General features: G+C 63.4%; 56 protein-coding genes, 1 tRNA gene and 1 riboswitch (2 of these 58 only partly in view). Of the genes, 38 read left to right on the top strand and 19 right to left on the bottom strand.

Annotated elements, in window-relative coordinates:
* Positions 1-210 carry the 5' portion of an aspartate/glutamate racemase family protein gene (locus DMO26_RS16620; RefSeq protein WP_162894938.1) on the bottom strand. 441 nt of this gene lie to the left of the window's left edge, so the window shows 210 of its 651 coding nt (coding positions 1-210); its start codon is at positions 208-210; its stop codon lies beyond the left edge, outside the window.
* A gap of 219 nt (positions 211-429) precedes the next feature.
* On the opposite strand from DMO26_RS16620, the gene DMO26_RS16610 reads away from it, so the two are divergent.
* The 4 genes from DMO26_RS16610 to DMO26_RS16595 all read left to right on the top strand — a co-directional run bounded on the left by DMO26_RS16610 (position 430) and on the right by DMO26_RS16595 (position 4,642).
* Positions 430-1,161 carry a GntR family transcriptional regulator gene (locus DMO26_RS16610; RefSeq protein WP_117193264.1) on the top strand — a complete coding sequence of 244 codons (732 nt, stop codon included), beginning with the start codon at positions 430-432 and terminating at the stop codon, positions 1,159-1,161.
* A gap of 31 nt (positions 1,162-1,192) precedes the next feature.
* Positions 1,193-2,443 (top strand): NAD(P)/FAD-dependent oxidoreductase, encoded by a 1,251-nt coding sequence (locus DMO26_RS16605; protein ID WP_117193263.1) that lies wholly within the window; start codon positions 1,193-1,195, stop codon positions 2,441-2,443.
* Positions 2,444-2,541: 98 nt separating this feature from the next.
* Positions 2,542-3,690, top strand: coding sequence for a M24 family metallopeptidase (locus DMO26_RS16600; protein WP_117193262.1), 1,149 nt, complete (start codon positions 2,542-2,544; stop codon positions 3,688-3,690).
* 40 nt (positions 3,691-3,730) lie between these two features.
* Complete coding sequence (locus tag DMO26_RS16595) at positions 3,731-4,642, top strand: dihydrodipicolinate synthase family protein (RefSeq protein WP_117193261.1); 912 nt, start codon at positions 3,731-3,733, stop codon at positions 4,640-4,642.
* A 69-nt stretch (positions 4,643-4,711) separates the two neighbouring features.
* Here DMO26_RS16595 and DMO26_RS16590 read toward each other — a convergent pair whose 3' ends face one another.
* On the bottom strand, positions 4,712-6,079 hold the full coding sequence (locus DMO26_RS16590) for an MFS transporter (protein ID WP_117193260.1): 1,368 nt from the start codon (positions 6,077-6,079) through the stop codon (positions 4,712-4,714).
* Positions 6,080-6,410: 331 nt separating this feature from the next.
* On the opposite strand from DMO26_RS16590, the gene cyoA reads away from it, so the two are divergent.
* Genes cyoA through DMO26_RS16565 form a run of 5 tightly spaced genes read left to right on the top strand, consistent with a single transcriptional unit; the run spans position 6,411 to position 11,475 of the window.
* Positions 6,411-7,634, top strand: coding sequence for a ubiquinol oxidase subunit II (cyoA, locus tag DMO26_RS16585; protein ID WP_117193259.1), 1,224 nt, complete (start codon positions 6,411-6,413; stop codon positions 7,632-7,634).
* A gap of 20 nt (positions 7,635-7,654) precedes the next feature.
* Entirely contained in the window at positions 7,655-9,658 is a 2,004-nt protein-coding gene (gene cyoB / locus DMO26_RS16580) for a cytochrome o ubiquinol oxidase subunit I (protein WP_117193258.1), read from the top strand.
* 4 nt (positions 9,659-9,662) lie between these two features.
* Positions 9,663-10,295: a cytochrome o ubiquinol oxidase subunit III gene (gene cyoC, locus DMO26_RS16575; protein ID WP_117193257.1), complete on the top strand. Its 633-nt coding sequence runs from the start codon at positions 9,663-9,665 to the stop codon at positions 10,293-10,295.
* A complete protein-coding gene (gene cyoD / locus DMO26_RS16570) occupies positions 10,292-10,711 on the top strand; it encodes a cytochrome o ubiquinol oxidase subunit IV (protein WP_117193256.1) in 420 nt (139 codons plus the stop codon). Before cyoC ends, cyoD begins: the two co-directional genes overlap by 4 nt.
* A gap of 47 nt (positions 10,712-10,758) precedes the next feature.
* Positions 10,759-11,475, top strand: a complete 717-nt coding sequence (locus DMO26_RS16565) for an SURF1 family protein (RefSeq protein WP_117193255.1) — start codon at positions 10,759-10,761, stop codon at positions 11,473-11,475.
* A gap of 135 nt (positions 11,476-11,610) precedes the next feature.
* On the opposite strand, the gene DMO26_RS16560 is transcribed toward DMO26_RS16565, so the two are convergent.
* Positions 11,611-11,695 (bottom strand) — tRNA-Leu (locus tag DMO26_RS16560).
* A gap of 196 nt (positions 11,696-11,891) precedes the next feature.
* A complete protein-coding gene (locus DMO26_RS16555; RefSeq protein ID WP_117193254.1) occupies positions 11,892-12,191 on the bottom strand; it encodes a SelT/SelW/SelH family protein in 300 nt (99 codons plus the stop codon).
* 153 nt (positions 12,192-12,344) lie between these two features.
* Between DMO26_RS16555 and DMO26_RS16550 the strand changes: the two genes are divergently transcribed.
* Positions 12,345-12,794 carry a DoxX family protein gene (locus tag DMO26_RS16550; RefSeq protein WP_117193253.1) on the top strand — a complete coding sequence of 150 codons (450 nt, stop codon included), beginning with the start codon at positions 12,345-12,347 and terminating at the stop codon, positions 12,792-12,794.
* A 46-nt stretch (positions 12,795-12,840) separates the two neighbouring features.
* Here DMO26_RS16550 and DMO26_RS16545 read toward each other — a convergent pair whose 3' ends face one another.
* Positions 12,841-13,710: an NAD(P)-dependent oxidoreductase gene (locus DMO26_RS16545; RefSeq protein ID WP_117193252.1), complete on the bottom strand. Its 870-nt coding sequence runs from the start codon at positions 13,708-13,710 to the stop codon at positions 12,841-12,843.
* Positions 13,711-13,843: 133 nt separating this feature from the next.
* Between DMO26_RS16545 and DMO26_RS16540 the strand changes: the two genes are divergently transcribed.
* From DMO26_RS16540 to DMO26_RS16530, 3 genes are all read left to right on the top strand, one after another.
* Positions 13,844-14,329 carry a GFA family protein gene (locus tag DMO26_RS16540; RefSeq protein WP_117193251.1) on the top strand — a complete coding sequence of 162 codons (486 nt, stop codon included), beginning with the start codon at positions 13,844-13,846 and terminating at the stop codon, positions 14,327-14,329.
* On the top strand, positions 14,326-14,901 hold the full coding sequence (locus tag DMO26_RS16535) for a sugar O-acetyltransferase (RefSeq protein ID WP_117193250.1): 576 nt from the start codon (positions 14,326-14,328) through the stop codon (positions 14,899-14,901). The genes DMO26_RS16540 and DMO26_RS16535 overlap by 4 nt, the downstream gene beginning before the upstream one ends.
* 149 nt (positions 14,902-15,050) lie before the next feature.
* Positions 15,051-16,193: a glycoside hydrolase family 25 protein gene (locus DMO26_RS16530; protein ID WP_117193249.1), complete on the top strand. Its 1,143-nt coding sequence runs from the start codon at positions 15,051-15,053 to the stop codon at positions 16,191-16,193.
* Positions 16,194-16,327: 134 nt separating this feature from the next.
* Here DMO26_RS16530 and DMO26_RS16525 read toward each other — a convergent pair whose 3' ends face one another.
* On the bottom strand, positions 16,328-17,680 hold the full coding sequence (locus tag DMO26_RS16525) for an aminotransferase-like domain-containing protein (protein ID WP_117193417.1): 1,353 nt from the start codon (positions 17,678-17,680) through the stop codon (positions 16,328-16,330).
* A gap of 201 nt (positions 17,681-17,881) precedes the next feature.
* Between DMO26_RS16525 and DMO26_RS16520 the strand changes: the two genes are divergently transcribed.
* The gene (locus tag DMO26_RS16520) at positions 17,882-18,745 is read left to right on the top strand and encodes a DMT family transporter (protein WP_117193248.1); all 864 of its coding nucleotides are present in this window, start codon (positions 17,882-17,884) and stop codon (positions 18,743-18,745) included.
* Between the two features lie 198 nt (positions 18,746-18,943).
* On the top strand, positions 18,944-19,165 hold the full coding sequence (locus tag DMO26_RS16515) for a hypothetical protein (RefSeq protein ID WP_226951317.1): 222 nt from the start codon (positions 18,944-18,946) through the stop codon (positions 19,163-19,165).
* Between the two features lie 77 nt (positions 19,166-19,242).
* Here DMO26_RS16515 and DMO26_RS16510 read toward each other — a convergent pair whose 3' ends face one another.
* Together DMO26_RS16510 and DMO26_RS16505 are read right to left on the bottom strand one after the other, a co-directional pair.
* Positions 19,243-19,920 (bottom strand): DUF2161 domain-containing phosphodiesterase, encoded by a 678-nt coding sequence (locus tag DMO26_RS16510; RefSeq protein WP_117193246.1) that lies wholly within the window; start codon positions 19,918-19,920, stop codon positions 19,243-19,245.
* 59 nt (positions 19,921-19,979) lie between these two features.
* On the bottom strand, positions 19,980-20,921 hold the full coding sequence (locus tag DMO26_RS16505; protein ID WP_117193245.1) for a LysR substrate-binding domain-containing protein: 942 nt from the start codon (positions 20,919-20,921) through the stop codon (positions 19,980-19,982).
* A gap of 160 nt (positions 20,922-21,081) precedes the next feature.
* Here DMO26_RS16505 and speB point away from each other — a divergent pair, with 160 nt between their 5' ends.
* The 17 genes from speB to DMO26_RS16410 all read left to right on the top strand — a co-directional run bounded on the left by speB (position 21,082) and on the right by DMO26_RS16410 (position 36,007).
* The gene (speB, locus tag DMO26_RS16500) at positions 21,082-22,134 is read left to right on the top strand and encodes an agmatinase (RefSeq protein WP_117193244.1); all 1,053 of its coding nucleotides are present in this window, start codon (positions 21,082-21,084) and stop codon (positions 22,132-22,134) included.
* Positions 22,135-22,237: 103 nt separating this feature from the next.
* Positions 22,238-23,317 (top strand): ABC transporter substrate-binding protein, encoded by a 1,080-nt coding sequence (locus DMO26_RS16495; protein WP_117193416.1) that lies wholly within the window; start codon positions 22,238-22,240, stop codon positions 23,315-23,317.
* Positions 23,318-23,379: 62 nt separating this feature from the next.
* Positions 23,380-23,634: a type II toxin-antitoxin system Phd/YefM family antitoxin gene (locus DMO26_RS16490; protein WP_117193243.1), complete on the top strand. Its 255-nt coding sequence runs from the start codon at positions 23,380-23,382 to the stop codon at positions 23,632-23,634.
* Positions 23,631-24,065 carry a type II toxin-antitoxin system VapC family toxin gene (locus DMO26_RS16485; protein WP_117193242.1) on the top strand — a complete coding sequence of 145 codons (435 nt, stop codon included), beginning with the start codon at positions 23,631-23,633 and terminating at the stop codon, positions 24,063-24,065. The genes DMO26_RS16490 and DMO26_RS16485 overlap by 4 nt, the downstream gene beginning before the upstream one ends.
* 28 nt (positions 24,066-24,093) lie before the next feature.
* Positions 24,094-25,131 carry an ABC transporter ATP-binding protein gene (locus DMO26_RS16480; protein ID WP_117193241.1) on the top strand — a complete coding sequence of 346 codons (1,038 nt, stop codon included), beginning with the start codon at positions 24,094-24,096 and terminating at the stop codon, positions 25,129-25,131.
* Positions 25,128-25,982, top strand: coding sequence for an ABC transporter permease (locus tag DMO26_RS16475; protein WP_117193240.1), 855 nt, complete (start codon positions 25,128-25,130; stop codon positions 25,980-25,982). The genes DMO26_RS16480 and DMO26_RS16475 overlap by 4 nt, the downstream gene beginning before the upstream one ends.
* A complete protein-coding gene (locus tag DMO26_RS16470) occupies positions 25,979-26,773 on the top strand; it encodes an ABC transporter permease (RefSeq protein ID WP_117193239.1) in 795 nt (264 codons plus the stop codon). Before DMO26_RS16475 ends, DMO26_RS16470 begins: the two co-directional genes overlap by 4 nt.
* Before the next feature lie 10 nt (positions 26,774-26,783).
* A complete protein-coding gene (locus DMO26_RS16465; RefSeq protein WP_117193238.1) occupies positions 26,784-27,554 on the top strand; it encodes a carbon-nitrogen hydrolase family protein in 771 nt (256 codons plus the stop codon).
* 111 nt (positions 27,555-27,665) lie between these two features.
* Positions 27,666-28,745, top strand: coding sequence for a glycerol dehydrogenase (locus tag DMO26_RS16460; RefSeq protein WP_162894937.1), 1,080 nt, complete (start codon positions 27,666-27,668; stop codon positions 28,743-28,745).
* Between the two features lie 59 nt (positions 28,746-28,804).
* On the top strand, positions 28,805-29,704 hold the full coding sequence (locus tag DMO26_RS16455) for an IclR family transcriptional regulator (protein WP_117193236.1): 900 nt from the start codon (positions 28,805-28,807) through the stop codon (positions 29,702-29,704).
* Between the two features lie 1,017 nt (positions 29,705-30,721).
* Positions 30,722-31,771: a gentisate 1,2-dioxygenase gene (gene gtdA / locus DMO26_RS16440; protein ID WP_117193233.1), complete on the top strand. Its 1,050-nt coding sequence runs from the start codon at positions 30,722-30,724 to the stop codon at positions 31,769-31,771.
* 45 nt (positions 31,772-31,816) lie between these two features.
* Positions 31,817-32,686, top strand: a complete 870-nt coding sequence (locus DMO26_RS16435; protein ID WP_117193232.1) for a fumarylacetoacetate hydrolase family protein — start codon at positions 31,817-31,819, stop codon at positions 32,684-32,686.
* Positions 32,683-33,195, top strand: a complete 513-nt coding sequence (locus DMO26_RS16430) for a MarR family winged helix-turn-helix transcriptional regulator (protein ID WP_117193231.1) — start codon at positions 32,683-32,685, stop codon at positions 33,193-33,195. Before DMO26_RS16435 ends, DMO26_RS16430 begins: the two co-directional genes overlap by 4 nt.
* A gap of 159 nt (positions 33,196-33,354) precedes the next feature.
* Positions 33,355-34,413, top strand: a complete 1,059-nt coding sequence (locus tag DMO26_RS16425; RefSeq protein WP_117193230.1) for an alcohol dehydrogenase — start codon at positions 33,355-33,357, stop codon at positions 34,411-34,413.
* A complete protein-coding gene (locus DMO26_RS16420; protein WP_117193229.1) occupies positions 34,410-35,348 on the top strand; it encodes a thioesterase family protein in 939 nt (312 codons plus the stop codon). The genes DMO26_RS16425 and DMO26_RS16420 overlap by 4 nt, the downstream gene beginning before the upstream one ends.
* 50 nt (positions 35,349-35,398) lie before the next feature.
* Positions 35,399-35,668 (top strand): type II toxin-antitoxin system ParD family antitoxin, encoded by a 270-nt coding sequence (locus tag DMO26_RS16415; RefSeq protein WP_117193228.1) that lies wholly within the window; start codon positions 35,399-35,401, stop codon positions 35,666-35,668.
* A 3-nt stretch (positions 35,669-35,671) separates the two neighbouring features.
* A complete protein-coding gene (locus DMO26_RS16410) occupies positions 35,672-36,007 on the top strand; it encodes a type II toxin-antitoxin system RelE/ParE family toxin (protein WP_117193227.1) in 336 nt (111 codons plus the stop codon).
* On the opposite strand, the gene DMO26_RS16405 is transcribed toward DMO26_RS16410, so the two are convergent.
* From DMO26_RS16405 to DMO26_RS16385, 5 genes are all read right to left on the bottom strand, one after another.
* Entirely contained in the window at positions 36,000-36,722 is a 723-nt protein-coding gene (locus DMO26_RS16405) for an enoyl-CoA hydratase/isomerase family protein (protein ID WP_117193226.1), read from the bottom strand. The two genes, DMO26_RS16410 and DMO26_RS16405, sit on opposite strands and share 8 nt — an antisense overlap.
* A gap of 31 nt (positions 36,723-36,753) precedes the next feature.
* On the bottom strand, positions 36,754-39,114 hold the full coding sequence (locus DMO26_RS16400; protein WP_117193225.1) for a xanthine dehydrogenase family protein molybdopterin-binding subunit: 2,361 nt from the start codon (positions 39,112-39,114) through the stop codon (positions 36,754-36,756).
* A 426-nt stretch (positions 39,115-39,540) separates the two neighbouring features.
* Complete coding sequence (locus DMO26_RS16395; protein ID WP_117193224.1) at positions 39,541-40,320, bottom strand: alpha/beta fold hydrolase; 780 nt, start codon at positions 40,318-40,320, stop codon at positions 39,541-39,543.
* Positions 40,321-40,335: 15 nt separating this feature from the next.
* On the bottom strand, positions 40,336-41,460 hold the full coding sequence (locus DMO26_RS16390) for an LLM class flavin-dependent oxidoreductase (protein WP_117193223.1): 1,125 nt from the start codon (positions 41,458-41,460) through the stop codon (positions 40,336-40,338).
* A gap of 69 nt (positions 41,461-41,529) precedes the next feature.
* Positions 41,530-42,141: an NADPH-dependent FMN reductase gene (locus DMO26_RS16385; protein WP_117193222.1), complete on the bottom strand. Its 612-nt coding sequence runs from the start codon at positions 42,139-42,141 to the stop codon at positions 41,530-41,532.
* Positions 42,142-42,397: 256 nt separating this feature from the next.
* Here DMO26_RS16385 and DMO26_RS16380 point away from each other — a divergent pair, with 256 nt between their 5' ends.
* The gene (locus tag DMO26_RS16380) at positions 42,398-43,048 is read left to right on the top strand and encodes a GntR family transcriptional regulator (RefSeq protein ID WP_226951316.1); all 651 of its coding nucleotides are present in this window, start codon (positions 42,398-42,400) and stop codon (positions 43,046-43,048) included.
* Positions 43,049-43,077: 29 nt separating this feature from the next.
* Here DMO26_RS16380 and DMO26_RS16375 read toward each other — a convergent pair whose 3' ends face one another.
* From DMO26_RS16375 to DMO26_RS16365, 3 genes are all read right to left on the bottom strand, one after another.
* Positions 43,078-43,749: a spermidine synthase gene (locus DMO26_RS16375; RefSeq protein WP_117193221.1), complete on the bottom strand. Its 672-nt coding sequence runs from the start codon at positions 43,747-43,749 to the stop codon at positions 43,078-43,080.
* Positions 43,750-43,814: 65 nt separating this feature from the next.
* Positions 43,815-44,759: an ABC transporter substrate-binding protein gene (locus tag DMO26_RS16370; protein WP_162894936.1), complete on the bottom strand. Its 945-nt coding sequence runs from the start codon at positions 44,757-44,759 to the stop codon at positions 43,815-43,817.
* Positions 44,756-45,535 (bottom strand): ABC transporter permease, encoded by a 780-nt coding sequence (locus DMO26_RS16365; RefSeq protein WP_117193220.1) that lies wholly within the window; start codon positions 45,533-45,535, stop codon positions 44,756-44,758. The genes DMO26_RS16370 and DMO26_RS16365 overlap by 4 nt, the downstream gene beginning before the upstream one ends.
* Before the next feature lie 143 nt (positions 45,536-45,678).
* Positions 45,679-45,781: riboswitch (TPP riboswitch) on the bottom strand.
* Positions 45,782-45,956: 175 nt separating this feature from the next.
* On the opposite strand from DMO26_RS16365, the gene DMO26_RS16360 reads away from it, so the two are divergent.
* A complete protein-coding gene (locus DMO26_RS16360; RefSeq protein ID WP_117193219.1) occupies positions 45,957-46,421 on the top strand; it encodes a DUF1801 domain-containing protein in 465 nt (154 codons plus the stop codon).
* Between the two features lie 15 nt (positions 46,422-46,436).
* On the opposite strand, the gene DMO26_RS16355 is transcribed toward DMO26_RS16360, so the two are convergent.
* From DMO26_RS16355 to DMO26_RS16345, 3 genes are all read right to left on the bottom strand, one after another.
* Positions 46,437-47,972, bottom strand: coding sequence for a tannase/feruloyl esterase family alpha/beta hydrolase (locus tag DMO26_RS16355; RefSeq protein ID WP_162894935.1), 1,536 nt, complete (start codon positions 47,970-47,972; stop codon positions 46,437-46,439).
* A 134-nt stretch (positions 47,973-48,106) separates the two neighbouring features.
* Positions 48,107-49,267, bottom strand: a complete 1,161-nt coding sequence (locus DMO26_RS16350) for an LLM class flavin-dependent oxidoreductase (protein WP_117193217.1) — start codon at positions 49,265-49,267, stop codon at positions 48,107-48,109.
* Positions 49,264-50,046 carry an alpha/beta fold hydrolase gene (locus tag DMO26_RS16345; protein ID WP_117193216.1) on the bottom strand — a complete coding sequence of 261 codons (783 nt, stop codon included), beginning with the start codon at positions 50,044-50,046 and terminating at the stop codon, positions 49,264-49,266. Before DMO26_RS16345 ends, DMO26_RS16350 begins: the two co-directional genes overlap by 4 nt.
* 246 nt (positions 50,047-50,292) lie before the next feature.
* On the opposite strand from DMO26_RS16345, the gene DMO26_RS16340 reads away from it, so the two are divergent.
* The 4 genes from DMO26_RS16340 to DMO26_RS16325 all read left to right on the top strand — a co-directional run.
* A complete protein-coding gene (locus tag DMO26_RS16340; protein ID WP_117193215.1) occupies positions 50,293-51,084 on the top strand; it encodes an SDR family NAD(P)-dependent oxidoreductase in 792 nt (263 codons plus the stop codon).
* Between the two features lie 159 nt (positions 51,085-51,243).
* Positions 51,244-52,707 carry an NAD-dependent succinate-semialdehyde dehydrogenase gene (locus tag DMO26_RS16335; RefSeq protein WP_117193214.1) on the top strand — a complete coding sequence of 488 codons (1,464 nt, stop codon included), beginning with the start codon at positions 51,244-51,246 and terminating at the stop codon, positions 52,705-52,707.
* Between the two features lie 73 nt (positions 52,708-52,780).
* The gene (locus tag DMO26_RS16330; protein ID WP_117193213.1) at positions 52,781-54,493 is read left to right on the top strand and encodes a thiamine pyrophosphate-requiring protein; all 1,713 of its coding nucleotides are present in this window, start codon (positions 52,781-52,783) and stop codon (positions 54,491-54,493) included.
* 72 nt (positions 54,494-54,565) lie between these two features.
* Positions 54,566-55,354 carry the 5' portion of an alpha-hydroxy acid oxidase gene (locus DMO26_RS16325; RefSeq protein WP_226951315.1) on the top strand. Its footprint extends 375 nt past the window's final position, so 789 of the gene's 1,164 nt are visible here — the first part of the coding sequence; its start codon is at positions 54,566-54,568; its stop codon lies beyond the right edge, outside the window.

The following is a 55,354-nucleotide window of genomic DNA, read 5'->3' as shown; positions in this document are numbered from 1 at the left end:
CGGCCGGCTCGCGACGACCTCCCCCACCTGCAGTCCGCAGCGGAGGATATCCTCCTCCGTCATGATGAATTCCGGTCCTTCCGCGATCCCGAAACATTCGATCGCCGGTCCGCCGGGCAGGCGGAACCGGTCGAGCCCTGTCGAAATCGCCTCGGTCATGGGGATGGACGAACTCGGATTAATGACGAGAATGGTCGGGGGTCGGCTCATCGGCAGCTTCCCTGAGACGGGGTCGGAAGAGGTCGATGGGAGCATAGCGCGAGCCGGGCTGCACCAGCATATCCCATATGCCGAACGCCCCCCGCTTGCGTCGTTTCGACACGGGCAGGTCCGGAAAGAACAGAACGGGCCACACAAAAAGTCTCAGGGGGATTTCCTGTCGACAAATCGTGTGCAATCTTGATCCCATCACTTTTAACAGGGGAACGCATGGCAGCGAGCGATACGGCGGAAAACGACAACCCTGCTCAGGAACCGGCCCGCGTGCGCGGCTCCGGCACCCAGAGCGTCTATACGATCCTGCGCCGGGAAATCCTGGCCATGACGCTCCCGCCGGGAAGCCCGCTCGACGAGGTGCGCCTGTCGGACCGGTTCGGCATGTCGCGCACGCCGATCCGCGAGGCGCTGCTCAGGCTCTCCGGCGAAGGCCTGGTGACGACGCTGCCGAACCGCAACACGATCGTCGCGACGATCGATTTCGCATCGCTGCCGACCTATTTCGATGCGCTGACGCTGATGTACCGCGTCACCACGCGAGGTGCCGCCATGCACGGCGCGCCGGGCGCCATGGGGGAAATCCGCCGCCGGCAGAAGGAGTTCACGTCCGCCGTCGAGGCCCGCGACGCGTTCGCGATGATCGAGGCCAACCGCGAATTCCATGTGGCGATCGCGGACCTCGCCGGCAATCCGTATTACACGACCTTCTTCGCGCGGCTTCTCGACGAGGGCCGGCGCATTCTGCGCCTTTATTACCGCACCTTCGACGACCGCCTGCCGCGCCAGTATGTGGATGAGCATGAGGAGATGATCGCGGCGATCGAGAGCCGCAATGTCCAGCTTGCCGATCAACTCGCCATCAGGCACGCGGCGCAGATCGTCAGGCAGATCCAGGATTATGTCGCCCGCGATCTCGGCAATCCGATCGATCTCTCGGCGCAATAACCCACGCATACAGTTCTCCAGGACCGACTCCATGACCAATTCCTCGATCGACGCTCTCGTCATCGGCACGGGCATCATCGGCGCCATGGCGGCGCACTACCTGCAGCAGGACGGCCGGGCAGTAACGCTCATCGAACGCGGCGAGGTTTCGCGCGGTGCCTCCAGCGGCAATGCCGGCATTCTCGCCTTTCCGGAAATCATCCCGATCGCCGCGCCGGGCATGATGCGCAAGGCGCCGAAATGGCTGGTCGATCCGCTCGGGCCGCTCAGCCTGCCGCCCGCTTACGCGCTCAACATGGTGCCCTGGCTCTGGCGGCTCTGGCGGGCGAGCGCCCAGGCGAATTTCGAGCGTACGGTCGCAGTCCACGCGAAGATCATGCCGCTCGCCCGCAGCGAATGGCTGAATGTCCTCCAGCACACCGGTCTCGGCCATATGGTGAAGCAGACGGGCACGCTCGATCTTTACGACAGCGAAGCAAGCCTGTTCGCGGCCTCGGCGGACTGGGAAAGAAAGCGCAGGGCGGGCTTCGAATTCGAACGCGTCGATCGCGGCGAGATCGAAACCCTGCAGCCCGGCCTCGCACCGCACATCCGTCACGGCGTTTTTTCCGCGGACGGCCTGCAGGTGGGCGATCCTTACGCGCTCACCAAGGCGCTGGTGGATCACGTCGTTTCCCGCGGCGCGGCTATGCGGAAGGGCGATGTTCTGCGCATCGAGCCCATCACCCCGGGCGCTCGCGTGATCCTGGCGGATGGCACGGCGCTGGAGGCGAAAACCGTGGTTCTTGCAGGCGGCGCGTGGTCGAAATCGGCTGCGGCGAGCCTCGGCGATTTCGTGCCGCTGGAAACCGAACGCGGCTACAACACCACGCTTCCCGCCGGCGCCTTTCCACTGCAAAGGCAGCTCTATTTCAACGACCACGGCTTCGTCGTCACACCGCTCTCCACCGGCATCCGCATCGGCGGCGCCGTGGAACTCGGCGGCCTGAAACTGGCGCCGAACTACAGGCGCTCGGAAGCCATGCTGAAGAAGGCGAAGATGTTCCTGCCGGAACTGAAGACCGAGGGCGGCCGCCAGTGGATGGGTTTCCGCCCTTCGACGCCGGACTGCCTGCCGGTGATCGGACCGTCCGGCGCCAGCCCAAACGTCATTCATGCCTTCGGGCACGGCCATCTCGGCATGACGCAATCGGCGGCGACCGGCCGCCTCGTCGCCGAAATCGCCGCCGGCCGGAAACCGTCCATCGACATAGAACCCCTCCGCATCGGCCGTTTCCGCTGACTGCCCCTTTGCGGCGCACAAGAAACACGCGCGGCAAGCTCCTGTCGACAAACTAAATACAAAACTGTATAGAGCTATTATTCGCAAAGGAACCGGTCATGTCCTGGTCTCATCCCGTCCCGCAGATCACCGATGACGAGCGCCGCGAGCGCCTTTCCCGTCTGCAGGCGAAGCTTGCGGAAAGCAGCCTGGGCGGCCTTTTGCTGGGTTCGACGGAAAGCCTGCGTTATTTCACCGGCCTCGACTGGCACCGGAGCGAGCGCCTCGTCGGCGCGCTGGTGACGCCGAATTCGGTGACCTACATCGCGCCGGGGTTCGAGGAGAGCCGTGTCGAAAGCCTGCCGCATCTGCCGGGGGAGATTGCCGTGTGGCAGGAGGACGAGTCGAGCGCAGCCCTCGTCGCCGCGCTGATGCCTTCAAACGGCGGAGGCAGGCTCGCCCTCGATGATGCCCTGCCCCTCTTCGTCTACCATCAGCTCGCGGGCGTCTTCGGCCAGGACCGGCTGGTCGATGGCGGCCGGCTGGTGCGCGACCTTCGTCTGCGCAAGTCGAAAGCCGAGATCGCGCTGATCGAATACGCCATGGGCCTGACGCTGGAGGCGCATCGCCGCGCGCATGCCATGATCAGGCCGGGCGTGAAAGCTTCCGAAGTGGTGCGTTATATCGACGAGCAGCACCGCGCGCTCGGCGCGGCCGGCGGTTCATCCTTCTGCATCGTCTCCTTCGGCGTCGCGACCTCGCTGCCGCACGGCGCCGATGACGACCAGGCCTACCAGCCGGGCGATGTCGTGCTGGTCGATACCGGCTGCCGGCTGGACGGCTATCATTCCGACCTCACCCGCACCTATGTGATGGAAGAGCCGACGAAGGAATTCGCTGCCGCCTGGGCGATCGAACGCGAGGCCGAACAGGCCGTGTTCGAGGCCGCCCGCCTCGGCGCCACCTGCGGCAGCCTCGACGATGCGGCCCGCAAGGTGCTGGCCGGGCACGGCCTCGGCCCGGACTACCGGCTGCCCGGCCTGCCGCACCGTGCCGGCCACGGGCTCGGTATGGAAATCCACGAGGAGCCCTATATTGTTCGCGGCAATGCCACGGTTCTCGAACCCGGCATGTGTTTCTCGAACGAGCCGATGATCGTTTATCCGGGCCGCTTCGGCATTCGCCTGGAAGACCATATCCACATGACCGAAACCGGGCCGGAATGGTTCACCGAACCGGCGAAAAGCCCGACCGAACCCGTCGCGTGAGACGCGCGAGCATCATCCTTCAACCAGAGGAGTTCTTGACATGACAACAGGCTGGACCGGCGTTTTCCCCGCCGTCACGACACAATTCAACGAAGACTTCTCCGTCGACCTAAAGGCGACGCAGGGCGTGCAGGACGCGCTGGTCAACGACGGCGTCAACGGCCTGATCGTCATGGGCACCTGCGGCGAGAACAACTCGCTCGATCCGGACGAAAAGCGCACGATCCTGAAGGCCGCCGTCGAAGTGGTCGCCGGCCGCGTGCCTGTCGTCACCGGCGTTTCCGAATTCGACACGCGCCGTGCGGTCGCTTATGCCAGGGATGCCGAGAAGCTCGGCGCCGATGGCCTGATGGTCCTGCCGGCCATGGTCTACGTGCCGAAGCCGGAAGAGCTGGTGGCGCATTTCAAGGCGGTCGCGGAAGCCACCTCGCTGCCGATCATGCTCTACAACAATCCGCCGGCCTATCGCGTCAACATCACCAACGAGGTGCTGCGCGAGCTCGAAGGCGTGCCGAACATCAAGGCCGTCAAGGAGAGCGCCCCGGACCCGCGCCGCTTCACCGACCTCTACAACGCCTTCGGCAACCGTTTCGACATCTTCGCCGGCCTCGACGACGTGGCCCTCGAAGGCCTGATGCTCGGCGCCAAGGGCTGGGTCTCCGGACTCACCAGCGCCTTCCCGCAGGAATCGGTGGCGCTCGTCGCGGCTGCTGCGCGCGGCGACTGGGAGGAAGCCCGCGCCATCTACCGCTGGTTCATGCCGCTTCTGCATCTCGATGCCGAACACGATCTCGTCCAGTCGATCAAGCTCGCCGAACAGATCATGGGCCGCGGCTCCGAGCGCGTCCGCATGCCGCGCATGGCACTGACCGGCGCCCGACGCGCCGAGGTGACGGCGATGGTCGAGAAGGCTGCGGCAACGCGCCCGACGCTCACGAAGAAGGCTGCGTAATCCACGTCAGGAACGCAAGCCGACGCAGAACAGTCTTTCTCCCCCCTTGCGGGGGAGAAGAGCGCGTGGCTACCGCCCGCCCGGCTCGCTCGTCTGGTCTAGTGCCTTGCTGACGCTCAGCGCCACCAGGGTGCAGATCGCTCCCGAGATCAGATATCCGCCGATGAAGATGATGCCGAAATTGGTGGCGAGGCCAAGCGCCACGAGCGGCGCGAAGGCCGCGCCCACCAGCCAGGCGAGGTCGGAGGTAAGCGCCGAACCCGTATAACGGTAATACTGGGTGAAGCGCGACGAGACCGAGCCGGAAGCCTGGCCGAAGGTGAGGCCGAGCAGGAAGAAACCGATCAGGATGAACGCGTCCTGCCCCTTGCCGCCGGCATCGAGCAGGAAGGGCGCCGAGAACGAGAAGACGGCGATCAGCGCAGCACCGATCATCAACTGGCTGCGGCGGCCGATCCTGTCGGCGATGAGGCCGGAGAGCACAATGCCGACCACGCCGACGGCCGCGCCGGCCACCTGCACCCAGAGGAATTCCGCAGCCGACTGGCCGCCGGTGAGGATGACCCAGCTCAAGGGGAAAATCGTCACGAGGTGGAACATGGCGAAGCTCGCGAGCGGCGCGAACGCGCCGAGCACCACGTCATGGGCGTGCTTGCTCAGCATTTCGAAGATCGGCCGGGCCTCCAGTTCCTGCGCCTCCATCGCCGCACCGAATTCCTTGCTGGCGACGATGCGCAGCCGCGCGAACAGCGCCACGACATTGATCGCGAAGGCGACGAAGAACGGATAACGCCAGCCCCAGGAGAGAAAATCGGCTTCCGAAAGGTTGGCGACGAAATAACCGAAGAGAATGCTCGCCAGCGCAAAGCCGATCGGCGCGCCGAGCTGCGGGATCATCGCATACCAGCCGCGCCGGTTGGGGGGCGCGTTGAGGTTCAAGAGCGAGGCGAGCCCGTCCCAGGCGCCGCCGAGCGCGAAACCCTGGCCCATTCTGAACAGCGCGAGAAGCGCCACGGCCCAGTAGCCGATCGTGTCGTAACCCGGCAGGAAGGCGATCGAGGCCGTCGAGCCGCCGAGCAGGAAAAGCGCGATCGTCAGCTTCGTGCCGCGCCCGTAATTCCTATCGATCCACATGAACACGAAGGAGCCGACCGGACGGGCGAGGAAGGCAAGCGGAAAGATCGCGAACGACATCAGCGTCGCAGCGACGGGGCTCGAAGCAAACGGGAAGATCAGCTTCGGGAAAACCAGAACCGAACCGAGGCCGTAAACGAAGAAATCGAAAAATTCCGACATGCGACCGATGATCACACCGATGGCGATGCTGCCCGGCGAGATCGGCTTGTCGTCATGAATGCGGCGGGCATCCCTTTCGAGGCCGGACGATGTGGGGCCATGGGCCGCAGGGCGGGGCGCGGAATGGACGGCCGTGGTCATGAATTCCTCCTGGCGATGGTTCGCCTCGTCTCCGAAATGTTGATCAACATGGGGCGGAGATCAAGGACAAGCCCGAAAAAACCTGATGTATTCGACTGTCCGCACAGTCTTCCCATCCACGCCCTCTGGTCGGCTCGGTGCGGAGTCCTAGATTGCCGGGTGGCGGACGTGGACGCCGAGCATGCCGGTTCATGGAGGAAAGCAGTCAGGAAGGCCATGCGGTTTTTTGTTGCACTGCGACAGATTGCTGCACTGCGACGAACGACCTCATTCCTGCCGGAGCCTGAACGCGATTAGTCCCGAATAGACAAAACGCAAATTCGAGCCCGAGATGACCCCTCAGTTGAAATTCGCCGGACGGTTGTTTGCTCTCCTGGCCCTGACGGCGCTTTCCGGATGCAACCTCGTCGTCATGTCGCCTTCCGGCGACATCGCCAGGCAGCAGGCCGACCTGATCGTCGTCGCAACCGTGCTGATGCTGATCATCATCGTGCCGGTCATTTTCCTGACGCTGTTCTTCGCCTGGCGTTATCGCGGCTCGAACATCAGCGCGCCCTACGATCCCGAATGGCATCATTCGACGCGGCTCGAAGTCATCATCTGGTCGGCGCCGCTCGCCATCATCATCGCGCTCGGCGCGGTCACCTGGATCAGCACCCATAAGCTCGATCCCTACCGGCCGCTCGACCGGCTGGACGCCCAACGCGCCGTCACGCCGGAGACGAAGCCGATCACGGTCGAGGTCGTGGCGCTCGACTGGAAATGGCTGTTCTTCTACCCGGAATACGGCATCGCCACCGTCAACGAGATGGCCGCCCCGGTCGACGTGCCGATCAATTTCAAGATCACCGCGTCATCGGTGATGAACTCCTTCTACGTGCCGGCGCTCGCCGGCATGATCTACGCCATGCCCGGCATGGAGACGAAGCTGCACGCCGTCATCAACAAGGCGGGCGAATACGAGGGCCTTTCGGCGAACTACAGCGGCGACGGTTTTTCGCACATGCGCTTCAAGTTCCACGGGCTCGACCAGTCCGGCTTCGACCAGTGGGTCGCCCGGGTGAAGCAGAACGGCACGGCGCTCAACCGCGACGCCTACCTGAAGCTCGAAAAACCGAGCGCCAAGGAGCCGGTGCGCTATTACGCCAGCGTCGAGGACGGGCTCTACAGGGCCGTGCTCAACATGTGCGCCACGCCCGGCAAGATGTGCATGGAAGAGATGATGCATATCGACCTGATGGGCGGCGCCGGCACCGAGAGTCACGAGAACCGTGCCCGGCTGGAGCATGACAACCGCCATGCGGGCGAAGCCGCCCATGGCACGCCGGCTCCCGCCGCCACCTTCCCTGCCACCGGCAATCCGGCCCGCAGCCCCGAACCGGCGGAAGGCGTGAACAATCCTCAGCAACCCCAGTCGCAGAACGAGCCTCAGGGGCAGTCGATGAATCACGACATGCACAACATGCAGGGCGATACGCCCGGAAACGCCCCCGGAGGCTCCCAAGGCAGCGCCGCACCGGCGCAGCTCAACAACGACACCCCGGCAAAGCCCTGAAAGAGATCTGGCAGAAACCCATGTTCGGCAACACCACGCTTACGCAATTCCTCTTCGGGCGGCTGACCTTCGAAGCCATCCCCTATCACGAGCCCATTCTCGTCGTGACCTTCATCGCCGTGGCGCTCGGCGGCCTCGCCCTCCTGGCGCTGATTACCAAATACAGGCTCTGGGGTTATCTCTGGCGCGAATGGTTCACCAGCGTCGACCACAAGAAGATCGGCATCATGTATGTGGTGCTGGCGCTCGTCATGCTGCTGCGCGGTTTTGCCGATGCGATCATGATGCGCCTGCAGCAGGCGATCGCCTTCGGCGGCAATGAAGGTTACCTCAACCCGCATCATTACGACCAGATCTTCACCGCCCATGGCGTGATCATGATCTTCTTCATGGCCATGCCCTTCGTCACCGGGCTCATGAACTTCGTCGTGCCGCTGCAAATCGGCGCGCGCGACGTCTCCTTCCCGTTCCTCAACAACTTCTCCTTCTGGATGACCACGGCCGGCGCGATCATCATCATGATGTCGCTCTTCGTCGGCGAATTCGCCCGCACCGGCTGGCTCGCCTATCCGCCGCTGTCGGGTGCCGACTACAGCCCGGGCGTCGGCGTCGATTATTACATCTGGGGCCTGCAGGTGGCCGGCGTCGGCACGACGCTCTCGGGCATCAATCTGATCGCCACGATCGTCAAGATGCGAGCGCCCGGCATGACCTTCATGAAGATGCCGGTCTTCACCTGGACCTCGCTCTGCACCAACGTGCTGATCGTCGCCACCTTCCCGATCCTCACCGCCACGCTGGCGCTCTTGTCGCTCGATCGCTACGCCGGCACGAACTTCTTCACCAACGACCTCGGCGGCAATCCGATGATGTATGTCAACCTCATCTGGATCTGGGGCCACCCGGAAGTCTACATCCTCGTGCTGCCCGCCTTCGGCATCTTTTCCGAAGTCGTCGCCACCTTCTGCGGCAAGCGGCTGTTCGGTTACGCCTCCATGGTCTACGCAACTTGCGTGATCATGATCCTGTCCTACATCGTCTGGCTGCACCATTTCTTCACGATGGGTTCCGGGGCCTCGGTGAACGCCTTCTTCGGCATCACCACGATGATCATCTCGATCCCGACGGGGGCGAAGATGTTCAACTGGCTCTTCACCATGTATCGCGGCCGCATTCGCTACGAGGTGCCGATGTACTGGACGGTCGGCTTCATGGTGACCTTCGTCATCGGCGGCATGACCGGCGTCATGCTGGCCATCCCGCCGGCCGACTTCGTGCTGCACAACTCGCTGTTCCTGATCGCCCATTTCCACAACGTCATCATCGGCGGCGTCGTGTTCGGCCTGATGGCGGGCATCGTCTACTGGTGGCCGAAGGCCTTCGGCTACAAGCTCGATCCCTTCTGGGGCAAGGTGAGCTTCTGGTTCTGGCTGATCGGTTTCTACGTCGCCTTCATGCCGCTCTACGTGCTTGGCCTGATGGGCGTCACCCGCCGCGTCAGCCAGTTCGAGGATCCGTCGCTGCAGATCTGGTTCGTCATCGCCGCCTTCGGCGCGGTGCTGATCGCCTGCGGCATCGGCTCCTTCATCATCCAGCTCGTCGTCTCGTTCCTGAAGCGCGACCAGCTGCGCGAGACGACCGGCGATCCGTGGGACGGCCGCACGCTCGAATGGTCGACCTCCTCGCCGCCGCCGGACTACAACTTCGCCTTCACGCCCGTGGTGCACGATCATGATAGCTGGTACGACATGAAGAGCCGCGGCTACGAGCGTCCGATGACTGGTTTCAAGCCGATCCACATGCCGAAGAATACCGGCACCGGCGTCATCCTGGCGGGTATCAGCGTCGTCTTCGCCTTCGCGATGATCTGGTACATCTGGTGGCTGGCGCTCGTCTCCTTCATCGCGCTGATCGCCACCGCGATCGGCCATACCTTCAACTACGACCGGGATTTCCACATCCCCGCCGAGACCGTGACCGCAACAGAGGACGCGCGCTCCAGGCTGCTCGCGGAACGGACCTGAGACCATGAGCGAAACGCAAGTGCAAACCGGCCATCCCGAAGCCGAAAAGCCGCAATTCTACCTGACCGAGGATCATCATCCCGAAGGCAGCACTATGCTGGGCTTCTGGCTCTACCTGATGAGCGACTGCCTGATCTTCGCCGTGCTTTTCGCCACCCACGGCGTGCTCGGCCGCAACTATGCCGCCGGTCCCTCGCCGGCCGACCTGTTCGACCTGCCGATCGTCGCCCTCAACACGGCGATGCTGCTTTTCTCCTCCATCACCTATGGCTTCGCGATGTTGCAGATGGAGCGCGGCGACAAGGTCGCGACGCTCTTCTGGCTCGCCGTCACCGGCGTATTCGGGGCGATCTTCCTTGGGCTTGAACTCTACGAGTTCAGCCACCTGATCCACGAGGGCGCCGGTCCGACCCGCTCGGCCTTCCTCTCCTCCTTCTTCACACTGGTCGGCACCCACGGCCTGCACGTCACCTTCGGCATCATCTGGCTGATTACGCTGATGGCGCAGGTGGCGAAACGCGGCCTGATCCCGGAAAACAGGCGCCGCCTGATGTGCCTATCGATGTTCTGGCACTTCCTCGACGTCGTCTGGATCGGCGTCTTCTCCTTCGTCTACCTGATGGGAGTCCTCGGATGAGCTCGCACCCTAACGCTCCTTCCCACGCTCCGGCGCACGAAAGCGCCAGCCACGCCCATCACGGCCACAGCCATGGCCACGAGGCGGCCCACGGCACGTTCAGGAGCTATATGATCGGCTTTGCCCTGTCGGTCATCCTGACCGCCATTCCCTTCTGGCTCGTCATGGGCGGCGTCTTCGACAGCAAGCTCCTGACCGCCTTCTTCGTCATGGGTCTGGGTGTCGTGCAGATCGTCGTCCACATGGTCTATTTCCTGCACATGAACCCGCGTTCGGAAGGCGGCTGGACGATGATGGCACTGATCTTCACGCTCGTCCTCGTCGGCATCACGCTCGCTGGCTCGCTCTGGGTCATGCATCACCTCAACACCAACATGATGCCCATGTCGCCGGAGATGATGAAGAACATGCCGTGATGGGGCGTGTGGTGATGGGGTGCCTGAGAGGGATGCGATAGCACTCGATGTCATCGACTTCGTCCCCCGCCCCCTGGCTCTTCACCGCCGCATTGCTGTTTCTCACCGTGGTCTTCCTCGCCCTCGGCACATGGCAGGTGCAGCGCCTCTTCTGGAAGCTGGAGCTGATCGCAAGGGTCGATGACCGCGTGCATGCCGCGCCGGTCCCCGCCCCGCCCCCACCGGATTGGCCGAACATCGCCACCGAACGCGACGAATATCGCCGCGTCACCGCGACCGGCACGTTCGATCACAATAAAGAAGTCCTGGTCCAGGCCGTGACCGAACGCGGCGCCGGCTTCTGGGTCATGACGCCGCTCAGGCAGCCTGACGGCACAACCATTCTCGTCAACCGCGGTTTCGTCCCCACTGATCGCCGCAACGCCGCATCGCGAACCCAAGGCGAAATCGCCAGCAAGACACAGGTCACCGGCCTGCTTCGCATCACCGAACCCGGCGGCGCCTTCCTGCGCTCCAACGATCCCCAGAACGGCCGCTGGTATTCCCGCGATATCGCCGCCATCGCCGCCGCCGAGGGCCTTGTGAACACCGCCCCCTACTTCATCGACGCAGATGCCACCGAAAACCCCGGCGGTCTCCCCGTCGGTGGCCTGACGGTCGTCCAGTTCCGCAACACGCACCTCGTCTACGCCATCACCTGGTACGCCCTCGCCATCATGAGCGCCGGCGCGGCCTGGGCGGTGTACAGGCGACGGTTCGGGTGATCCGACCGCTCCGGCAAGGCGCAGCCGGATTTCGAATCGAGAAGGCGGCATACTTCGCCCCACGCTCCCGGAGGAGCGCCGGATATCTGTTTATCTTGGGAAAAAGCCAGCACAATCAATGCTGAAAAAGGGAAATGGTGCCCAGAAGAGGACTCGAACCTCCACGCCTCGCGGCACAGGTACCTGAAACCTGCGCGTCTACCAATTCCGCCATCTGGGCGACGGAGAGCCATGTACGGGCCTCGCCCTTCCAAGTCAACAGGGTTTTTGAAGTTTCCATGTCAGTGCGGCAAAAACTTTCGCATCGCATGTCGCGCAAGGCCGGCGACCCGCCGTTGGAGGGCCGAAAAGCCGTGCAGCGGCAAGGACATGCGCCGGCCGTCCGCATCCGGACATGGCACCGGCCGCAAGCGACCTCAGGCCTCGCCGCTTTCCTTCGCGATGCGGTCGACATGGCCGAGGTCGCGTTCGGGATCGATGACATCGCGGATACGCTGCTTCAGCTCCTTCGGGCCTGGGAAGCCGCCGTCGCGCTTGCGCTCCCAGACGAGTTCGTCATTCACGCGGATCTCGAAACTGCCGCCCGTGCCGGGGATCAGCGCCACCTCGCCGAGCGAATCGCCGAACGTCTGCAGGAGTTCCTGGGCCATCCATCCGGCCCGGAGCAGCCAGTTGCACTGGGTGCAGTAGAGGATCGTAATGCGCGGTTTTTCCATGGCTTTCGCCTCCTTGCCGGTTCAATTCGGTCTCACAATAATGTTAACTGAAACACTCATGTTTTTGAACGCAGACGCCTCGACAGGGCCCGATTGAGACGCAATTTCGGGCGGTAGCGAAAACAATCGCCCCATCAACATCGAGGTCCTCCCATGGCTCTTCAATCCACCACCCGTTCCCGACTCATCGTCCCGGCGCTGGCGCCCGTCTACACATCGACCCACGAGGTCGTCGAGACCATCCTGCGCGTGATCGCCGGGGTGCTGCTCGTCACCCACGGTTTCGGCAAGATCGGCAATCCCTTCGGCATGATCGGCATGGTCGAAAGCCTCGGCTTCTATCCCGGCGTTTTCTGGTCCCCCCTGCTCGCCGCCACGGAGTTCTTCGGCGGCATCCTCGTCACCATCGGTCTCTTCACCCGGCCCGCATCGTTCGCGGCGATGATCGTGCTGCTCGTCACGGTCTATTTCCATGGCGTGGTGCAGGACCAGGGCTTGGCCGGCACGGAAAAATCCATCCTCTGGGCGGCCATCTTCCTGTTCTTCGCGCTGCGCGGCGGCAACAGCCACTCGGTCGATGCGCGTCTCGGCCGCACGTTCTAGAAGCGAAGGGAGCTGGCCAGGAACGGAGGGGCCGGGCGGCACGCGCTCAGCTCCTGCCTTCCAGCGCCAGCCGCACCACGGTACCGAGATCGGCCTCGGCGAAGCCCATCGCCGCCGCCTGGGCGAAACTTGCATGCGAAGCTCGGATCGCCGGCGTCTCGACGCCGAGATGACCGGCAAGGTCGAAGACCACGCCCATGTCCTTCAGCACGCCGGAAACCGGAAAACCGACCGCCTCCGTCTCGCCGAGGATGACCGGCAGGCGCGAGCGCATCGCCGGGCTTGCCGCCGGACTGCCGGTCAGGATGTCGATCATCTTCTCGCGGGACAGGCCCGCCGCACCACCGAGCTTGATCGCCTCCTTCATCACCTGCCAGAGCCCCATCAGCATCATGTTGTTGACGAGTTTCGCCGAGGCGCCGTCGCCCAGCCTGCCGACATGGTGGATGCGGTTGGAAAGCGTTTCGGCGACCGGCCCGAACCGCTGGAAATCCCTTTCGGCCCCGCCGATGAAAAGGCCGACCGTGCCGGCCAGCAGCATTTCCGGCCCGCCGGAAATCGGCGCGTCGAGAAGCGCCGCACCCTTCGCCTCCATGGCCTTGCGGTGGGCCCGCAAGGTTTCGGGGCTGACCGTGCTGGTGTCGACGACGAGCTTGCCGGCGAGGTCACAGGCCGCCAGCGCCTCGAGCGTCGTATGGACCGCCGCATCATCGAGGAGCGCCAGGATAACGATATCGGAGGCTGCGGCGAGCGCAGCGAGATCGCCGGCCGCGGCGATGCCGAGGTTATCCGCCTTTTCCGCCGGCAGGCCGCTGCGGGTCCATCCCATCACCGCGAAACCTTCCCTTGCCAGCCGCTCCGCCATGGCGGCGCCCATGCGGCCAAGACCTGCGATTCCTATACGTTCCTTTGACATGCCTCATTCCCTGCTGACACCGTTCGGCCAAGTTTAAAGCAGAACCCGCCGCGCCCGTCTTCCCTATTTTGCGGCGCGTCATGACGGGCCGGAATTTCGTGATAGGCTCGCGGCAGAGCATGGAGGAAACCGGATGGACGAGATTTTCGAGGGCGGCTGTTTCTGCGGCGGGGTCCGCTATCGCATGCACGGGCGGCCGATGTTCATCCATTGCTGCCACTGCACCGACTGCCAGCGGCAGACGGGCGGCGCCTTCGCCATCAATGCGCTGGTCGAGGCCGATCGCGTCGAACTCACGCAAGGGGAACCGGTAGCCGTGGCGATGAAGACGGACAGCGGCTTCCCCCACGACATCTATCGCTGCAGCGAATGCCAGACGGCTCTCTGGAGCGATTACGGCCGCCGCAAGTGGATGCTGTTCATCCGCGTGTCGACGCTGGAGAAGCGGGCGGAGTTCATGCCCGACGTGCATATCTTCACCCGCTCGAAACTGCCCTGGGTGCAGCTGCCGGAAAATGCCAACGCCTTCGAAGTCTATTACAGCACCAAGGAGATGTGGCCGGCGACAAGCCTCGAACGGCGCGAGGCGGCCCGCATCAGGGCCGGCGCATCGCGATGAACGGGAACAAAGGCGTGGCGAGCGAGCGGGAAAAGATGGCGGCGGGCGAATGGTACTGCTGCCTCGATCCGGAACTGGATGTTTTGCGGGACAAGGCACGGGCCGCCTGCCACGCGCACAACACCATGCCCCCCGGCGAGCGCGGGGCCATGGCGCCTGCACTGCGGCTGCTTTTCGCGGAAGCATCGGCAAGCGCCTTCCTCGAAGCGCCGTTCCATTGTTCCTACGGGATGAACACCGCGCTTGACGACGGGGTCTACCTGAATGCCGGCTGCACCATCCTCGACTCCGCTCCGGTGCGGATCGGCGCCCGCTCCATGCTGGGGCCGGGCGTCCATATCTATTGCGCGGACCATGATCGAGATCCGGCGCTGCGCTCGAAGGGCATCGAGATCGCCAGGCCTGTCACCATCGGCGCGGATGTGTGGATCGGCGGCGGCGCGATCATTCTCGGCGGGGTGACGATCGGCGATGGCGCCATCGTCGGTGCGGGTTCGGTGGTCACCCGGGACGTCCCGCCGGGGAGTACCGTCGCGGGCAATCCGGCCCGGCCGATCGGGCCGCGCGGCTGATTTCGGGACAAGGCGTCTAATTTAGAGAAACCTTGCCGACGTAAAGGTTGGATTCAGCATTTCCTGGTAATTTTCCGTTAGCAATTCCTGTCCGGAGTTATCGACGGCGCGGGGGCTGCCGTTTTGGTTGTTTTGCGTACGGGTTCCAAATGCGTCTATCGGCTGCGCCAGCTCTGTTTTTCACCTGCCTTGCCTTGGCGGGCTGTGCCTCCTCGGATCCGGAGGCGGTCACCGCCGGCGTATCCCGCAAGGAGACTACGGGCTCCGTCGCCCAGTCGGCCGCGCCGGTGCCCTCCGTCAGCGTCGGCAAGACCGCGCGCCTCAACGCAAATCCGGCGCCGATGGCGCAGAACATGCCGGCGGCATCCGCCGCGGGCATGACCCCGGCTGCCGCCATTCCGGAACAGGAGGCGCATGTGGAGCAGCTCGCCTGGGCGGGGCAGATGCGTCCGCCGCAGGCCTTCGCACAGGAAACCACGCTCGGCATGCCGCTTCCGGGGGAAAGGCCGGTCGCCATGCTGATGCCCGACAGGCCGCCGGCCGCCGCGCCCATGCTGGAGCCGCCGCCGAGCCGCGGCAGCCGCATGCAGATCTACAGCCGGCAGTTCCGCGACGCCAAGCCGATCAATTTCGGCCGCGTGACGCCGAAGAGCTATCCGGTCCACGGCGTCGACGTGTCGCGCTGGCAGGGCGAGATCGACTGGCCGAGGCTCCGCACCCAGGGCGCCAACTTCGCCTATATCAAGGCGACCGACGGCGGCGACCATCTCGACCCGATGTTCAAGACCAACTGGAACCGTGCCAAGGCCGCCGGCCTGAAACGCGGCGCCTACCATTTCTTCTACTGGTGCCGCACCGCAGGCGAACAGGCCGACTGGTTCATCCGCAACGTACCGCGCGATCCCGATGCTCTGCCGCCGGTCATCGACGTGGAATGGAACGGGGAATCCCGCTGCAGCCAGAAAATCTCCCGCGCGCGGGTGCTGGAAAAGATGCAGGTCTTCATGGACAAGCTGGAGCGCCATTACGGCCAGCGTCCGATCATCTATACCGCGCCGGATTTCTACGAAGACAACCTTTCCGGTGAATTCCTCGACCATCCCTTCTGGCTGCGCGCCGTCGCCCAGCATCCCTCCAGGGTCTATCCGGGCCGCAAATGGCTGTTCTGGCAGTATTCCGGATCGGGCCTCTCCCATGGCGTGGAAGGCAAGATCGACCTCAACGTCTTCCACGGCAGCGTCGAACAGTGGCACAACTGGACCGGGCCGAAAGGGATGATGGCGCGGAATTGAGTGCGAGGCGCCAGATCTCGTAAGTCCTCCCCATTCCATCCCCCTCTGCCCGGCAGGGCAGAGGGGGATGACCTCGGGCGCCGAACGGCATACGTCTCCCCCGACTCATCAAGTTGACAGCTGTCAACCTTTTGTTAACTCTGCCTCCGCAGTGCCCGTGCGAGGCTTTCGAACATCCGCGGATCCTGCGATTGCGCCACGTTGAAGCGCAGGAAACCTCCCGCATTCTGCGACTGGCTGAAGACATTGCCCGGCGCAAGGATGACCCCGTCATGAAGGCAGGCATGCGCCAAGTCCGCCGCCTCGATCTCGTCGGGCAGCCGGCACCAGAGAAACATCCCCGCCCGGGGACGAAGCCAAGGCTTAATACCGATCGCGGCAAGCCGTTCCTCGGTCGCCTGCATGGCTTTGGCGAGCCTCAGGCGCAGCTCGTCCAGGTGCCTGCGATAGCTACCATCGGTCAAAAGCGTGAGGACGAGTTCCGACGACAGGCGCGAAGCGGCGAAATTGGTGGCGATCTTGAGATCCACCAACGCCTCGATCCATTCCGGCTTCGCGGCGATGAAACCGCAGCGCACCGAGGCGGAAAGCGTCTTGGAAAAACTGCCGATATGCACGACGCGGTCTAGCCCGTCGAAGGCGGCGAGCCGCGGCGACGGTTCGTGCTCCAGATCGGCGAAGATGTCGTCCTCGACGATCGTCAGGTCCGCCCGTTCGGCGAGCTTCAGCAACCGATGCGCCACGACCGGCGAAAGCGTCGCGCCGGTCGGGTTGTGGATGCCGGAATTGGTGATGTAGAGCCGCGGCTCATGTTCCTCCAACGCCTGGCCGAAAGCCTCGATATCCGGCCCCGCCGGCGTCATCGGCACGCCGATGACCTTGGCGCGGTGGGCCCGCAGCAGCGCATGGAAATTAAAATAGCAGGGATCGTCCACCAGGACGACATCGCCCGGCTCGATCAGGAAACGGCAAAGAAGATCGATCGCCTGGGTGCCGGATTCGGTCAGCACGATCTGGTCGGGCGATGCCGCTATCCCGTGCTCGCCCATCCGCCGCGACAGGAGCTGCCGCAGCGGCAGCGAACCGAGCGGCGCGCCGTAATCCGACAGCACGCGGTCCTCGGCGCGAGACAGATTTCGCAGGGCCCGGCGGATCGCCGCCTCCGGCATCCAGGCGGACGGCAGCCAGCCGCAGCCGGGTTTCAGCAGGTCGCCTTCTTCCAGAGACTGCCGCGACACCCAGAACGGATCGATCGCCCGGTCGAGTTTCGGACCGATTTCGGAGAGCGAGAGCGGTGCAAGCGGGCTCGACACGTAAAAACCGGAACCGGGACGCGAGCGGATCAGCCCTTCGGCCGCCAGCCGCTCATAGGCTTCCACCACGGTGGAGGCGGAGACATGCATGGTCCTGGCAAAAGCCCGGACCGACGGAAGCCGGGCGCCCGGCACCAGTCCGCGCCCGGCGATGCGGCTTCGGATTTCCGCCATGACCGCCGCGATGCGCCGGCCGCCGCCCTTCCGATCCACCCTTGCATCCACCGTACTGCTCCATAAACCATTACAGTTTCTAAAAATCGTACCGCATTGTCTCTGGCGCCACCATGGGTTCTGCCCGATAGCGGAGAAAAATGCCCAAGGAATGTCCCTGCGAGACGTCCAAGGCAAGGCGCGACAATACGGAGTCCTTCGATGAACACGACGACAAGCGGCTGGATCAATGGCTTCCTCGGCGTATTGATCTTCAGCGGGTCGCTTCCCGCCACCCGCATCGCCGTCGCGGAGTTCGATCCGCTGTTCCTGACGGTGGCGCGTGCGACGATCGCCGGCCTGCTTGCCGTCTGCCTGCTCCTGGTCTTCCGCGAGAAGCGGCCGGCCCGCTCCGATCTCCTTGCGCTTGCCGTCGTTTCGATGGGCGTGGTCATCGGTTTTCCGCTGCTTACCGCGCTCGCTCTCAAACACATCACCTCGGCCCATTCCATCGTGTTCGTCGGCCTGCTGCCGCTTTCCACGGCGATCTTCGGCGTCCTGAGAGGCGGCGAGCGGCCGCAGCCGGTCTTCTGGCTGTTCTCCTGCCTCGGCAGCCTGATCGTCGCCGGTTTCGCGCTCCTGCAGGAAGAGGCGGCCTCGTCTATCGGCGATGTGCTGATGCTGGGAGCGATCATCGCCTGCGGCCTCGGTTATGCCGAAGGCGCCCGGCTTTCGCGAAAACTCGGCGGCTGGCAGGTCATTTCCTGGGCGTTGGCGCTTTCCCTGCCGGTGATGCTCGTCCTGTCGGCCGCGGCCATGCCGGCTGCGCTCCCGCACCTCGGCAGCACGTCCTGGCTCGGCCTCGCCTATGTCTCGCTGTTCAGCATGCTGATCGGCTTCATCTTCTGGTACCGCGGGCTGGCGCTCGGAGGCATTGCCGGAGTGGGACAGCTGCAACTGCTGCAGCCCTTTTTCGGCCTCGTGCTGGCATCCTTTCTTCTCAACGAAAAAGTGAGCTTCAGCATGTTCGGCGCAACGCTGGCGGTGGTTGCCTGCGTGGCAGGCGCCAAGAAATTTGCGCGTTGAAAAGGCACAGTTCGTTTCCGCCGATCACGAAATCGGGAACCAAATGCGCCGGAAGGCATTGTCCGGCAGCAGAAGGAGGAAGCAATCATGACTTTTGATCCCAATGACAGAAAGTTCGAAGACCGGAATCCGGATTCTCGCAATCCGGACCTCCGGACATCCGAAGTCCGCAGCGGCAGCTCTTCATGGGTGCCGTGGGTGGCTGTGATCGCTGTGATCCTGGTCGGCGCCTTCGTGTGGTCGCAGATGGGTGGCTCGTCCACCGATCCGCAGACGACGTCTTCGACCAATCCGCCTGTAACCGACAATACGTCGCCTTCTCCGGCGCCGGCTCCGATGACCCCGGCTCCGCCGGCGGGCAACCCCGCTCCGGCGACCCCGCCGGCCGGCGGTGCAGGCGGCACGGGCTCGCAGCCGTAAGGCCCGAGCCTTCAAACGCCAGCCAACAGAACCGCCCGCCTCCCGAAGGCGGGCGGGCTTCCATTTGTCGTGCCGGGTTACGGCGCCGGAACGGGCTCGGCTGCCGGCTGCTGGGGCCAGCGCGCCAGCGCCTGACGGCCGAGATCGGTCAGCGCATAGACGCCCTTTTCGACCCGCTCGAACCAGCCGTAATAATTGGCAAGCAGGATGGGACCGGCATTCGGTGCCGCCTGCCTGAGGTCCCGCGGCCTGAGCGGCCCGTCCGCCAAGGCGGCGGCACAGGCCAGCGCCTGCTGCCGGTAGGCGGTCATCACCGGCACCTTGGTGCTGCCGCCGATGGCCGGATCGCCGCGGCGCCTGCGATGCTCCCGGATCAGTCTCGTCCGCCGCTTGGGGTTGGTGCGCGGCATGGGCGAGACGGAACTGACCAGCACGCTCACCTCATCCGTATCCGATACTCCCAGCATGCCGATGCCGAGCCTCCGGCAGAGATCGCGGTAGCGCCTGTCCGCCTCCCGCCCCCTGCCGCTGGCGGAAACCCGCGCCGCGATCCACACCTCGTCCGAAGCATTCGCCCGGTCGACGGCCTGCAGGATGAGTTCGAGGTTGAAGGCGAGCTTCAGTTCGCAGATCACGACGACCGGCGGGTCCGCTTCGCTCAATCCCACGAGATCGCAGCCTCCCACCTCCCCCTTCACCTCGTAGCCGAAGCCTTCGAGAAAGGTTTTGACGGGTTGGTAGAGCGAGGTTTCCATGACGTCCGGCAGGTCGGGGAATCAGTGCGCGGCAGGTTAGCACAGATGCTGTCCGACTCTCACCCTCTCCTGCTCCTCAGCAGCGTGCGGGCGGACGTATGCGGTTCCGCCAGGCGGTCGGCTTCCAGCGAGGCGAATATCCAGTCGATGAAGACGCGGACGATCGGGGTGGAGCGCATCGCCGGACGGCAGGCGACGTAGAAGGAGTCGTTGGCGGTGACGCTCAAGTCGAAGGGGACGACGAGTTCGCCTCTGGCGATCAGATTGCTGGCGGTGATCGTGTCGCCGAGGGCGATGCCCTGGCCGTGCAGCGCCGCTTCGGTCGAAAACCGCGCATCGCCCATGAAATGCTGTTGCCGGCGCGGCAGGTCGATGGCGTTGGCGGCGGCGAGCCAGATATTCCATTCGCGACCATCCGCATCGCCGTGCAGGAGCACGTGGTCCTCCAAGTCGCGCATCGAGCGCAGCGGCCGGCTGTTCAGAAGCGTGGGGCTCGCGACGGGGAAAAGTTCGAGATTGCTCCAGAGCCGCGTCCACGCATCCGGCCAGTTGCCGTCGCCGTAAAGAATGCAGACATCCACGTCCGGCGAATGGAGATGCGCCGGATCGTTGGAGGCCGCGAGCTTCAGCCTGACGCCCGGGAACTGGTCGGTGAAGGAATTGAGCCGCGGCACGATCCAGAAGGAAAACAGCGCCGGCACGCAGGTGATCGACAGTTCGCCCGATGTCGCCGGGCGCTTCATCTGGGCGGTGGCGGCAGCGATCTCGCCAAAAGCCTGGCTGACGGCCGGCAGCAGGAGCGCGCCTTCCGACGTGAGTTTCAGCCGCTTCGCGCCCCGTTCGAACAGCGCGACGTTGAGGGACTGTTCGAGCGCCTTGATCTGATGGCTGATCGCGCCATGTGTGACGTTGAGTTCGCGGGCCGCGGCCGAAACGGAGCCGCGCCGGGCCGTGGCCTCGAAGGCGCGAAGCGGATTGAGCGGCGGCAGGCGGCTCGTCATTCTGATCCTTATTGTTAGTTTTTCTCACAGCAACCGCTAGAACAATCTCAATTGCTTTTCCACCCCGTCTCGGCGGATAATGATCAAAACAAGGGCGGTCGACCCGGCGGAACAAAAATTAGGCTGCGCTCAAGCGGCCGGGAAAACAGGCGAGGCAATCATGGCGTTCGACGGCAGGAAGCTCGAGGAACTGAGGGCGAAATATCTGAACAGCCCCGGCGGCGAGATTTTCGACGAGAAGTTCAAGAAGGTTGGCGAGAAGATCTTCAACAAGGCCGGCACGCGCGTCGCGCCCTATGCCGGACTGCCGACGTTTCTCGATGCGCCCTATCTCGCCGTCGATGCGGAAAACCCCGATTTCGGCGACCTGCAGGTGGCGATGATCGGCATGCCGATGGATCTCGGCGTCACCAACCGCCCCGGTTCCCGTTTCGGACCGCGGGCGCTGCGGGCGATCGAGCGCGTCGGGCCCTACAACCATGTTCTTGAATGCGCGCCGACCCACGAGCTGCGCGTGGCCGATATCGGCGACGTGCCGTTCCGCAGCCGCTACCGGTTGGAAATGAGCCATGACGACATCGAAAAACGCGTCAACCAGATCGTCGATGCAGGCGTGCTGCCGCTGTCGATCGGCGGCGACCATTCGATCACGCACCCGATCCTGAAGGCGGTGGGCAAAAAGGCGCCGGTCGGGATGATCCATATCGACGCGCATTGCGATACGAGCGGCTTTTTCGACGAGACGAAGTTCCATCACGGCGGCCCGTTCCGCAATGCGGTGCTGGACGGCGTGCTCGATCCGACCCGGACGATCCAGATCGGCATCCGGGGTGCTGCCGAATATCTCTGGGAATTCTCCTACGAGTCCGGCATGACCGTGATCCATGCGGAAGACGTGACCGGCATGGGCATTCCCGCGATCATCGAGAAGGCAAGACAGATCGTCGGCGACGGGCCGACTTATGTCTCCTTCGACGTCGATAGCCTGGACCCGAGCTTCGCGCCCGGCACCGGCACGCCCGAAATCGGCGGACTGACCACCCGCGAGGTTCTGGAAATCTTCCGCGGGCTCAAGGGCATCAACATCGTCGGCGGCGATGTCGTCGAGGTCGCGCCGCAATATGACGCCACCAACAACACGGCGCATGCGGGCGCCCAGATGCTGTTCGAAATCCTCAGCCTGATGGTCTTCAGCCCTTCCGTGAAAGGCTGAAACCGGCATAAAATGACAGAGAAGAGTGGGAACTCGCCCGCGGGCAACGACCCGGCCGGGCAAACAAAGGAGAGACATCATGTCTGACATCTTCAACGGGAAAATGGCCAACGGAAAGGTAACTCGCCGCACGATGCTCGGCGCGGGCCTTGCCGGTGCTTCCATGCTGGCCATGCCCGCCGTGCTGCGCGCCCAGGACAAGAGCCTGAAGGTCGGCGTCTATGGCGGCTATTTCAAGGATTCGTTCGACAAGAACATCTTTGCCGATTTCACCAAGGCGACCGGCATCGCCGTGGAATCCGTCGCCGAGCCGACCGGCGAGGCCTGGCTGGTGCAGCTGGAACAGGCCGCCAAGGCGGGTGCGGCTCCGGCCGACGTCTCGATGATGTCGCAGGTCGCGATGCTGAAGGGCCAGTCGACCAATCTCTGGGCGCCGCTCGACATGGCGAAGATCCCGAACTCGAAGAACCTCATCGAGCGCTTCGTCAACAAGTACCCGGACGGCAAGGTCGCCGGCATCGGCGCCGTCTCCTGGTACATCACCCTGGTTTCCAACACCGACGTCTTCAAACAGGCGCCGACCTCCTGGGCCGACATGTGGGCCAAGGACAAGGCCGACAAGCTCGGCCTCCTGGCGCTCGTCTCCAACTCCTTCCTGCTCGAAGTGACGGCGAAAACCTTCATGGGCGGCACCAAGGCGCTCGATACCGACGAAGGCATTGTCAAGGCGCTGGAAAAGCTCGCCGAGCTGAAGCCGAACGTCCGCCTCTGGTATCGCGACGAAGCGCAGTTCGAGCAGGCGCTGAAATCCGGCGAAATCCCGATGGGCCAGTATTACCACGACGTCACCGGCCTCGCCGCCGCCGACGGCAATCCGGTCCGCTCCACCTTCCCCAAGGAAGGCGGCATCCAGGATTCGGGCTGCTGGGCCCTGTCGCGCGCCTCGAAAAAGACCGAGGAGGCGCACACCTTCATCAACTACATGTGCCAACCGGCCATCCAGGCGACGCTTTCCCGCAAGGTCGGCACCTCCCCGACGGTGCAGCGCAGCCTGCTCGACCTCTCCGACAAGGAATTCGCGGCGGTTTCCTCCGACATCGAGCCGATCATTCCGCGCTACGACCTCTACCAGACCAAGTCCGACTTCCTGAACCAGAAGTGGACGGAAATGATCGCGGGGTAATTCCGCTGGATATCACCGGGCGATTGTGGCAATGTGGTCACAAGTAACCACTTGAGGCCATCATGTCCACCGTCAGTCTGCGTGATGCGAAAGCGGGTCTTTCGACCCTGGTCGATAGCGTCATGAAGGGCGAGTTCGTCACGATCACGCGCCACGGCAAACCCGTGGCGGCCATCGTGCCGGTCGAGGCGGCGGAGGCGGCTAAAAAGGTGTTGCGACGCCCGGAGCGAAGCCTGGTGAATTTCCTGCGCAGCATTCCGGTCGCCGATCTGGAGGTCGACAGAAACCGCACGTCCAGCAGGGATATCGATCTTTGAGCGGCTATCTGCTCGATACGAATGTCCTCTCGCTGTTTTTCAATGGCCGGGCGACAATCGCTTTTGCCACCTGGCTTGAAGCACAGCAAAAGGACGATGCGATCTGCATTTCCATGATTTCGCTTCAGGAACTGGAAAAGGGCGCGGAAAAACTGTCCAGAACCAAGGCAGGGAGCGCTGAAAAGGCGGCTCGCCTGTCTCGCTGGATCCGAGACCTCGCCCTGGAATACGAACACAGGCTTCTGCCGGTCGATGCGCATGTCGCTCTGGTCGCCGGCAGCATGGAAGGCGAAGCCATTGCGCGGGGCCACAATCCCAGCCTCGCGGACGTGCTGATCGCGGCGACGGCCAAGGCCCATGGGCTCGTGGTCGTCACGCAGAACATTCGGGATTTCGAAGCATTATCCGTTCCCTGCCGGCTGCCGGCGTGAGAGCGAAAACGACAACGGAATGGGGACCATGTCTGGCCTGTCTATCCAAAATGTGACGAAGCAGTTCGGCACCTTCACGGCGGTCAACGACATCAGCCTGTCGGTGCCGGATGGCACCTTCGTCTGCCTGCTCGGCCCTTCCGGCTGCGGCAAGACCACGCTGATGCGGATGATCGCCGGCCTCGACCTGCCGACCGGCGGTTCGATCGCGCTCGGCGGCTCAGACATCACCAAGGTGCCGACCCACAAGCGCGATCTCGGCATGGTCTTCCAGTCGCTGGCACTCTTCCCGCACCTGACGGTCGGCGAGAACATCGCCTACTCGCTGCGCATCCGCGGCACGCCCAAGGACGTGCAGAAGAAACGCGTCGAGGAACTCTTGGCGATGATCCACCTGCCGGGGTTTGCCGACCGCTCCGTCAACAAGCTTTCCGGCGGCCAGCGGCAGCGCGTCGCGATCGCCCGGGCGCTGGCGATCTCGCCGAAGCTTTTCCTGCTCGACGAGCCGCTTTCGGCGCTCGATGCCAAGCTGCGGGAAGCGATGCAGGTAGAACTGCGGCAGCTGCAGCAGCGGCTCGGCATCACCACCATCGTCGTCACCCATGACCAGCGCGAGGCGATGACCATGGCCGACACGGTCGTGGTGATGAACAAGGGCGAAATCCGCCAGGCCGCCGCCCCGGTCGATATCTACCGCCGCCCGGCCGACAGCTTTGTCGCGGACTTCATCGGCCAGACCAACCTTCTGCCCTTCGAGGCCGACAGCGCCCGCCGGGTGACCGTCCTCGGACAGCTGATCGACGGGCTTTATGCTCCGAGCAGCGGCGCCAAGGGCCTGCTCTCCGTGCGTCCGGAGGACGTGCAGATAACCGCGCCCGGCAACGGTGCGATTTCCGGCACCATCACCTTCATCCGCGATCTCGGCGGCGCGATCGAGACCTTCGTGGAAGCCGGCGGCAGCCAGGTGATCGCCGTTTCCTCGCCGCGCAGCCGGCCGGAGGTTTCGGTCGGCCAAGGGGTCGGCATCCGGCTCGATCCCGAGACCAGCGTGGTGCTTGCCAAATGAGACGCGAACCGCCGCAGCGCCTTTCCGATTACGGGCCGCTCCTTTTCCCGGCAGGCATGCTGACGCTGTTCTTCGTGGTGCCCTTCGCCACGATGATCGCCGTTTCTTTTTTTCAGCGGCAACAGGGCGGGTTCTATACGCCGGCCTTCGTCTTCGACAATTACGCCCGCTTCCTCAGCCTGTTCTTCGGCAAGGTGCTCGGGTTCTCGCTGTTCCTGGCGATCGCCGTGGCCATTGCCTGCGTGGTGATCGGCATTCCCTTCACCTATCTCTTGTCCCGTTCCAGGCGCAGCCTCCAGATCGTCTGGCTGGTGGCGCTGCTCTCCATCCTGTCGCTGTCGGAAGTGATGATCGGTTTTGCGTGGTCGACGCTCTTTTCGCGCACCGCCGGCATCACCAATCTCTTCGTCTGGCTCGGCCTGATGGAGCAGGCACAGGCGCTGACCCCGAGCTTCGGCGCCGTCATGACCGCCATGACCTATCAGGCCTTCCCCTACACGGTGCTCGTCCTCTATCCGGCGCTGGTGCGGCTCGACCCGACGCTGACGGAAGCCGCACGGACGCTCGGCGCCTCTCCGGTCAAGGCCTTCTTCACGGTGGTCGTGCCGGCGCTTCGGAACACCATTCTCGCGACGCTGATCATGGTCTTCATCTTCGCGCTCGGCTCCTATCTCCTGCCGCAGCTTCTCGGCCGGCCGCAACACTGGACGCTCTCGGTTCTCATCACCGACCAGGCGATCTACCAGTCCAACATGCCGTTCGCCGCCGCCATGGCCGTGTTCCTCGTGATGGTGTCGCTAGCGCTGGTGGGCCTGTCACTTTATGCCGGACAACAGAGGCAAGCCAAATGACCGTGTTGCGCCGCCTGTTCTTCTTCGCCGTCGGCCTGTTCCTGGCGCTGCCGCTGATCGTCGTCGCCGGTGTCTCGGTCAATCAGCGCCAGACGCTCGCCTTCCCGCCGCAGGGCTTTTCGCTTTCCTGGTACGGGCAGATCTTCACCAATGCGGAATGGCGCAATGCCCTGATCGCCTCGCTGACGCTGGCGGCGGCCTCCGCGCTGCTGGCACTGCTGATCGCGCTGCCGCTCGCCTGGTTCCTGTGGCGGCGCATTGCGCCCTGGGCCAACATCTTCCAGCTTCTCGGCGTGGCGCCTTTCACCCTGCCGCCGGTCATCACCGCGCTCGGGCTTCTCACCTTCTGGGCGACGACCGGCCTCTACGGCCAGCCCTGGACCGCGGTCATCAGCCACGGCATCTTCTTCGTCACCCTGCCCCTGGTGACCCTGTCGCTTGGCTTTTCGGCGATCGACCGCTCGCTGGTGGAAGCGGCCGCGACCATGGGCGCCGACGACAGGACCGTGTTCCGCACCGTCGTGCTGCCGCTCATCCTGCCTTATCTCGTCTCGGGTTATGCCTTCGCCTTCGTTTTGTCGCTCAATGAATATATCGTCGCCTACATGACGGTCGGCTTCACCATGGAAACCCTGCCGATCAAGATCTTCAATGCGCTTCGTTACGGCTACACGCCGACCATGGCCTCGGTGACGGTGCTCTTCCTCCTCGTCGCGGCGGTCATCTTCGGCCTGGTGGCGCGGTTCGGCGACCTGCCGAAACTCCTGGGCGCGATGGCGGAAGACAAGTAGGGACTGACAGATGAAAATTGCCGGATACCAGATGCAGCCGGTCGTCGGCGATGTCGACGCCAATCTGGAAAAGATCGAAGCTGCGGCGAAGGAGGCGGCGGCCCAGGGCGCGGCACTGCTCATCGCACCGGAACTGGCGCTGACCGGGTATGGCGCGGCCGACCAGTTTCCCGATCTGGCGACGCCGGCCCACGGGCTCGTCACCGATCAGCTGACGGAGATTGCAGCAAGGCACGGCATCGCCATCGTCGCGGGTTTTGCCGAAGAAACCCATGAGGCGACCTTCAACAGCGCCTTCTTCACCGATGGCAAGGGCCAGACGGCCGTCTACCGCAAATGCAATCTTTACGGACCTTATGAGCGGGCATGGTTCCGCCAGGAGGACCGGCGGCAGGTTCTCGTGACGCTCGGCGGCATCAGGATCGGCTTCCTGATCTGTTACGACGTGGAATTCCCGGAAAATGTCCGGCAGCTTGCCAAAGGCGGGGCCGATCTCGTCGTGGTGCCGACGGCACTGCCGACCGGCTGGTCAGGCGCATTCATCGCCGAACACATGATCCGGGTGCGCGCCTTCGAGAACCAGGTTTTCGTTGCCTATATCAATCACGCGGGCTCCGACGACCTGTTTTCCTATGCCGGCCTGTCGCGCATCGCGGCACCCGACGGCAAGCTGATCGCAGAGGCCCCGGCCGAGGGCGAGGCGCTGATCATCGCCGATATCGATATGGCCGCCTATGCGAAGTCCCGGGCGGAAAACACCTATCTCGCCGATCTCGTCTGACCGCTCGGCCCCAAGGGCGCACTCCCGCAAAATCAATTCGACTTTGGCCGAACTCCCATTCCTTTGATAATGTTGTATAGCATTTTACGCTGCAGCATGCGGGGGGAGTCGATGACGCGCATTTTCCGGGCGCCGGCCTTTTATATCCAGGGTCCTGGCGCCCTCGGCCAGCTCGGAGAAAAGGCGGCGACGCTCGGCCGGTCGGTCGTGGCGATCTGCGACGCGCTTGTGCTGCCGCAGATCGAGGCGGAGCTCACCGAAACGCTCAACCGGCAGGACATTTCCGCGGCTGTCATCCCCTTCGATATGGACGTCACAATTAAGGAAATGGACCGGCTGGCCGAAGAGGTGCGCCGCCGGAGCGGCGAAGTGGTGGCCGGCATCGGCGGCGGGCGCACGCTGGATGTCGCCAAGGGTGTCGCGCGCCGCACCGGCCTGCCCTTCGTCAGCGTGCCGACGGTCGCCTCCACCGATGCGCCCTCGACCCGCGGCATCGTCATCTACGACGACCATCACACGATGGTCGCGGTCGAGCAGATGGACGAGAACCCGGCTTTCGTGATCGTCGATACGGCGATCATCGCCAGGGCCCCTGCCCGGCTGCTTCGCGGCGGCATCGGCGATGCGCTGACCGCCAAGTTCGAGACCGAAGCGGCGTGGAAGGGCACAGGCCTTTCCAAACAGGGCACCCGGCCGCTGAAGACCGGCGTTTTGCTGGGCGATATGTGCTACAAGATGCTGCTGGAGCATGGTCCGGGCGCCATGAAGGTGGCCGGCAGCGGCGAGGTGACGCCGGACCTCGAGGCGGTTATAGAGGCGATCCTCTGGCTCAGCGCCGTTGCCTTCGAAAACACCGGCCTGTCCGTCGCCCATGCGGTTGCGACCGAACTCGGCGCGATCGAGCCGGTTCGAAAACAGTCGCTGCACGGAGAACATGCCGCCTATGGCACACTGGTGCAGGCGGTGGCTGAAGGGCGTCCTGAGGACGAGCTGAGACCGCTGTTTTCCTTCTGCGACGAGATCGGCATGCCGCGCCGTCTCGCCGATCTCGGCCTGCCCGCCGCCGACGGGGCGGCGATCGCGGAACTCGCGGCAAGGTGTGCGAAAAGCCCGTTCATGGTCAACCAGGAGCGCCGGCTTGACGCAAACGACCTGGCCACCGCCTTCCAGGCTGTGGAAAACTACGCATAAAGCAGGCTCGACCTGTTGCAAATATAAAGATAATTATCTGGGAACACAGGGGATTTAGCATGCCAGCAGATAAGGCCAAGGCGCCGGAGGAGTGGACCCAGCGCCGCATTCAATCGATCGAGGTCGGCTTTCAGGTCATCCGCGCCATGGAGGCCGCCAACGGACCCCTGCCGCTGCGCGATATCGCCGCTGCGGCCGGCATGCCGCCCTCCAAGGCGCATCTTTATCTCGTCAGCTTCGTCAAGGAAGGCGTCGCCTTCCAGGACCCCGTGACCGGCCATTACGGGCTTGGCCGTTTTGCGATCCAGCTCGGCCTCTCCGCCATCCGCCAGCTCGACGTGGTGGAATATGCGCGCGAGGAACTGGCGACGCTGCAGCGGGCGATCGGCTTCGCCACATACCTCTCGCTCTGGGGCGACCGCGGCCCCGGCATCGTCTCCAAGGTGGACGGCGAGCGGCAGGGATCGCTGGCCGTGCGGCTCGGTTATGTCCTGCCGCTGCTCACCTCCGCCACCGGCCAGGTGTTCCTCTCCTATCTGGACGAAAGCGAGACGGCGGCGGTGCGGCAGGACGAAATCAGCGCCAACAAGCGGGACCAGTCGGAAGAAACCGCCGCGCTCGCGCCGCGTGTCACCACGGCCAAGGACATCCACAAGATCATCGAGACCGTGCGCAAGCAGGGTTATGCGATGACGGTGAACAGCATCAATTCGAGCTTCGCCGCCATGGCCGCGCCGATCTTCGACTACAGCGGCCGCATCGTCGCGACGATGACCGTGCTCGGCTCCGACAAGCAGCTCTCCGGCACGCGCAAGAAGCCCACGCTCGACGCGCTCTTGGCGGCGACGCACAGGCTTTCTGAACGATTGGGCGCGCCGGGACGTGGGGAGAAGGGCGAGGAAGATGGCACGCCGCCAGCACCGAAGGCGATCAAGGCAAAGGGTGCGGCGGGGCGGTGATAACTTGCCCCGCCACAAACAAGGCAGAGCATTGAAATTACCAACTTAATAAACTATACTAAGTTTTATTTTTTACTAGTTGCTCTATGTTTGTCGAATATAAAAGATCTGGATTACTCAGATGTGGCTAAAGATAGCCACTCCAAAGAAGAATAAGTCCATGGGTGGCTCCGATGATCACATCAAACCTCGTTCGGGCTTATTCCGATCAATGCTTTTGATCAGCATATATCTACTGGCCTCCGCGGCGTTGGTGATATCTTTCATCTTCTGTATCGTAGGGCTAGCTCCATGGGGCGATTCCATCGATAGAGGTTGCCCTGAGTCCGTACAGTGCAGTGACGCCGCAGCCGCAATGATACTTGCGGTAGTGATATCGCCATTTTCTCTGATACTCGCGGTCTTTGCCTTCCTAGGCGCAAATGCCCTCAGTCGATTAGGGCCGAGCAGGCCTAAAGGTGCGGCGGAGAGGTGAATTCGAGCCGAAGGCAATTCGAATCGCTTATCTTGATCGATGGGACGAATCGACTGACATCGGCAGACATGGCGATATTATATTTGATCATCTCGTCCTTTGGTTTGCTGTATACGACGTACCGGGGATCTCGGTAAATTTCAGGAAGCCTTTCATATCGATTTCGTCAGAGGGCATCGTACATCAGCCCTCCTACAAACTCATCGTTTGGTCTTCGGTAGAAAGAGTAGAAGAAGTAAGTATCACAAAAGGTAAATGGGGGAAGATTCTGCGTCTTATACTGAGAGATACAATCGACCCGCTCTTGCTGGCTGACCATTTCTAAATGGAACTCTGGCACGACATACATATGGATCGACATCCCTGCTGCTTTTTTTCAGGGAATGTGGATGTCAAAGCCTTGGGTCAGCGTTACCTTTAAAATCCGTAGCGCCCTTTGCAGTTGGAGCAGAGATGCGTAGGATCCCTTCCGCAATTGACGCCCTCAAAATAATTAGTATACCTTACGATCCGTGGCTGGAGGAGCCGAGGAGGAGGATTCCATGCACGAGATCGATGCGGCGACCATCGCGAAACGCGAGGAATTTTACGGGCGGCTCAAGCCGCACAACATGGCGCCGCTCTGGGAAGTGATGAAGGGCATGCTGCCGCCGGAGCCCACGTCGAAGGCGCAGGCGCACCGCTGGCGGTACGACGAGATCCGCCCGCTAATTCTCGAATCCGGCAACCTGCTCACCGCCGAAGAGGCCGAGCGCCGTGTGCTGATCCTCGAGAACCCGTCCTTCCCGGGCCAATCGCGCGCCACCTCGACGCTTTACGCCGGCATCCAGATCATCATGCCGGGCGAAGTGGCGCCCGCGCATCGCCATACGCCGTCTGCGCTGCGCTTCATGCTGGAAGGCACCGACGCCTATACATCCGTCGGCGGCGAGCGCACCCGCATGGCTTTCGGCGATTTCGTCATCACCCCGGTCTGGGCCTGGCACGACCACGGCAATGACGGCTCCGACCCGGCCGCCTGGCTGGACGGTCTCGACGTGCCGATGATCGCCTTCTTCGAAGCGGTGTTCCGCGAGGACTACAACGACGCCGAACAGGAGATCCTGCGGCCGGAGGGCGATTCACTTGCCCGTTTCGGTTCCGGCATGCTGCCGATCGGCGGCACCAGCCCCTACGGCCAGACGACGCCGATCTTCAACTACCCTTACGAACGCAGCCGCGAGGCGCTGTACCGGGCTTCGCGCGGCGAAGCGATCGACGCCCATATCGGCACGACGCTGCGCTATGCCAACCCGCTCGACGGCGGCTGGACCATGCCCACCATGTCGGCCTGGCTGAGCCATTTCCCGAAGGGCATGGAGACGGCGAAGATCCGCTCGACGGACCATATCGTCATGTGCATCGCGGAAGGCACGGGCTCGATCGCGATCGGCGCAAAGACCTTCGATTTCGGCCCGAAGGACGTCATCATCGTGCCCGGCTGGTCGTGGCGCTCGTTCAAGGCGAACGAGGATGTCGTCGTTTTCTGCTTCTCCGACCGCGTTGCCCAGGAGAAGCTCGGTTATTTCCGAGAGGATCGCGTCCGGGCTTGATCCGGATGCCCCGCTCCAGAGTTCAGAACACCCGAGGAGAGAAAAATGCGTTTCTGTCGCTTTGACGATCATCGTCTGGGCGTGGTGATCGGCGACGAGGTGAAGGATGTCACCGCCGTGCTCGACCGCCTGCCGAACTACCGCTACCCCTTCCCGCATGGCGACCAGCTCATGGCGCATTTCGCCGAACTGCGGCCCCTCATGGAGGAAATGGCGAAGACGGCACCTTCGAAGAAGCTCGCCGATGTGGCGCTCTTGAGCCCGATCGCCAATCCGGGCAAGATCGTCGGCGCACCGGTCAACTACCGCCTGCATCTCGACGAGGTGCTCGACAGCGACCAGCTGCATCACGGCATGAAGATCAAGCCGATTGCCGAGGCGGGCGTCTTCCTGAAGGCGACCAGTTCGCTGATCGGTCCCTCGGAAGGCGTGGTCGTCGACTGGAACGACCGCCGCACCGACCATGAGATCGAACTTGCGGTCATCATCGGCAAAAAGGGTTTTCGGATTTCCGAAACCGAGGCACTGGATTACGTCGCCGGTTATGCGATCTGCTACGACATCACCATCCGCGGCCCGGAAGAGCGCAGTTATCGCAAGTCGCTCGACACGTTCAGCGTGCTCGGCCCCTATGTGGTGACGGCGGACGAGATCCCCGAGCCTAACAACCTCGATTTCGAGCTGACGATCGGCGGCGAGACGCGCCAGAAATCGAACACCAAAATGCTGATCTTCAACGTCCAGAAGCTGATCGAATTTGCCTCCAAGGCCTATACGCTTCATCCTGGCGACATCATCATGACCGGCACGCCGGAAGGCGTGGCCCCGATCGCCGCCGGCGACGTGCTGCACGGCACGTTCGAAGGTATCGGCTCGATGGATGTGAAGGTTTACGACAACTGGGACAGGAAATGAGTTCCGGCCCGAGGACGCCGGACGCAGAGGACGATCACGAAGCCGACCCGGCCGCCCTGCTGCCCGGCATCGTCGGCATCCGCATCCGGCGGCTGCAATCGCTGTTCGGCAGTCACTGGCAGGGCTGGTTCCGCACCCGCGGGCTTTCCGTCACGCCGGTCCAGGGCGGCGTGCTGCTTCTGATCCGCAGCCATCCCGGCATCAGCCAGATCGCCCTTGCCCGGCGGCTCAGGATCGAGGCGCCGACGCTGATCCAGTCGCTCACGCCCCTCATCAAGCAGAAGCTCGTCGAACGGGACCGCTCGGCGGAAGACGGGCGCGTTTACGAATTGCGGCTGACGCAGGCCGGCATCGAGGCGGCCGCACTGGTGGAGGCTTCCATACCGGAACACGAAGCGGACCTGCTGCGGAACCTCTCGCCGCAGGAGCGGCAGGCTTTTCTCGCGCTGCTGGACAAGGCGATTGCCGGGGCGGAAGCCGCGATCGAAGCGGGAGAAAAAGGAGAGTAGTCCTCTCGCCCGTCCATTTCGACCCGCCGGACAACGCCTCGCAGCGAAACCGCTGCCACTCGTCACGGCCTATGCTGACCGGCAGAGGTGCCATTTCCCAATTGCCACATAACAGGCAGCCTGATATGCCTTTGGCATGCATCTGGGAGGAGCAGAATTATGCGGTCATGGCAGGTTTTTCAGGCGTCGGAAGTACTGCGCGAAGTCGAGGAGACGACGCCCCGGCCGGTGGGCGGCGAAGTGGTCGTATCGGTCTCCCATTGCGGCCTCTGCCATTCGGACATCACGCTCTGGAAAGGCGTGTTCGACATGGGCGACAAAAAGGTCTCGATCGACAGCATCGGCATGAAGCACCCGCTGACGCTTGGCCATGAGATTCTCGGCACCGTCGCCGCCATCGGCCCCGATGTGACGGATGTGAAGGTCGGCGAGCGCCGTCTTGTTTATCCCTGGCTCGGCTGCGGCGAATGCGAAACCTGCCGGGCCGGCCGGGAGAACCTGTGCATGCAGGGCCGTCCGCTCGGCATGCGCCGGCCGGGTGGCTTCGGCAGCCATGTGGTCGTGCCGGCGAGCCGCTACCTGATCGATACCGGCGATCTCGACCCAGCGCTTGCCGCCACCTATGCCTGCTCGGGCCTCACCGCCTATTCGGCCATCGCCAAGGCCATGCCGGCGCGTTCCGACGAGGCGATCGTCGTGGTCGGCGCCGGCGGGCTGGGGTTGAGCGGCATCGTCATCCTCAAGGCGCTCGGGCATGAAAACATCGTCGTGGTGGATGTGTCCGAGGAAAAGCTGAAGACGGCGATGGGGGCCGGCGCCCACAAGGCGGTGCTTTCCACCGGCGAAGACGTAACGAAGAAGATCGTTGACGCGGTCGGCAGGCCGGTGCGCACGATCATCGATTTCGTCAACAACAGCGAAACGGTCGCTTTCTCCTTCCCGGCGCTTGCACGCGGCGGGCGCATTATCATGGTCGGCATGTTCGGTGGCCAGTTCACCATTCCGACCATGCGCATGGCGCAGGGCGGTTTGAGCCTGATCGGCAGCATCACCGGTTCGCTGCAGGAGTTGCGCGACCTCGTGGACCTGGCAAGGACCGGAAGGCTTGCCGCCATCCCCTACGAGGCCGTGCCGAAGTCCGAGATCAACGACGCGATGGCAAGGCTGCACAAGGGTGCCGTGAAGGGCCGGATCGTGCTTCAGGAGGACATAGCGTGAGTGTCGAAATGATCGAAGTGTGGCGGGGCAGCGCGCGCCAGTGGGAGGTGGACGAGATGGGCCACTGGAACACCCAGTATTATGTGGCCCGCGCCAACGAAGGGCTTGCCATGCTCTTCGGCTTCAACGGCCTGCCCGGCCTGTTCTCGCCGGATGCCGTCACGACCATCGCCTTCAACGAACACCATATCCGCTTCCACCGCGAGGCGCATGGCGGCGCGCCGCTGCATATGACCGCAGGCTTCCTGGAGGTCGGCGAGACGATGGCCTTTGCCGTGCTCGTTCTGCATCACAGCGAAAGCGGACAGGTCGCCGCGACCTTCCGGGTACGGCTGACGCATGTGCAGGCCGCCGATGGCGCGACGCCGCTTGCCTGGCCGGACGCCTTTCGGGAAAAGGCCGCGGCATCGCTCGTCGAAACGCCGAAGGAGGCCGCGCCGCGCGGCACGGATGACGACCCGGTCACAGTCACAGCCTCCCGCGACCGGGCGATCCACCTGGGGCTGAAGCGCACTGCCATGAGCCTGATCGAACGGGACAGCTGCGATGCGTTCGGTCGCATGGTTTCCCAGAAGTTCATCGGCGCCGTCGGCAGCGGGGTGAAGCAGCTCACCGGGCCGCTGCGCGCCTGCGTTGCGGAACTTGCGGAGACGCCACCCGGAAAGGTGGGCGGCGCGGTCTTGGAATTCCGCATCGTTTATGGCGAAACACCGCGCATCGGCGATTGTTTCGAGATCTGGGCTGGCCTGCAGAAGGCCGACAAGCGCACCATGTCGCTCATTTTCTGGATGGTCGATCCGTTCACCGGCCGGGTCTACGGCTCGATGCAGTCGATCGCGATCGTCTTCGATCTGGATGCGCGGGCAATCGTGGCGATCTCCCCGGCGGCGACGGAGGCGTTGGAGGAGTTCGTGACGGAGGGACTGGGGCTTTAGGTATTGCGGAGCCTCCTCCCTCATTCCATAATTGAGGTAAGGAGATTGTCATGTCCCGTCACGAAACGTTACCCGAGCAAGATGAGCAATTCATTCAGCGGCAGCTTGAGTCCGGCCGCTACAACGATCGCAACGACGTCATTCACGCCGGGCTGGAAATGCTTCAGGAATTCGAAGCCGAGCTTGAAGAATGGCTGTCGAAAGAAATTCCCAACCGCTATGCTGACCTGAAGAACGATCCATCCAAGGCGGTTTCATTCGACGCCGCCCGTGCTCGTTTTGAAAAAAAGCACAAAACTGAGATGGCGAAAGCCAGATAGCGGATGAACTACCGCATTCGTTTGCACGAACTGGCCGAAATGGAGCTCGATGCAATCTATGACGCGATAAGCGCAGCAGCCGGCCCTGTTACGGCGGGCGACTATGTTGGTGGTATTTACGACCTTGTCGAAGGCCTTCTTCCATTTCCGGAACGTGGAACGGTTCGTCAGGGCGCGGTACCGAAACTACGCATCATCGGTTACCGACGCAGCGCATCGATAGCTTTCGCAATCGAAGATGATCTTGTGATTATTCTAGGCGTTTTCAGGCGCGGCCGAAACATCAGGCCTGAAATGCTCAGACAACGCCTAAAATCAACCTTTTCCGGTTCTACCTGAACTTCTCCGCCGTCGCGACGCAGTTGATCAGCGCGGCGAGTTCCTTGCGCGACGCGAACGATGTCTCCGGGCTCATCGAAATGAATGCCTTGATGCCACGCACGGTCGGGACCGAGTTCTTTTCGAGCTGGCCGACGACGCGGGTAACTTCGGCGTCGAGGCCGTCGGCGGGAACGGTGATACCGATGACGCCGAGAACCTTGGCTTCGGCGGCCGGTATGATGTCGCGGGTGAAGACCATACGGGCGAGAGCGGCGCGCGAGATGCGGTCGGCGAGCGCGTTCAGAACCAGCGTCGGGGCGATGTCGTGGTTCATTTCCGGCACCTGGAAGGTGGCGGTGTCGGCGGCGATCGCAACATCCGCCAGAGCCGCGATGGCGCAGCCGACGCCGGCGGCCTTGCCGCTGACGGCGGTGATGAACGGAACCGGGATTTCGCGCAGCACTTCATAGAAATCGAGCACCGGATCGGAGATCGCGCCGCGCAGGTCGAGCGCGGTGGCGCGGATGCCGGGGGCGGGCATCGCGGCGGCTCTCCCGGTGCAGAAATCCGGGCCGTTCGCCTTCATCAGCACGACGCGGGTTTCCGGCGGAAGCGACCTCAGCGCGGCGGTGATGGTGTCCGCCATTTCCGGCGTGAGCGCATTGCCCTTGTCGGGGCGGTTGAGGACGATCTCGAGGACGTTCCCCCTCGTGGAAATCAGGACTTCGGACATTTCTTCCTCCTCATGGGCTTCCGCCTCGTATTCACTGAATGGACTTTCCCCGATTGGCCTTGGCTGCCTGGATCGCCTGCCAGATGCGGAACGGCGTCACCGGCATTTCGATATGGCGGACGCCGAGCTCGGCGAGCGCATCGGTGATCGTGTTGACGATGACGCCGAGCGACGGGGTCGTACCACCCTCCCCGCCCGGGCGGAAGCCGAGCGGATGGCTCTTCGCCGGCACTTCGCTGATATGGGTGTCGAAGCTCGGGAAATCCGAGGCGCGCGCCACCTGGTAGTCCATGAAGGTCGCCGCCAGATTCTGGCCGGTCTCGCGGTCGTAATGCGACCATTCGAACATCGCCTGGCCGGCACCCTGCACGATGCCGCCATGGGTCTGGCCGTCGACGATCATCGGGTTAAGTGCCTTCCCGACATCGTCGACCGTCGAATAACGCGGGATTTCATAGAAACCGGTCTCAGGATCGATCTCGATCTCGCAGACGGCGGAGCCGTAAGGGTAGGCGAGCCCGTGGGTCGTCTCGTCGGCGATCGCGGCAAGCACGCCCTTCAGCTCGTCCGGCAGGCCGAGATCGGTTTCGGCGGCTTCCGCCGCCTCGAACAGGCTCATCACGCCGTTCGAGCCGCGGGCGCGAAAATGGCCTTCGGTATAGTCGATGTCTTCCGGCTTCACGTCGAGCATGAAGGCGGCGATCTTCCTGCCGCGTTCGATGATCTCGGCGGTCGCCTTGTGCATGACGATCGAGGAGAAGCGCAGCGACCGGCCGGAATGCGAGCCGCCGCCGGCGGAGACGAAATCCGTGTCGCTGGCGCGGATCTGCACGACCTCGTGGGAAATGCCGAGGAAGGAGCCGACGAGCTGGGCGAAGGCGGTCTCGTGCCCCTGCCCCGTATTCTGGGTGCCGATCACCACGTCGACGATGCCGGAGGTCGGATCGACGGTGATCTCGGCGCGTTCGCGCGGCACGCCGCTGGTGCCCTCGATATAGTTGGACATGCCGATGCCGCGCAGTTTTCCGCGCGACTTCGCCTCGGCCCGGCGGGCCTCGAAACCCTTCCAGTCGGCCATGTCCAGCACCTTGTCCATGCAGCCGATGTAATCGCCGTTGTCATAGGTGACGCCGACGGGGTTGGCGTAGGGACACTCTTCTTCCGGGATCATGTTGATACGGCGGAGTTCGATGCGATCGAAGCCGAATTTGCGGGCGGCGAGGTCGATCATCCGTTCGATGATGTACATCGCTTCGGGACGGCCAGCGCTGCGGTAGGGAATGGTCGAGACCGTGTTGGTCATCGCGGCGCGGAATTCCACATGCGCGACCGGCACGCGGTAGAGGCTGGTCATCAGCTGGATGCCCTTGTTGAGGGCGGTGTAGGAGACCGTATGGGCGCCGATATTGCTGGTATTGACCGAATGGAAGGCGAGGAACTTGCCGTTCTCATCGAGCGCCAGACGTGCCTTCACATAGAGGTCGCGGCCCTGGAAATCCGAGAGGAAGGCTTCGATGCGCTCGGCCTGGTGCTTGACCGGCCGGCCGATCAGCTTGGCAGCATAGGGCAGCGCGATGAATTCCGGATAAGTGGCGTTGCGGGTGCCGAAATTGCCGCCGACATCGCGGGGCGCCTTGACACGCACGAAGGCCATGTCGACGCCGAGCGAGGCGGCGATCTGCTCGCGCATCATCACCACGCCATGTCCGCCGGAAGCGTGGATGGTGAACTTGCCGGTTTCGGGATCGTATTCGGCCGACGAGGAGCGCGGTTCCATGTGGACACCGGTGACGCGCTGCGCCCAGCTTTCGAATTCCAGCACATGCGCCGCCTTGGCGAAGGCGTCCGCGGTGCCTGCGGGGTCGCCCACTTCGCCATCCATGGCGAGATTGCCGGGCACGTGATCCCAGAGCTGAGGCGCACCGTCTTCCAGAGCGTCGACGCCGCGCACGACGGCGGGCAGTTCCTGCCAGTCGATCATCACGGCTTCCGCCGCGTCCTTGGCGAGATTGGTGCTCTCAGCGACGACCATGACGATCGCCTCGCCGACGAAGCGGGCCTTGTCGGTCGGCAGCGCCTGATGGTGGGTGCGGGCGCGCTCGGAGCCGTCGCGGTTCTTGATGCGGATATCGGAGCCGAATTGCGAACTGCCGATCGCATGCGGGATCGGCTTGATGCCGGCGGCAACCAGATCCTCGCCGGTGACGACGGCCAATACGCCGGGCATTTCCAGCGCGGCGGAAGTATCGATGCTGCGGATGATCGCGTGCGCATGCGGCGAGCGGACGAAGGCGGCATAGGCCGTGTTTTCGTATTTCAGGTCGTCTGCATATTCGCCCCGGCCGGTGATCAACCGGAAATCTTCCTTGCGCCTGACTTCTTCACCGATCATGCCATTCCTCCCTTGCGCACCGCCCGATATCGGCCGGACGATGGCGTTCTGCCCGCGGCTCTTGGGCCATCCTGATGCAAAACGCAACTCAATTCATAATAGACATACTCGATCCGTCAATGTTGAAATTTTTGGATTCGTGGAAATTGACGACTGCGGGTTCTGTTTTCGATAGTGCCCACACCTCTGCCATCGTCATCCCTGTGCTTGTCACAGGGATCCAGCAGCGTCGCGTCTGCGGCGCGGAAAGGTCCTTTCACGCGAACGACTTCGCGTGGCTGGATTCCTGTGACAAGCACAGGAATGACGGAAGAGACGTAAGCCTCCAACCCCAAGAAAAAAGGCCCGGACCGAAGTCCGGGCCAAGCTTCCCTGGGAGGGGAATTTTTCCCGAGGGGATCGGGCAGGAGGCCTTTGGCCCCTGTATCAAGCGGCGTCCGGCCCCTGGTTCAGCACATAACCGGGGCCACGCTTCAGGAAATCCTTCCAGAGGCGAAGCGTGCGCTCCGGCTGGTCGACCTCAACCGAATGGGCCGCATCGAAGATGAAGGCACGCTGCGACGTCGGGATGTTGCGTTTCAGGTGCGCGCCTGCTTCGGCCGGCACGACGCTGTCTTCCGTACCCAGCAGAATGAGCGTCACGGCTTCGATCGAAGGCAGGCGCGCGCTGAGTGCCTCGTCAACCTGAACATTCTTGGCGAGGCGCTCGTAAGTCTTGCCGTTGGCGCCCATGATCTCGGGCGATTTCGGCGTGGAGGTGATCTTCTGCGGGTGGGCATAAAGCGCCTTGAAGCGCGCTTCGGGATCGGCCGGAAGACCGCCCTTGCCGCCGAAACGGAAGCCGGCCGGCACCTGCAGGATCAGATGGTCGACCATCTTCGGGTTTTCCGCCGCAAGCCAGAGCGCGGTCCAGCTGCCGAAGGAGGAGCCGATCACGTCGAAACGCGGGCCAACGACCTTTTCGGCGAACTCGGCGACCATCGCCGCCCAATCCCGCACGGTCGCCAAGTCGTCATTACCCTCCGTACCGTCGAAGCCGGGGCAGATCGGTGCGTAGACCGTGTGATTGGCCGTGAGCGCCTTCAGCGGCTCGGTGAGCATGATACCGCCGGCTGCGTGGAGATAGAGAACCGGCGTGCCCTCGCCGCCGACATGGTAGGAGAGCTTGCCGCCGGAAAGCTCGATCGTCTTCAATTCGAAAGCCATGGATCGAACTCCCTCTTACAAGCTGGCGACTTCAGGGGCAACGCGGTCGCGGAACAGTTCCATGCCGCGGCGAACGACGCTGCCCGGCATGTTGCCGACCTTGATCGTCAGGTTCAGGAGACCGCAGTCGAGTTCCTGGCGCAGGCGCCTGATCTGCTTGACTACCGATTCCGGGCTGCCGCAGATGATCGAACCGGCTTCGATCTGCTCGTCCACGGTGCGGCCGCGCAGCGTCGCGAGGCGCTTCTGGAAATTCTCGCCGGCATCGGCTTCCGTGTAATAGCGGCTCTGGCCGAGAACCAACTGTTGCGCGGAGCGTTGCGGACGCATCAGCGTCTGGTGAAAGTAAGTCTGGGCGGAGGCCATGTGGTGCTTCGCCTCCTCGTCCGTATCGGCAATGCAGATCTGCTGGCCGACCAGAATATCGTCCGGCGTCGGCTCCCAGCCATAGGACCGGGCGGTCTTCTTGAAATAGTCAACCGCGTCCTTGGCGGCGCCGATATTCTGGATCAGCGTGATGCCCATGATGGCGCGCATCTTGGCGACGAATTCCGCCGATTCCGCATTGCTGGCGGACATCAGGATGCGCGGATGCGGCTTCTGGATCGGCTTCGGCCAGATCGAGACGGCCGGGAACTGGTAATGTTCGCCTTCCCAGCCGAAGGGCTCGTCCTCGGTCCAGGCCTTGATGATGAGTTCGGCCGCTTCGCGGAGCCGGCTGCGGGATTCGCTCGGCGGGATGTTGTAGGCGATATATTCGTGCGGGATGCCGCGCAGGAAGCCGGCGATCAGGCGTCCGCCGGACATGACGTCGATCATCGCATATTCTTCGGCGACGCGGATCGGGTTGAGCAGCGGCAGCAGGTTGCCGACAATGGCGATCTTGGCCTTGCTGGTCTGGCGGGCGAGCGCACCGGCGATCAGGTTCGGGTTCGACATCAGGCCGTAGGGGCTGTAGTGGTGCTCGTTGCAGCCCACCCAGTCGAAACCGTAGTTTTCGGCATCGACCATCTCGTCGATATATTCGTTGTAGAGGCCCTGAATGCGCCTGCTGTCGATGCCATGCGTGCTGACAGGCCATTCATGCGGCAGCTTGTCGTAGTCCGGATAAGGCATCAGGTGGAAGAAGTTGAACTTCATGGAAAACTCCGCATGGACCGCTGCCCTTTGACCGGCGAAACGGTCCGATGGTGATCACTTGGAATGAAATCAGTTGGCGACAACGAGGCGCGGGGTGACGTCTTCGACGCGGGAGGCCATCACCATCCGGGCGAAATCCACCACCTGCGAGGCGACGATTTCAAGAGCCTGGGCGACTTCCCGCCTGGCCGGCTGGCCGTCGATAAAGGGCTTTTCATTGGACTTGATGGTGGCGGCATAGGGTGTCGGCCAGCCACGCAACGCATGCACGACCATGCGCAGGCCCATCAGGCCCGAGCCGAGCGCCTGATCGCCGGCGGCGCAGACGATGCAGCCAACCGCGCGGCCGTCGAAATAGGAGCGCGCGTCCCCGCGCATGTCTTCCGTGTAGTCGATGGCATTCTTGATCATGCCGGACATGCCGCCATGGTAGCTCGGCGTCGCGATGACGACGCCATCGGCGCGGCGGAGCGCCTGGATGAGGCGGAGCGTGGCAGGCGTGCGGTGGGTGACGCCGGGATCGAAAAGCGGCAGTTCGAGCGCCGCACCACAGATGATGTCCGTTTCGGCCCCGGCCTTTTCGGCTGCGGAAAGACAATAACGAAGGGCGAGCTCCGAGCTCGACCCGGGGCGCTGCGTGCCGCCGATGCCAACGATGAACGGCTTTCTGGTCTGGGTCATGATTTTTCCTCCCTCGGCCGGAGCCGACTGCCTTGTCAGGCATCCTGATTAGATTTTTGTATACCTTTCAGACGAAAGTCAAGCAAAATCCGTCATCCTCAAATCGAGTTCATCAAACTGGTATACACTTTTCGCAAGCAACGTCTCTGGACGAAGCGTCGGTTTTCCCGCATCATCGGATAAACGCTTTGTGGGCAATGGCTTGAAAAACGAAACGGCAAAAGACTTGAGCAGAGAGGGCAGCTCCACGAGCGCGGTGGAAATTGCATACCATCATATCCGCCACCTGATCCTGACCGGCGAGATGCGCTCGGGCGATAAGCTCTTGGAAAACCAGTTGGCAACCGCCATCGGCGTCTCCCGCACGCCCATCCGCGAAGCGCTGAACCGGTTGAATGCGGAAGGACTGGTCGTGCTGGAGCGCTACCGGCGCGGCATCGTGGCGGATTTCTCGCTCGACGACGCGGTGGAGATCTTTCGCCTCCGCGCGATCCTCGAAGGTCACGCCGCCGGTCGGGCGGCGACGCGTATTTCCGACGCCGATTTCGCGCGGCTGCAAGAGCTGGAACGGGTCATGGAAGCCCAGTTCGAGGAACTCGGCTGGAACGAGCATCTGGAAGGGTTCGACAAGCTGAATGCCGAGTTCCACGCGGTGATCGCCGCCGCTGCCGAAAGCCCGCGGCTGGAAAAAATCCTCGCCTCCTCGCTGGAGCTGCCGGCTGCGATCTTCAACCGTTATTCCGAACCCGTCGAAGTGCGGACAAGACGTACCCACGCGCAGCACCGGGAAATCCTCGCGGCGCTGAAGGCCCGCAACCCGGAATGGGCGCAGGCGGCCATGAACGCCCACCTCTTCTCGCTTCTGCCGACCGCATCGGGATCGCTGGAGCATGAGGAAAAGAGCTGAGCGGTTCCACCGGCCGAACGCGCCATGCCCTAACGATTGGCGGCCATCCAGAGGACGTGCTTGGCGCCGCGCTTGCCGTTGGCCCGCACATTCACCTCTTCGGTGCCAAAGCCCACCTCCCGCAGGCGGCGGGTAAAGGCCGCATCCGGCGCGGAAGACCAGACCGCCAGCACGCCCCCCGAGCGAAGTGCGGCCTTGGCGGCACGAAGGCCGGTGTGATCGTAGAGGCCGTCGTTCGAAGCGCGCGTCAGCCCATCCGGACCGTTGTCGACATCGAGCAGGATGGCATCATAAGCGGCCTTCTTCGAGCGGATCAGTGCGCCGACGTCGCCGACATGGATATCGACGCGCGGGTCGTCGAGCGTGCCCTTGTGGAGGTCCGCCATCGGTCCCCGCGCCCAGTCGACCACTGCCGGCACAAGCTCGGCGACGGTGACTTCGGCATCGTCGGGCAACACGCCCAGCGCCGCCCGCAGCGTAAAACCCATGCCGAGCCCGCCGATCAGCATATGGGCATTCTTCCTGCCGGCAATCCGCTCCCAGGACAGTGTTGCCAGCGCCTCTTCCGAGCCGCTCAGCCGGCTGTTCATCAGCTCGGTCGAGCCCAGCATGATGGAAAATTCCTGGCCGCGCCGTTTCAGGCGCAGTTCGCCGCCCTCTCCGGGAATGGTGGCACGGTCAAGCTCTATCCAGGGAAGCATGGGCTATCTCATCGTCTGCGATACGGCGCCTCCTAACACAGGCGCCGCACCGAAAACACCGGCACCTAGCGGATTTCGACCGCCACATCCTCCGGAGCAGGCGCAGTCTTCACCAGTCCCATCTCCTGCATGAAGGTGCCGAAGCGGGCGTAACGGCCCTTGTCGAGCGCGGCCGGGCGCTTGGCGAAGCGCGGCAGCGTGTCGAAAAAGGCCGTCCTGTTCAGCTCGTCGTCGAGATTGGGGTAAGCCTTGATGAACAGGGCCCAGGCTTCCTCAGGATGGTTGGTGATGAAGATCGAGGCCTGTTCGACGGCGGTGAGGAAACGCGGCAGGCGGCTGTCGGCGGCAAGATCGCGGCGGGTGACGTAGATCAGCTCGTCATAGGCCGGAACGCCGTACTCCTCCGGAAAGAAGGCGCGGCCGACATGGCCTTCGAGCTTCATCTGGGTCAGTTCGAAATTACGGAAGCCGCCGAGAGTCGCATCCACCTTGCCGGCGATCAGCGAGGGCGAGAGCGAGAAATTGACGTTGATCAGTTCCACGTCATCGATCGAAACGCCTTCGGACGCGAGCATCTTTTTCAGCATCGCATCCTCGAAACCGGTGACCGAGAAACCGACCTTCCTGCCCTTCAGGTCCTTGAGGCTCTTGATCGGTCCATCGGCAAGCACCGTCACCGTATTGAGCGGCGTTTCGACTAGCGTGCCGAAGCGAACGAGCGGCAGGCCGGCTTCGTGATCGAGGAAAAGGTTCGGCTGGTAATGGATGCCGATATCCGCCTGCCCTGCCGAGACGAGCCGCGGAACGGCGGAGGGATCGGACGGCGGGATGAGTTCCACATCGAGGCCCTGCGCGGTGAACAGGCCCTGTTCCCTGGCGACCACCATCGGCGCATGGTCGGGATTGACGAACCATTCGAGCAGCACGGAGACCTTGTCGGCCGCATGCGAAGAGGCGGGCGCAAGCAAACTGCCGAACATGAAAAGAGATGCGGCGAGGATACGGTTCATCGGGTGGAACTCCTTGATGTGGATGAAGAATCAGGATCGGCTTCCGCCGCCCAGGGGGTGAGGCCCGCCGTCAGGCGATCGACGAGAAATCGGAGGGAAAGGGTAAGGACGGCGAGCACGGCCATGGCCGCGAACACCGTATCGGTCTGCATCCGGGCATTGGCCTGCACCATGACGAAACCGAGCCCGCCCGACGCTCCGACCCATTCGCCGACCACGGCGCCGAGCGGGGCCAGCGGTGCGGCGACGCGGAGGCCCGAGACGAGGTTCGGGATCGCCAGCGGCACGCGGATGCGGGTGAGCGTCCGCCAATGGTCGGCACCGTCGAGCGAAACGGCGTCGAGAATCTCCCGATCGGTGCGGCGAAGCCCGTCGGCAAAGGCGGAAGCGACGGGAAAGAAGATAATGATCGTCGTCATCGCCACTTTCGAGGCCAGCCCGAAGCCGAACCAGATGACCAGGATCGGCGCCAGCACGAAGACGGGAAAGGCCTGCAAGACGAGCACCATCGGCCAGACGAGGCGTCCAAGCCGCGGCCAGGCGGCGACGCCGAAGGCGGTGGCAATCCCCAGCACCGAACCGACCGCCAGCCCTGCGATGATCTCGGTCAGCGTCACCAGGCTCTGCCGGGCCAGAAAACCCGGCTGGCGCAGGAAGGCGGATGCCACCGCCAGCGGAGAAGGAAGAATGTAATGCGCCGGCTGGAAAACCGAGACCCCGGCCTGCCACAGGAGGACGAGCGCCACCAGGCTGAGACCCGCATGGGACATGCGCATGGCGATGTCACGCGGCTGAACGGAAGGCGGCCGGATTTCCGGCAGTCAGGACAAGGGGCTCGAATGTCATCGGTCGATCTCCACCAAAACGGAGATCCAGGTGAAAAGCGGAGAAGAGAAAGTGCCGTCTTGGTGATGTGACCCTGGGACGCCGTTTCCGTTCCTACGCCGGTATGACCCGGATCAGGTTCAAGGGTCCGGCTCACCGCCATCTCAGCATCGTTCGATGCCCCCCTCGGAATGCCCGCGAAACTGTCGTGTTTCGCACGCCCTGTCAAGGATATGGCAGGTGCGGCGATTGTTTCGCATCGCCGGCGGCACCGGGCAATGCGGCCGGCGCACTCACCTGGATCGGCGACGGCTCCCGTCATCGTCCGAAACGAGCTATCCTCGATGTCGCATCAATGAAGGGAAGGAGCAGATGGCCAAGGAACTCTCCAGGAAGTCGGCAAAGGCCGCAAAAGATCCGATCAACCCATCCGCGGAGCCGGTTCTTCTCTCGGGCGGCAATCCGCAGATCGCCAAGGGATACGGCGACGAGCCGGTTCAGGCCTATATCGCCGCCATGCCGGGCTGGAAAAGCGATGTGGGGCGGAAGCTCGACACGCTCATCACCCGCACCATCCCCGAGGTCAGGAAGGCCGTCAAATGGAACTCGCCGCTCTATGGAATGGACGGCCAGACCTGGTTCCTCGGCATCCACTGCTTCAACAGATACATCAAGCTCGCCTTCTTCCGCGGCGTGCTGCTCACCCCCATGCCGCCGGTGGAATCGAAAACCAAGGAGGCACGCTACCTACATATCGGCGAGGACGGAGCGCTCGACGAAGCACAGTTCGTGGACTGGATCAGGCAGGCGAGCCTGATGCCGGGCGAGAAGATGTGAATCCGAACCGGATTGTCACTTCCGGCATTCGAAGTTCGCGGCGCTGTTGATGTCGCCCGCGCCCTTGTAAGACGCGTAGGACGGATAGGGGCAAAGCGGACGGGTCCGGCCGGGAAAAGCCTTGCCCGAAACTTCGACACTTTGCGGCGCCTCGCCCTTTTCCACCCAATTCACCAGTCCGGTCAGCATGTCGAACTGGTCGAGGCCAGCCGGGCCGCCGCGGCAATGCGCCATGCCGGGAACGAGATAGAGCCTGGCCCAGTCCTCCGTCTTTATGCCGGCCTTGGTCGCCTTGCTCATGCGATTGAAGAAATCGACGGTGTCGTTCGAGGAGAACCATGGATCGCTGACGCCATGGAAGAAGATGATCTTGCTTCCGCGCGCGGCGAACGAACTCAGGTCGGTCCATTGGTCCGAGTTGATAAGCCGCTGCTGGGGATCGTCGATATCCGCCTTCTCAACGGCATCGTCCACGTCGAAGCTCATGGCGTTGTTCTTGAACTGCCGGTTGCGCTTGTCGTCGAACCGCATGAGGCCGGGAATGGGGTCCGTTGTGCTCATGACGCCGGTGTCATAGGGAAATGCGACATAGGCTGGCCGTCCCGATGCATCGAGCGTCGGCGAAAACGTCTCGGCGACGACATCGGCCTGTTGTTTCGTGATGCAGCCTTCAGTCTTTCCGGCGGAGCACACGAGGCTTGCGGGATCGAATTTGCAGGCGGCCGGGTTGCCGATCATGCCGTCTTCGGCGCCATCGAGAGCATCGCAGGATTTCAGGATGCCCTTGAGGACCACCTCACGGTCGGCATCCGAGAAGGCTTTGGAGCGGTCCGGCGCGCCGTCGGCGCCCGCCGGAGAAATTCTGTTCATCGCGACATTCTTCGCCGCGAGCGACATATTCGAACGGCTCGTCCGCATGGCGGGCGCCCCGGCTATGATGCCGTCGAAGATCAATGGAAAGCGTTGCGCCGAGGCCATGGCCTCGCGTCCTCCGGTCGAGCAGCCGGCAAAATAGGAGCGGTCGGCACCTCTGCCGTAATAGGCGGCGACCAGCGCCTTGCCGAGGACGGCCACCTTTTCGACCGACCACCCGGCGAAATTGAGGGTCGCGATCTGGTCCGCCTTGAACGAAGCATCCCAAGCCTCTGCCTGATGGCCGCTATCGTGCGATATGACGCTGAACCCACGGGCGAGCGCACTCTTCGCCCCGGCTGCGACATCCCCGAGAGGGGGCCGCACCGTGCCGTTCAGACCGCCGCCGCCTTGAACGAGGAAGCGTCCACCCCAGTCGTCCGGCAGGGCGATCGAGAACCCGATCGAATACGACTTGCCGTCCGCCCCCGTGCGATGTTCGAAAGAACCGCTGACAAGGCAATGGGCCGGCCCTTTGTCCACGACACGATCGGCACGCGCCACCTTGAGGTCAAAGCCGGGCAATTGCAGGCTCTTCGCGTCGGTGCATCTGGCTTCGGGCGCGGATGCCGAGGCGACTGCCGGCACCGAAAAGGTCACGACGGCAACGAGTGCCGAGGCTGCGAGCAGCTTGTTCATGCGATATTCTCCTCCCACTTCGCTGCCCTCCTCAAGACAGCGGGGGTATCGCATCAAATTTCAGGCTCCCTGTCAATCAAGGCGGGCGCCCGGAATCGACCGTCATCCGCGCGTCCGGGCTTGGGTAAGAAAAATCACGCCGCCTTCTTCGCCGTCACGTTCCTGAGATACGGCATGACTTCCTTGGAATAGATCTCCATGTTCTTGCGCGTCAGCTCCGCCGGCAAGGTGCCGAACTGCAGGAGCGTCAGGAGATGGCCGAAACCGATCTGGGCCTGGTATTCCTCCAGCTTCTCGCGCACTGTCGCCGGGCTGCCGCAGATGAACTTGCCCTCCTCGATGACGCTGTCGATCGTCTGCTTCATCGAATGGCCGGCCTTGGCGGAGAGCGCTCCGACCATGGATTTGACCGAGGTGTAACCCGGCGGCAGCAGCATCTCCATCGGCATGCGCAGGAACTTCTGCAGAAAGGCCTCGATATGCTCCCTGGCCTCCCTGCGGGCGATCTCGTCGGTTTCGGCGACATAAAGCGGCAACGACCAGCCGAGCTGATCCTCGGTCGCTTCGTAGCCGTAACCGGCCGCGACGTCCTTGTACATCTTCATGTAGCGCGCGACGGTCGAAACCGAGGCGAAGGTCTGGAGATAGGTGTACTTGCGGTCCGGATGGGCGGCCCATTCGATGGTTTCGCTGGACCCCTGGCTCGGGATCCAGATCGGCGGATGCGGATTGTCCTGATAAACCCGCGGCCAGACGTTCACGTATTCGAAATTGTAGTGCTTGCCCTCGAAGATGCTCGGGCCAGCTTGAGTCCAGGCCTGCAGGATGAGGTCATGGGCCTCCTGGAACCGCTCGTGCGAAAAAGCCGGGTTGACGCCCCAGGAATGGTATTCGGCGCCGATGCCGCGCACCATTCCGGCAATCAGGCGACCGCCGGTGATATTGTCCACCATGGCGAATTCTTCCGCCACGGTCAGCGGGTTGTTCAGGAGCGGCAGCGCGCGGCCGAGAATGGCGATCTTGACGTTCTTGGTGCGCCGCGCGAGCGCGCCGGCCATGACGCCGGGGATCGGCATCAGGCCATAGGCGTTCGAATGATGCTCGTTGACGCAGATGCCGTCGAAACCCAGCTGGTCGGCATATTCCAGTTCGTCAAGATAACGATTGTAGAGCTGATGTCCCCTCTTCGGGTCGAAATAGGTGTTCGGCAGCGTCACCCAGGCGGAATCGTGTTTCTCGTCATAGGAGAGATCCAGATCCGCATAGGGCATCAGGTGCATGAAGTAGAATTTCATCGCGTAACCTCCCGGATGAAGCCGTCGACCAGCTGGACGAAACGGTCGCTCTTTTCGATCTGCGGTAGATGTCCGCAATTCTCGATGATCTCAAGGCGCGAATTGGGAATGAGTTCCTGCCAGGCCGGACCGTAGCCGGCCGGCACGATCTTGTCGTCGTCGCCCCAGACGATCAGCGTCGGCACGGAAATGCGGTGCAGCCACTTGTGCAGGTCGGGATTGTAGAAGCGCGGCTCCCAGGCGAGTTTCGCGGTGGTGAGCTTGTTCTTGAGGATCACTTCCAGCCCCTCCTTGGAGGGCGGGGTGGCGAGCATCTGCTCGGCATAGGCCTGGTCGTGGAAGAGGTTGCGGGCGGTGGCCTCCGCATTCCACATGAAGACATCGCCCTTGCGCAGGCCCTTCACGCGGATGCCGGCCGGCGCCACCACGGTCAGCGAATTGAGCTTCGTCTCATTGCGGATGGCGATCTCCGCCGCCAGCCAGCCACCGATCGAACCGCCGACAAGGTTCACCTTGTCGAGGCCGAGACGGTCGATGACGTCGAGATAGAAGAAGGCGAGGTCGGACATGCCGTCCAGCCATTCCGGCGAGCCGGAAGCGCCGAAGCCCGGATGTTCCGGCACGATCACGTCATAGCTTTCGGCGAGCTTTTCCATGAACGGCGCCCAGCGCGCCGCGCCGCTCGAACCGTGCAGGAAGAGAAGCGGCGCACCCTTGCCGCCGCGCATGAACCGGACATTGCAGCCGGTTATGGTCTCGGTGCTTTCGGTAAAGCTCATCTGTGTTCCATCCTCCCTGATATATACAAAGGTATACAAGTCGGCTCGATAAAGCCATAGAAATCGCGCCTGCGCCGCAGCGGATTTGATCAATCTGTATAACCTTTTGAAGAGGGTCAATATGACTCTGTCAAATTTTGATTGATAATAGCAAATTTCCAGCTTGCTTCTTTGGCAATTGCATACAAAGTAGGCCGCGTTCGGGCGGGGAGGATCATGCTCGCCCGGGTCGCAGGGAGGATGGGAATGCAAGCGGAAAAACTGTTCGACCTGAAGGGCCAGGTCGCTGTCGTCACCGGGGCTGCAAGCGGGCTAGGGCTCGCCATCACCAAGACGCTCGCGGCCAACGGCGCGCATGTGGCGCTCGTCGATCTCAATCCGGAAACGCTGGCCGCCGCCTATCAATGGCTGAACGGCCAGGGCTATTCCGCCGAAAGCCATCAGGTGGATGTCTCCGACAGCGCTGCTTTGCGCGCGACGATCGACGGCGTCGCCGAAAAGCATGGCCATCTCGATATTCTCGTCGCCAATGCCGGCATCAGCGGCGGGCCGAATTCCCGTACCGAAGCGGGCGCCATCGAAAATGTCAGCGACGAATTGTGGAACAAGGTGGTGGATGTGAACCTGACGGCAACCTTCGTCGCCATCCAGTCCGCCGCCAAGCACATGAAGAAACAGAAAAGCGGCCGCATCGTCGCGATCGCCTCGATCGCGGGGCTGCGCGCCGACCCGATGACCGGTTACGCCTATGCGTCCAGCAAGGGTGCCGTCGTCAATCTCGTCAGGCAGGCGGCCTGGGAACTGGCGCCTTACAATGTTCTCGTCAACGGCATCGCGCCCGGCCCCTTCCGCACCAATATCGCCGGCGGCCGCATCCGCGAGCCGGAGATCGAAAAAGCCTTCGCCGACACCGTGCCGCTCGGCCGCATCGCCGAAACCGAGGAGATCATGGGCCTCGCTTTGCTCCTCTCCTCCAAGGCATCGAGTTTCATGACCGGCGCGGTGATCCCGATCGACGGCGGTACGGTGGCGATTTGAAGGGCGTGGCAATCTGAAACGCCGGGCCAGAAGTCGGAATTGACAATATCAGGCTCCCTGCTTTATCCCCTTGGAAGAGTAGAGAGGAGCCGAGCAAGAAGAGCCCGGAATTGACGAATGCCAAACGCATTCGTCTAATGAAGAAGTCGGAGGAACGACATGAACATCGCCAGCAATCCCACCCCCTCTTCCGAGGCCTACACCTCTCCGCGCCTGCTGATCGATGGCGCCTGGCTGGAAAACGGCGACCGCAGGACGCAAGCCATCGTCAATCCGGCCACCGAAAAGACGATCGGCGTGGTGCCGCATGCCACCGCCGAGGATCTCGACCGCGCGCTGGAAGCGGCAAGCCGTGCGTTTCCGCTTTGGCGCGCGACGAGCCCGCGCGAGCGCGGCCGTATCCTGAAGCGCGCCGCCCATCTGATGCACGAGCGGCAGGAAGAGATCGCCCGGCTGGCGACGCTCGAAATGGGCAAGCCGATCGCCGAAGCACGTCTCGAAACCCATTTCGCCACGGAAGAGATGGAGTGGTTCGCCGAGGAGGGCCGCCGCACCTATGGCCGTGTCATCCCGGGCCGCCTGGGCGAGACCCGCTTCCAGGTCGTCAAGGAACCGGTCGGCCCGACAGCCGGCTTCTCCGCATGGAACTTCCCGATCGGCAATGCCGCCCGCAAGATGGGCTCGGCGCTCGCCGCCGGCTGCACGATGATCTACAAGCCTGGCGAGGAGGCTCCCGCTTCCGCCGCCGCCGTCGCGCAGTGCCTGATCGACGCGGGCGTGCCGGCCGGCGTCATCGCGGTCGTCTACGGCGTGCCGGACTTCATCTCCCGCCACCTCATCGCCTCTCCAGTCATCCGCAAGATTTCCTTCACAGGCTCTGTCGCGGTCGGCCAGCATCTCATCCGGCTTGCCTCCGAAGGCCTGAAGCGCACGACGATGGAACTGGGCGGCCATGCGCCGGTGCTGGTCTTCGACGATGCGGACCAGGCGGCGGCGCTGGAAATGTCGGTGCAGCGGAAATATCGCAACGGCGGCCAGGTCTGCGTCTCGCCCACCCGCTTCTATATCCAGGACAAGTCCTATGAAGCCTTCTGCGCCGGTTTTGCCGAACGCGCCGGCAAAATCAAGGTCGGTGACGGCCTCGATGCTTCTACCGGCATGGGTCCGCTCGTGCATGCCCGCCGCCGCGACGCAATCGAGGCGCTGGTGCAGGACGCCACGTCCAAGGGCGCCAAGCTGTTGGCTGGCGGCCACCGGGTCAACAACGAGGGCTTCTTTTACGCCCCGACGGTGCTCGCCGACGTACCGGACGATGCCCGCATCATGAGCGAGGAGCCCTTCGGCCCGGTCGCCGTGCTCAACCGCTTCTCGGATTTCGACGACGCCATCACCAAGGCGAACAAGCTGCCTTACGGGCTTGCCGCCTACGGCTTCTCCAACTCGCACAAGACCATCGCCAGGCTGTCCGACCAGCTGGAAGCGGGCATGGTCGGCATCAATTCCTTCAACATCTCCATGCCGGAAACGCCGTTCGGCGGGGTGAAAGCGAGCGGCCACGGTTCCGAAGTCGGGATCGAGGGCGTCGAAGCCTACATGGTCACGAAGACGGTCAGCATCACCTGATCCTAAGATCGGCGTGGACCGATCCGGTTGGTTTTAGAGAATGTCCCGAACGGGATACAAAGAGGACACGAGAATGAAACACGTTAAACCGACCGGCACATTCGCAGCCGAGGCCGTGCTGACCCATATGAAGGCGGCCGGCATCGACGTGCTGCTCGCCAATGGCGGCACCGATTTCCCGTCGATCATCGAGGCCTTCGCCCGCCAGTCCGAGACGGGGCTGAAGATGCCGGAAGCGCTGGTCATCCCGCATGAGGGTGTCGCGGTCGGCATGGCACACGGTTATTACCTGATGACCGGCAAGCCGGCCGGGGTCATCGTCCACGTCAATGTCGGTCTCGCCAATTCCGTCATGGGGCTCGTCAACGCCCGGTCTGAAAACGTGCCGATCATGATGTTTTCCGGCCGCACGCCGATCACCGAGCACGGCCGCTTCGGCTCGCGTTCCTCGCCGATCCACTGGGGTCAGGAAATGTTCGACCAGGCCGGCATGGTGCGCGAAGTGGTCAAGTGGGATTACGAACTGCGCTATCCGGAACAGGCGGGCATCGTCATCGACCGCGCCATGAGCATCGCCATGAGCGAGCCCCGCGGCCCGGTCTATCTGAGCCTGCCGCGCGAGGCGCTGGCCGAGGGCGCGGAGATCACCGCCAGCCACCGTTCGACCGTCACGCCGACCAGCTTCGGCCCGGCCGATCCAGACCTCGTTGCCCAGGCAGCCGATCTTCTCGCCAAGGCCAAAAACCCGCTCGTCATCTCCCAGAGCCCGGAACTCGCCCCAGATTTCGAGCCGCTGGCGGGTTTCGTCGACAAGTTCGCGCTGCCGACGGTCGAGATGTGGGCGATGCGCCAGTCGCTGCCGAGCGATCATCCGATGATGGTCGGCCGCGATTCGACCCAACTCCTGAAGGAAGCCGACGTCGTCGTCGTCATCAATGCCGCCGTGCCGTGGATCTCCGACCACACGAGCCTTGCCGAAGGCGCCAGGGTCATCGCCATCGGGCCGGACCCGCAGCACAGCCGCGTGCCGATCCGCAGCTTCCCGATCGATATCGCACTCGCCGGCGGTATCAACAAGACGATCGCAGCCCTTGCCGCCGCCATGGCTGAGCGCGTGCCGGCCGGCGAAACCTTCTCCGAACGCCGCGAAAAATGGGCCAAGGTGAAGGCCGGACAGGTGGAGGCCGCCGCCAAGCGCGCCGCCATGGGCAACGGCGCGCCGATGACGGCAGCCTATGTCAGCCGTTGCATCTCCGACATCATGGATGAGAAGACGACCATCGTGAACGAGCTCGGCATCGATCCGTCGGTCATGGAATTCAAGCATCCGAAGGGCTTCTTCTCGACGCCGTTGTCCGGCGGCCTCGGCTTCGGCCTCACCGCGGCGCTCGGTGCCCAGCTCGGCGCCCTGAAACAGGGCGAGAGCCGGCAGGTCATCGCAACGATCGGCGACGGCTCCTACATGTTCGCCAACCCGGTCGCCTGCCACCAGACGGCCACCGCGCTGAAACTGCCGCTGCTGACGATCGTCTTCAACAACGGCATCTGGAACGCCGTGCGCCGTTCGACGCTCTACATGTATCCGGACGGCAGTGCCGCGACCGCCAACGTCATGCCGATCACCGCACTCGACCCCGCGCCGGATTATGCCGCCGTCGCCCGCGCCCATGGCGCCCATGCCGAACGTGTCGAGAACGGCACGGACCTGCCTGCGGCGCTGCAGCGTGCCTTGGCTGCGACAAAGAGCGGCCAGCAGGCCATGCTCGAAGTCATGGTCTCCTACTAGGGCGCGTCGGTTATGGGAGGAGGAACCGGAGACGACGCAAAGACGCTGGCGGAGCTCCGCCGGCGTTATCCGATGGTCAGCGACCTGGAAAAACGGGCGAAATGGCGCATTCCGCGCTTCGCCTACGAGTTCCTGCAGGGCGGCGCCGGCGACGAGACCGGGCTGAACCGCAACCGCGCGGCGCTAAAGGCGGTCGAGGTCGTGCCGCGTTACGGTATCGACGTCTCGAAGGTCGATACGTCGGTTGAACTCTTCGGCCGACGTTATGCCGCCCCGATCGGCATCTCGCCGATCGGTCTCGACGGCATGATGTGGCCGGGCGCGACGGAGCGTTTCGCCAAGGCGGCCCAGGCGCATAACATTCCCTATATGGTCGGCACACTGGCCTGCGCGACGATCGAGCAGGTGGTGCAATGGGCGCCCGACGTCGCCTGGTTTCAGCTTTATCCGATGGCGCCGGACAACCACAAATACAGTCTCGAAATGGCCGAGCGCGCCCGCGTCGCCGGCGCAAAGGTTCTGGTCGCGACGCTGGACGTGCCGGTACGCGCCAAGCGCCCGCGGGATCTGAGAAACGGCCTCGTCATGCCTTTCCGGCTGACGCCGAAGACGATGATGCGTGCGGCGATGGCGCCGCTCTGGCTCGATGCGGTCCGCCGCAACGGCATGCCGACCTTCGCCAATATGGGCAAGTTCGCCGGCGGCACCGATCATGGCTCGACGGCGGGTTTCGTGCAGAAACATATCGGCGGCGGCTTTCCATGGGATGAGATCGCCCGCCTGCGCGACCGCTGGACCGGGCCGATGATGGTCAAGGGCATCATGCATCCGGCCGATGCGGAGAAGGCGCTCTCGCTCGGC

This window comes from Rhizobium terrae, assembly GCF_003425685.1.
Taxonomy (GTDB): Bacteria; Pseudomonadota; Alphaproteobacteria; order Rhizobiales; family Rhizobiaceae; genus Neorhizobium; species Neorhizobium terrae.
This window is presented reverse-complemented; position numbering and strand designations above follow the sequence as displayed.

Coding starts and splice junctions, on each gene's coding strand:
- DMO26_RS16360 (WP_117193219.1), top strand. CDS start 45,957: ATGGCCAAGGAACTCTCCAGGAAGTCGGCAAAGGCCGCAAAAGATCCG.
- DMO26_RS16350 (WP_117193217.1), bottom strand. CDS start 49,267: ATGAAATTCTACTTCATGCACCTGATGCCCTATGCGGATCTGGATCTC.
- DMO26_RS16375 (WP_117193221.1), bottom strand. CDS start 43,749: ATGCTTCCCTGGATAGAGCTTGACCGTGCCACCATTCCCGGAGAGGGC.
- cyoC (WP_117193257.1), top strand. CDS start 9,663: ATGAGCGAAACGCAAGTGCAAACCGGCCATCCCGAAGCCGAAAAGCCG.
- DMO26_RS16340 (WP_117193215.1), top strand. CDS start 50,293: ATGCAAGCGGAAAAACTGTTCGACCTGAAGGGCCAGGTCGCTGTCGTC.
- DMO26_RS16460 (WP_162894937.1), top strand. CDS start 27,666: ATGACGCGCATTTTCCGGGCGCCGGCCTTTTATATCCAGGGTCCTGGC.
- DMO26_RS16520 (WP_117193248.1), top strand. CDS start 17,882: ATGAACACGACGACAAGCGGCTGGATCAATGGCTTCCTCGGCGTATTG.
- DMO26_RS16405 (WP_117193226.1), bottom strand. CDS start 36,722: ATGTCCGAAGTCCTGATTTCCACGAGGGGGAACGTCCTCGAGATCGTC.
- DMO26_RS16370 (WP_162894936.1), bottom strand. CDS start 44,759: ATGAACCGTATCCTCGCCGCATCTCTTTTCATGTTCGGCAGTTTGCTT.
- DMO26_RS16385 (WP_117193222.1), bottom strand. CDS start 42,141: ATGACCCAGACCAGAAAGCCGTTCATCGTTGGCATCGGCGGCACGCAG.
- DMO26_RS16480 (WP_117193241.1), top strand. CDS start 24,094: ATGTCTGGCCTGTCTATCCAAAATGTGACGAAGCAGTTCGGCACCTTC.
- speB (WP_117193244.1), top strand. CDS start 21,082: ATGGCGTTCGACGGCAGGAAGCTCGAGGAACTGAGGGCGAAATATCTG.
- cyoD (WP_117193256.1), top strand. CDS start 10,292: ATGAGCTCGCACCCTAACGCTCCTTCCCACGCTCCGGCGCACGAAAGC.
- DMO26_RS16530 (WP_117193249.1), top strand. CDS start 15,051: ATGCGTCTATCGGCTGCGCCAGCTCTGTTTTTCACCTGCCTTGCCTTG.
- cyoB (WP_117193258.1), top strand. CDS start 7,655: ATGTTCGGCAACACCACGCTTACGCAATTCCTCTTCGGGCGGCTGACC.
- gtdA (WP_117193233.1), top strand. CDS start 30,722: ATGCACGAGATCGATGCGGCGACCATCGCGAAACGCGAGGAATTTTAC.
- DMO26_RS16505 (WP_117193245.1), bottom strand. CDS start 20,921: ATGACGAGCCGCCTGCCGCCGCTCAATCCGCTTCGCGCCTTCGAGGCC.
- DMO26_RS16535 (WP_117193250.1), top strand. CDS start 14,326: ATGAACGGGAACAAAGGCGTGGCGAGCGAGCGGGAAAAGATGGCGGCG.
- DMO26_RS16595 (WP_117193261.1), top strand. CDS start 3,731: ATGACAACAGGCTGGACCGGCGTTTTCCCCGCCGTCACGACACAATTC.
- DMO26_RS16490 (WP_117193243.1), top strand. CDS start 23,380: ATGTCCACCGTCAGTCTGCGTGATGCGAAAGCGGGTCTTTCGACCCTG.
- DMO26_RS16410 (WP_117193227.1), top strand. CDS start 35,672: ATGAACTACCGCATTCGTTTGCACGAACTGGCCGAAATGGAGCTCGAT.
- DMO26_RS16600 (WP_117193262.1), top strand. CDS start 2,542: ATGTCCTGGTCTCATCCCGTCCCGCAGATCACCGATGACGAGCGCCGC.
- DMO26_RS16430 (WP_117193231.1), top strand. CDS start 32,683: ATGAGTTCCGGCCCGAGGACGCCGGACGCAGAGGACGATCACGAAGCC.
- DMO26_RS16470 (WP_117193239.1), top strand. CDS start 25,979: ATGACCGTGTTGCGCCGCCTGTTCTTCTTCGCCGTCGGCCTGTTCCTG.
- DMO26_RS16400 (WP_117193225.1), bottom strand. CDS start 39,114: ATGATCGGTGAAGAAGTCAGGCGCAAGGAAGATTTCCGGTTGATCACC.
- DMO26_RS16590 (WP_117193260.1), bottom strand. CDS start 6,079: ATGACCACGGCCGTCCATTCCGCGCCCCGCCCTGCGGCCCATGGCCCC.
- DMO26_RS16425 (WP_117193230.1), top strand. CDS start 33,355: ATGCGGTCATGGCAGGTTTTTCAGGCGTCGGAAGTACTGCGCGAAGTC.
- DMO26_RS16495 (WP_117193416.1), top strand. CDS start 22,238: ATGGCCAACGGAAAGGTAACTCGCCGCACGATGCTCGGCGCGGGCCTT.
- DMO26_RS16555 (WP_117193254.1), bottom strand. CDS start 12,191: ATGGAAAAACCGCGCATTACGATCCTCTACTGCACCCAGTGCAACTGG.
- DMO26_RS16605 (WP_117193263.1), top strand. CDS start 1,193: ATGACCAATTCCTCGATCGACGCTCTCGTCATCGGCACGGGCATCATC.
- DMO26_RS16365 (WP_117193220.1), bottom strand. CDS start 45,535: ATGCGCATGTCCCATGCGGGTCTCAGCCTGGTGGCGCTCGTCCTCCTG.
- DMO26_RS16545 (WP_117193252.1), bottom strand. CDS start 13,710: ATGTCAAAGGAACGTATAGGAATCGCAGGTCTTGGCCGCATGGGCGCC.
- DMO26_RS16540 (WP_117193251.1), top strand. CDS start 13,844: ATGGACGAGATTTTCGAGGGCGGCTGTTTCTGCGGCGGGGTCCGCTAT.
- DMO26_RS16395 (WP_117193224.1), bottom strand. CDS start 40,320: ATGGCTTTCGAATTGAAGACGATCGAGCTTTCCGGCGGCAAGCTCTCC.
- DMO26_RS16525 (WP_117193417.1), bottom strand. CDS start 17,680: ATGGCGGAAATCCGAAGCCGCATCGCCGGGCGCGGACTGGTGCCGGGC.
- DMO26_RS16610 (WP_117193264.1), top strand. CDS start 430: ATGGCAGCGAGCGATACGGCGGAAAACGACAACCCTGCTCAGGAACCG.
- DMO26_RS16335 (WP_117193214.1), top strand. CDS start 51,244: ATGAACATCGCCAGCAATCCCACCCCCTCTTCCGAGGCCTACACCTCT.
- DMO26_RS16390 (WP_117193223.1), bottom strand. CDS start 41,460: ATGAAGTTCAACTTCTTCCACCTGATGCCTTATCCGGACTACGACAAG.
- DMO26_RS16415 (WP_117193228.1), top strand. CDS start 35,399: ATGTCCCGTCACGAAACGTTACCCGAGCAAGATGAGCAATTCATTCAG.
- DMO26_RS16355 (WP_162894935.1), bottom strand. CDS start 47,972: ATGAACAAGCTGCTCGCAGCCTCGGCACTCGTTGCCGTCGTGACCTTT.
- DMO26_RS16345 (WP_117193216.1), bottom strand. CDS start 50,046: ATGAGCTTTACCGAAAGCACCGAGACCATAACCGGCTGCAATGTCCGG.
- DMO26_RS16565 (WP_117193255.1), top strand. CDS start 10,759: ATGTCATCGACTTCGTCCCCCGCCCCCTGGCTCTTCACCGCCGCATTG.
- DMO26_RS16510 (WP_117193246.1), bottom strand. CDS start 19,920: ATGGAAACCTCGCTCTACCAACCCGTCAAAACCTTTCTCGAAGGCTTC.
- DMO26_RS16455 (WP_117193236.1), top strand. CDS start 28,805: ATGCCAGCAGATAAGGCCAAGGCGCCGGAGGAGTGGACCCAGCGCCGC.
- DMO26_RS16465 (WP_117193238.1), top strand. CDS start 26,784: ATGAAAATTGCCGGATACCAGATGCAGCCGGTCGTCGGCGATGTCGAC.
- cyoA (WP_117193259.1), top strand. CDS start 6,411: ATGACCCCTCAGTTGAAATTCGCCGGACGGTTGTTTGCTCTCCTGGCC.
- DMO26_RS16475 (WP_117193240.1), top strand. CDS start 25,128: ATGAGACGCGAACCGCCGCAGCGCCTTTCCGATTACGGGCCGCTCCTT.
- DMO26_RS16435 (WP_117193232.1), top strand. CDS start 31,817: ATGCGTTTCTGTCGCTTTGACGATCATCGTCTGGGCGTGGTGATCGGC.
- DMO26_RS16550 (WP_117193253.1), top strand. CDS start 12,345: ATGGCTCTTCAATCCACCACCCGTTCCCGACTCATCGTCCCGGCGCTG.
- DMO26_RS16330 (WP_117193213.1), top strand. CDS start 52,781: ATGAAACACGTTAAACCGACCGGCACATTCGCAGCCGAGGCCGTGCTG.